The sequence below is a fragment of the Megasphaera lornae genome, from assembly GCF_000214495.1.
GTDB classification, from domain to species: Bacteria; Bacillota; Negativicutes; order Veillonellales; family Megasphaeraceae; genus Megasphaera; species Megasphaera lornae.
The window spans coordinates 1-57,671 of the sequence record NZ_AFIJ01000038.1 but is presented as its reverse complement, the minus strand read 5'-3'; the positions used below and the strand labels follow the sequence as shown (position 1 = coordinate 57,671).

At 45.5% G+C, this 57,671-nt stretch carries 49 protein-coding genes and 3 pseudogenes (1 of these 52 running past the window's edge); 32 read left to right on the top strand and 20 right to left on the bottom strand.

Annotated features, from left to right (window positions below; genetic code table 11):
• From pth to HMPREF1039_RS06150, 3 genes are all read left to right on the top strand, one after another.
• Positions 1-168 carry the final stretch of an aminoacyl-tRNA hydrolase gene (gene pth, locus HMPREF1039_RS06160; protein WP_009381316.1) on the top strand. The gene continues 399 nt to the left of window position 1, outside the view, so only the last 168 of its 567 coding nucleotides appear in the window; its start codon lies off the left edge, out of view; its stop codon occupies positions 166-168.
• A gap of 112 nt (positions 169-280) precedes the next feature.
• Positions 281-1,258: an MBL fold metallo-hydrolase gene (locus tag HMPREF1039_RS06155; RefSeq protein WP_007391611.1), complete on the top strand. Its 978-nt coding sequence runs from the start codon at positions 281-283 to the stop codon at positions 1,256-1,258.
• 30 nt (positions 1,259-1,288) lie between these two features.
• Positions 1,289-2,221 carry an AEC family transporter gene (locus tag HMPREF1039_RS06150; RefSeq protein WP_007391552.1) on the top strand — a complete coding sequence of 311 codons (933 nt, stop codon included), beginning with the start codon at positions 1,289-1,291 and terminating at the stop codon, positions 2,219-2,221.
• An 88-nt stretch (positions 2,222-2,309) separates the two neighbouring features.
• Here the strand turns inward: HMPREF1039_RS06150 and HMPREF1039_RS06145 are convergent, their stop codons facing one another.
• Complete coding sequence (locus tag HMPREF1039_RS06145) at positions 2,310-3,212, bottom strand: hypothetical protein (protein ID WP_007391604.1); 903 nt, start codon at positions 3,210-3,212, stop codon at positions 2,310-2,312.
• 264 nt (positions 3,213-3,476) lie between these two features.
• Here HMPREF1039_RS06145 and HMPREF1039_RS06140 point away from each other — a divergent pair.
• A pseudogene (locus tag HMPREF1039_RS06140) lies at positions 3,477-4,795 on the top strand (gluconate:H+ symporter).
• A 66-nt stretch (positions 4,796-4,861) separates the two neighbouring features.
• On the opposite strand, the gene HMPREF1039_RS06135 reads toward HMPREF1039_RS06140, so the two are convergent.
• The 4 genes from HMPREF1039_RS06135 to HMPREF1039_RS06120 all read right to left on the bottom strand — a co-directional run bounded on the left by HMPREF1039_RS06135 (position 4,862) and on the right by HMPREF1039_RS06120 (position 11,443).
• The gene (locus HMPREF1039_RS06135) at positions 4,862-5,758 is read right to left on the bottom strand and encodes a diacylglycerol/lipid kinase family protein (protein WP_156210749.1); all 897 of its coding nucleotides are present in this window, start codon (positions 5,756-5,758) and stop codon (positions 4,862-4,864) included.
• A 160-nt stretch (positions 5,759-5,918) separates the two neighbouring features.
• A complete protein-coding gene (locus HMPREF1039_RS06130; RefSeq protein WP_007391599.1) occupies positions 5,919-7,286 on the bottom strand; it encodes an aminopeptidase in 1,368 nt (455 codons plus the stop codon).
• 330 nt (positions 7,287-7,616) lie between these two features.
• The gene (locus HMPREF1039_RS06125; RefSeq protein WP_007391570.1) at positions 7,617-9,830 is read right to left on the bottom strand and encodes a DEAD/DEAH box helicase; all 2,214 of its coding nucleotides are present in this window, start codon (positions 9,828-9,830) and stop codon (positions 7,617-7,619) included.
• Positions 9,824-11,443 carry a site-specific DNA-methyltransferase gene (locus tag HMPREF1039_RS06120; protein WP_007391522.1) on the bottom strand — a complete coding sequence of 540 codons (1,620 nt, stop codon included), beginning with the start codon at positions 11,441-11,443 and terminating at the stop codon, positions 9,824-9,826. Before HMPREF1039_RS06120 ends, HMPREF1039_RS06125 begins: the two co-directional genes overlap by 7 nt.
• Before the next feature lie 369 nt (positions 11,444-11,812).
• Between HMPREF1039_RS06120 and fusA the strand changes: the two genes are divergently transcribed.
• Positions 11,813-13,882: an elongation factor G gene (gene fusA / locus HMPREF1039_RS06110; RefSeq protein WP_007391576.1), complete on the top strand. Its 2,070-nt coding sequence runs from the start codon at positions 11,813-11,815 to the stop codon at positions 13,880-13,882.
• Positions 13,883-13,940: 58 nt separating this feature from the next.
• Here fusA and pyk read toward each other — a convergent pair whose 3' ends face one another.
• The 3 genes from pyk to HMPREF1039_RS06095 all read right to left on the bottom strand — a co-directional run bounded on the left by pyk (position 13,941) and on the right by HMPREF1039_RS06095 (position 17,477).
• The gene (pyk, locus tag HMPREF1039_RS06105; protein WP_007391608.1) at positions 13,941-15,686 is read right to left on the bottom strand and encodes a pyruvate kinase; all 1,746 of its coding nucleotides are present in this window, start codon (positions 15,684-15,686) and stop codon (positions 13,941-13,943) included.
• A 168-nt stretch (positions 15,687-15,854) separates the two neighbouring features.
• A complete protein-coding gene (queC, locus tag HMPREF1039_RS06100; RefSeq protein WP_007391531.1) occupies positions 15,855-16,535 on the bottom strand; it encodes a 7-cyano-7-deazaguanine synthase QueC in 681 nt (226 codons plus the stop codon).
• 117 nt (positions 16,536-16,652) lie between these two features.
• Positions 16,653-17,477: a basic amino acid ABC transporter substrate-binding protein gene (locus tag HMPREF1039_RS06095; protein WP_039891861.1), complete on the bottom strand. Its 825-nt coding sequence runs from the start codon at positions 17,475-17,477 to the stop codon at positions 16,653-16,655.
• Between the two features lie 177 nt (positions 17,478-17,654).
• Here HMPREF1039_RS06095 and HMPREF1039_RS07855 point away from each other — a divergent pair, with 177 nt between their 5' ends.
• Positions 17,655-18,260, top strand: a complete 606-nt coding sequence (locus HMPREF1039_RS07855) for a phosphatase PAP2 family protein (RefSeq protein ID WP_007391595.1) — start codon at positions 17,655-17,657, stop codon at positions 18,258-18,260.
• Between the two features lie 369 nt (positions 18,261-18,629).
• Here the strand turns inward: HMPREF1039_RS07855 and HMPREF1039_RS06085 are convergent, their stop codons facing one another.
• Together HMPREF1039_RS06085 and HMPREF1039_RS06080 are read right to left on the bottom strand one after the other, a co-directional pair.
• Positions 18,630-19,457 carry an EFR1 family ferrodoxin gene (locus tag HMPREF1039_RS06085; RefSeq protein ID WP_007391603.1) on the bottom strand — a complete coding sequence of 276 codons (828 nt, stop codon included), beginning with the start codon at positions 19,455-19,457 and terminating at the stop codon, positions 18,630-18,632.
• A gap of 227 nt (positions 19,458-19,684) precedes the next feature.
• Entirely contained in the window at positions 19,685-21,757 is a 2,073-nt protein-coding gene (locus HMPREF1039_RS06080; RefSeq protein WP_007391589.1) for an OPT family oligopeptide transporter, read from the bottom strand.
• Positions 21,758-22,023: 266 nt separating this feature from the next.
• On the opposite strand from HMPREF1039_RS06080, the gene pepD reads away from it, so the two are divergent.
• Positions 22,024-23,478, top strand: a complete 1,455-nt coding sequence (gene pepD, locus HMPREF1039_RS06075) for a beta-Ala-His dipeptidase (protein ID WP_007391560.1) — start codon at positions 22,024-22,026, stop codon at positions 23,476-23,478.
• A gap of 93 nt (positions 23,479-23,571) precedes the next feature.
• On the opposite strand, the gene HMPREF1039_RS06070 is transcribed toward pepD, so the two are convergent.
• From HMPREF1039_RS06070 to HMPREF1039_RS06060, 3 genes are all read right to left on the bottom strand, one after another.
• Positions 23,572-24,003, bottom strand: coding sequence for a YbaN family protein (locus HMPREF1039_RS06070; RefSeq protein ID WP_007391553.1), 432 nt, complete (start codon positions 24,001-24,003; stop codon positions 23,572-23,574).
• Positions 24,004-24,123: 120 nt separating this feature from the next.
• On the bottom strand, positions 24,124-25,488 hold the full coding sequence (locus HMPREF1039_RS06065; protein WP_007391534.1) for an alanine/glycine:cation symporter family protein: 1,365 nt from the start codon (positions 25,486-25,488) through the stop codon (positions 24,124-24,126).
• Between the two features lie 5 nt (positions 25,489-25,493).
• Entirely contained in the window at positions 25,494-26,216 is a 723-nt protein-coding gene (locus tag HMPREF1039_RS06060) for a glycerophosphodiester phosphodiesterase (RefSeq protein WP_007391583.1), read from the bottom strand.
• A gap of 271 nt (positions 26,217-26,487) precedes the next feature.
• On the opposite strand from HMPREF1039_RS06060, the gene gyrA reads away from it, so the two are divergent.
• From gyrA to sfsA, 7 genes are all read left to right on the top strand, one after another.
• A complete protein-coding gene (gene gyrA / locus HMPREF1039_RS06055) occupies positions 26,488-28,941 on the top strand; it encodes a DNA gyrase subunit A (RefSeq protein ID WP_007391528.1) in 2,454 nt (817 codons plus the stop codon).
• Positions 28,942-29,069: 128 nt separating this feature from the next.
• The gene (locus tag HMPREF1039_RS06050) at positions 29,070-29,495 is read left to right on the top strand and encodes a DDE-type integrase/transposase/recombinase (protein ID WP_007391515.1); all 426 of its coding nucleotides are present in this window, start codon (positions 29,070-29,072) and stop codon (positions 29,493-29,495) included.
• A gap of 60 nt (positions 29,496-29,555) precedes the next feature.
• Complete coding sequence (locus HMPREF1039_RS06045) at positions 29,556-30,539, top strand: minor capsid protein (protein WP_050789553.1); 984 nt, start codon at positions 29,556-29,558, stop codon at positions 30,537-30,539.
• 1 nt (position 30,540) lies between these two features.
• Positions 30,541-30,741 carry a hypothetical protein gene (locus HMPREF1039_RS06040; RefSeq protein WP_007391513.1) on the top strand — a complete coding sequence of 67 codons (201 nt, stop codon included), beginning with the start codon at positions 30,541-30,543 and terminating at the stop codon, positions 30,739-30,741.
• Between the two features lie 139 nt (positions 30,742-30,880).
• Positions 30,881-31,447: a phage scaffolding protein gene (locus HMPREF1039_RS06035; protein ID WP_007391563.1), complete on the top strand. Its 567-nt coding sequence runs from the start codon at positions 30,881-30,883 to the stop codon at positions 31,445-31,447.
• A 20-nt stretch (positions 31,448-31,467) separates the two neighbouring features.
• Positions 31,468-32,109 (top strand): hypothetical protein, encoded by a 642-nt coding sequence (locus tag HMPREF1039_RS06030; RefSeq protein ID WP_007391561.1) that lies wholly within the window; start codon positions 31,468-31,470, stop codon positions 32,107-32,109.
• A gap of 833 nt (positions 32,110-32,942) precedes the next feature.
• Positions 32,943-34,082: a DNA/RNA nuclease SfsA gene (gene sfsA, locus HMPREF1039_RS06025; protein ID WP_007391573.1), complete on the top strand. Its 1,140-nt coding sequence runs from the start codon at positions 32,943-32,945 to the stop codon at positions 34,080-34,082.
• A 53-nt stretch (positions 34,083-34,135) separates the two neighbouring features.
• On the opposite strand, the gene HMPREF1039_RS06020 is transcribed toward sfsA, so the two are convergent.
• Positions 34,136-34,570, bottom strand: a complete 435-nt coding sequence (locus HMPREF1039_RS06020; RefSeq protein WP_007391564.1) for a MarR family winged helix-turn-helix transcriptional regulator — start codon at positions 34,568-34,570, stop codon at positions 34,136-34,138.
• A gap of 175 nt (positions 34,571-34,745) precedes the next feature.
• Between HMPREF1039_RS06020 and HMPREF1039_RS06015 the strand changes: the two genes are divergently transcribed.
• Entirely contained in the window at positions 34,746-35,192 is a 447-nt protein-coding gene (locus HMPREF1039_RS06015; RefSeq protein WP_007391550.1) for a GtrA family protein, read from the top strand.
• 59 nt (positions 35,193-35,251) lie between these two features.
• Here the strand turns inward: HMPREF1039_RS06015 and HMPREF1039_RS06010 are convergent, their stop codons facing one another.
• Complete coding sequence (locus tag HMPREF1039_RS06010) at positions 35,252-36,097, bottom strand: pyridoxamine kinase (protein WP_007391547.1); 846 nt, start codon at positions 36,095-36,097, stop codon at positions 35,252-35,254.
• Between the two features lie 185 nt (positions 36,098-36,282).
• On the opposite strand from HMPREF1039_RS06010, the gene HMPREF1039_RS08480 reads away from it, so the two are divergent.
• The 10 genes from HMPREF1039_RS08480 (at position 36,283) to HMPREF1039_RS05965 (ending at position 46,589) form a co-directional block, all read left to right on the top strand.
• On the top strand, positions 36,283-36,405 hold the full coding sequence (locus HMPREF1039_RS08480; RefSeq protein WP_007391565.1) for a hypothetical protein: 123 nt from the start codon (positions 36,283-36,285) through the stop codon (positions 36,403-36,405).
• Between the two features lie 188 nt (positions 36,406-36,593).
• Positions 36,594-38,048 (top strand): aminotransferase class I/II-fold pyridoxal phosphate-dependent enzyme, encoded by a 1,455-nt coding sequence (locus HMPREF1039_RS06005; RefSeq protein ID WP_007391587.1) that lies wholly within the window; start codon positions 36,594-36,596, stop codon positions 38,046-38,048.
• A 4-nt stretch (positions 38,049-38,052) separates the two neighbouring features.
• Positions 38,053-38,751 carry a dTMP kinase gene (locus tag HMPREF1039_RS06000; protein WP_007391557.1) on the top strand — a complete coding sequence of 233 codons (699 nt, stop codon included), beginning with the start codon at positions 38,053-38,055 and terminating at the stop codon, positions 38,749-38,751.
• A 140-nt stretch (positions 38,752-38,891) separates the two neighbouring features.
• Complete coding sequence (locus HMPREF1039_RS05995; RefSeq protein WP_007391549.1) at positions 38,892-39,884, top strand: DNA polymerase III subunit; 993 nt, start codon at positions 38,892-38,894, stop codon at positions 39,882-39,884.
• Entirely contained in the window at positions 39,885-40,727 is an 843-nt protein-coding gene (locus HMPREF1039_RS05990; RefSeq protein ID WP_007391572.1) for a PSP1 domain-containing protein, read from the top strand.
• A complete protein-coding gene (locus tag HMPREF1039_RS05985) occupies positions 40,717-41,475 on the top strand; it encodes a tRNA1(Val) (adenine(37)-N6)-methyltransferase (protein ID WP_007391558.1) in 759 nt (252 codons plus the stop codon). The genes HMPREF1039_RS05990 and HMPREF1039_RS05985 overlap by 11 nt, the downstream gene beginning before the upstream one ends.
• Positions 41,459-42,301 (top strand): 16S rRNA (cytidine(1402)-2'-O)-methyltransferase, encoded by an 843-nt coding sequence (gene rsmI / locus HMPREF1039_RS05980; RefSeq protein WP_007391580.1) that lies wholly within the window; start codon positions 41,459-41,461, stop codon positions 42,299-42,301. The genes HMPREF1039_RS05985 and rsmI overlap by 17 nt, the downstream gene beginning before the upstream one ends.
• Before the next feature lie 40 nt (positions 42,302-42,341).
• Positions 42,342-44,279 carry a methionine--tRNA ligase gene (gene metG / locus HMPREF1039_RS05975; RefSeq protein ID WP_007391575.1) on the top strand — a complete coding sequence of 646 codons (1,938 nt, stop codon included), beginning with the start codon at positions 42,342-42,344 and terminating at the stop codon, positions 44,277-44,279.
• Position 44,280: 1 nt separating this feature from the next.
• Entirely contained in the window at positions 44,281-45,048 is a 768-nt protein-coding gene (locus HMPREF1039_RS05970) for a TatD family hydrolase (protein WP_007391590.1), read from the top strand.
• A gap of 107 nt (positions 45,049-45,155) precedes the next feature.
• On the top strand, positions 45,156-46,589 hold the full coding sequence (locus HMPREF1039_RS05965; protein ID WP_007391598.1) for a Na+/H+ antiporter NhaC family protein: 1,434 nt from the start codon (positions 45,156-45,158) through the stop codon (positions 46,587-46,589).
• Between the two features lie 40 nt (positions 46,590-46,629).
• On the opposite strand, the gene HMPREF1039_RS05960 is transcribed toward HMPREF1039_RS05965, so the two are convergent.
• Genes HMPREF1039_RS05960 through HMPREF1039_RS05950 form a run of 3 tightly spaced genes read right to left on the bottom strand, consistent with a single transcriptional unit; the run spans position 46,630 to position 49,968 of the window.
• Positions 46,630-48,021 (bottom strand): vWA domain-containing protein, encoded by a 1,392-nt coding sequence (locus HMPREF1039_RS05960; RefSeq protein ID WP_007391519.1) that lies wholly within the window; start codon positions 48,019-48,021, stop codon positions 46,630-46,632.
• A gap of 1 nt (position 48,022) precedes the next feature.
• A complete protein-coding gene (locus tag HMPREF1039_RS05955) occupies positions 48,023-49,138 on the bottom strand; it encodes an ATP-binding protein (protein WP_007391586.1) in 1,116 nt (371 codons plus the stop codon).
• 11 nt (positions 49,139-49,149) lie between these two features.
• Positions 49,150-49,968, bottom strand: coding sequence for a hypothetical protein (locus HMPREF1039_RS05950; RefSeq protein ID WP_007391605.1), 819 nt, complete (start codon positions 49,966-49,968; stop codon positions 49,150-49,152).
• Between the two features lie 366 nt (positions 49,969-50,334).
• On the opposite strand from HMPREF1039_RS05950, the gene HMPREF1039_RS05945 reads away from it, so the two are divergent.
• The 5 genes and pseudogenes from HMPREF1039_RS05945 (at position 50,335) to HMPREF1039_RS08585 (ending at position 54,159) form a co-directional block, all read left to right on the top strand.
• On the top strand, positions 50,335-51,306 hold the full coding sequence (locus HMPREF1039_RS05945; protein WP_007391535.1) for a C40 family peptidase: 972 nt from the start codon (positions 50,335-50,337) through the stop codon (positions 51,304-51,306).
• A 173-nt stretch (positions 51,307-51,479) separates the two neighbouring features.
• Complete coding sequence (locus tag HMPREF1039_RS05940; RefSeq protein WP_007391594.1) at positions 51,480-52,487, top strand: hypothetical protein; 1,008 nt, start codon at positions 51,480-51,482, stop codon at positions 52,485-52,487.
• A gap of 262 nt (positions 52,488-52,749) precedes the next feature.
• Positions 52,750-53,400, top strand: a pseudogene (locus HMPREF1039_RS08595) (YadA-like family protein); the annotation flags it as partial.
• 204 nt (positions 53,401-53,604) lie between these two features.
• Positions 53,605-53,742, top strand: a pseudogene (locus HMPREF1039_RS08590) (adhesin); the annotation flags it as partial.
• A gap of 54 nt (positions 53,743-53,796) precedes the next feature.
• Positions 53,797-54,159, top strand: a complete 363-nt coding sequence (locus HMPREF1039_RS08585; RefSeq protein WP_371827721.1) for a YadA-like family protein — start codon at positions 53,797-53,799, stop codon at positions 54,157-54,159.
• 81 nt (positions 54,160-54,240) lie between these two features.
• On the opposite strand, the gene hcp is transcribed toward HMPREF1039_RS08585, so the two are convergent.
• Together hcp and HMPREF1039_RS05925 are read right to left on the bottom strand one after the other, a co-directional pair.
• On the bottom strand, positions 54,241-55,809 hold the full coding sequence (gene hcp, locus HMPREF1039_RS05930) for a hydroxylamine reductase (RefSeq protein WP_007391516.1): 1,569 nt from the start codon (positions 55,807-55,809) through the stop codon (positions 54,241-54,243).
• A gap of 151 nt (positions 55,810-55,960) precedes the next feature.
• Positions 55,961-56,401 carry a MarR family winged helix-turn-helix transcriptional regulator gene (locus HMPREF1039_RS05925; RefSeq protein ID WP_007391610.1) on the bottom strand — a complete coding sequence of 147 codons (441 nt, stop codon included), beginning with the start codon at positions 56,399-56,401 and terminating at the stop codon, positions 55,961-55,963.
• 404 nt (positions 56,402-56,805) lie between these two features.
• On the opposite strand from HMPREF1039_RS05925, the gene HMPREF1039_RS05920 reads away from it, so the two are divergent.
• Both HMPREF1039_RS05920 and HMPREF1039_RS05915 read left to right on the top strand, forming a co-directional pair.
• Positions 56,806-57,282, top strand: a complete 477-nt coding sequence (locus HMPREF1039_RS05920; protein ID WP_039891856.1) for a peptidylprolyl isomerase — start codon at positions 56,806-56,808, stop codon at positions 57,280-57,282.
• The gene (locus HMPREF1039_RS05915; RefSeq protein ID WP_007391593.1) at positions 57,282-57,557 is read left to right on the top strand and encodes a GIY-YIG nuclease family protein; all 276 of its coding nucleotides are present in this window, start codon (positions 57,282-57,284) and stop codon (positions 57,555-57,557) included. Before HMPREF1039_RS05920 ends, HMPREF1039_RS05915 begins: the two co-directional genes overlap by 1 nt.
• Positions 57,558-57,671: the final 114 nt, after the last annotated feature.

Below are 57,671 nucleotides of genomic sequence, written 5' to 3'. Positions count from 1 at the left end.
TTACCGCAATGGTCGGTAGTCGATCATGTACTGGCGCCGTTTACGCCGGATGTATTGCCCGCATTTCAGGAAGGCGTGGCTGCGGCGGTAGCGGCGATTAAAGGATGTTTGGAATTGGGCGTGGATAAAGGCATGAATCGTTTCAATCCGAAAAAAAAGCGGGAATAATCGGAGATATACAATTAAGGAGGCTGTTTGTAATCGTAACGCATTACAAACAGCCTTGTATTATGCTGTCCGGAGACGGGGCGAAACCGGCGGCGTAAAGGGGAGGGAAGAGATGATTGAGAAATTACATGCAAAACCGGATATTTACCGAATAGAAGTGACGTTGCCGCATAATCCGCTGCAGTACTTGAATTCATATGTTATTAAAGGAAAAACGCGGAATTTAGTAATTGATACAGGCTTTAATTTACCTATTTGCCGCAGCGATTTATGCGGCGGCTTACAAGCCTTGCAGGTGGATTTACGACGAACGGATTTGTTTTTGACACACCTTCATGCGGCTCATACCGGTTTGGTGCATCTTTTTTCACAGGCCGGTTGTCCGATTTATATGCAGGGGGACGATTATGACTTTTTAGCGGCGGCCGAGTCGGGGGAAGTATGGCGGAACGCGGAAGTGCGATTTATGCGGGAAGGGATGCCGGCGACGGATATACAAACGCAATTTTCCAATTATGCACGCGCGTATTCACCCCGTGTCGATTTCCGTGTGCACCGGGTACATCACGGACAGCGGCTGCGGTTGGCGGATGAGGAGTGGTATGTTATTCATACGCCCGGCCATACGAAGGGGCAATGTTGCTTATATTTACCGCAACAGGAGATTCTCTTTACAAGCGATCATATTTTATTTGATATTACGCCTAATATTCAGATTTGGTCCAATATGAGCAATGCCTTGGAAGAATATCTTAAAAGCTTACAAGCCCTTCGGGATCTGCCGGTAGCGGCGGCCTTACCGGGCCATCGGAAAGGAAGAGCGTCGATTAAAGAACGTATTCAGGAATTACGCCGTCACCATGGGCAACGATTGGAAGAAGTGATGCGGCTTATTCGCCTGTATCCGGGAAGTACGGCCTTTGATATTGCCGGGCAAATGGCCTGGTCCATGCGGGGCTTGTCCTGGTCGGCTTTTCCGCCGACCCAAAAATGGTTTGCGTTGGGAGAAGCGTTGGCACATATCGAGTATTTGGTACAACACGGGGAAATCAGGAAAATAAAAGATAGCCGGCAATATCGTTATGAATAACTTTTTATAAGAAAGGACGGAGGAAAGAGAATGGCTGTCAGCCTTATTTTATTAGTGGCAATTATAAAATTGTTTCTTATTCTCCTTATGGGATTTTGTTTAATCAAAACAAGAAAATTGACCCCCGCGGCCGGGCATGTATTATCTGTGTTGCTGGTATATATTATTTTGCCCTGCGTCATTATTCATTCCTTTCAACTGCATGCTTCTCCGGCGGTGGAAAAGGGGCTCTTTTTTGCGTTTATTGCGGCCGTAGGGGTGCATATTATTTTTATTCTGTTTACGGCCGTTTTGCGTAAACCGTTGCAGTTGCAGGTCGTGGAACAGGCGTCTTTAATTTATACGAATGCGGGCATTCTGGTCTTTCCGTTGGTAACGGAAATTTTAGGGCCTCAATATGTTATTTATCCCTGTACGTATATGGCGGTGCAATTGTTGTTATTATGGACGCACGGCAGTTATTTAATGAGCGGCAGCGGCGCCATTAATATTCGCGGGATTATTACGAACATCAATATTATTGCTATTGTTATCGGGGCGATTTTATTTCTTATGAAGATACATATTCCGGCAGTTATTGATGACACCATGAACATGGTAGGTTCTACGATCGGTCCTGTGGGAATGTTGATTACGGGAATTGCCATTGCAGAAAAGAACATAAAGACCGTTTTTTTGAACCTTCGGAATTATAAGCAGGCTTTATGGCGATTATTGGTATACCCGGCCGTATTAATTGTGATTTTTGCGGCGGTCCATGCGACGTCGTATGTGCCGGACGGGAAACATATTTTAATGACCGTATTTATTGCCTCTATTACGCCGGCCGCCGCAGTCGTGACCTCGTTGGCGGAATTTTATCGGCAAGATGCGCCGTATGCGGCCGAGCTTTGCGTCGTATCGACCGTATTGGCGTTGGTTACCATGCCGTGTATGCTGTTTATATTCGATACGGTGGTGTAAGCGACGTATGTCATCATACAAAACCGCCTCGGGCGTGAACTTCCGCAGTGCACGCCCGAGGCGGTTTTATTTGCCGGAAATATGGGGGTTAGATAATACCGGTGCCGTCAAAGAGGGGAATAAAATTTTTATCGGCACTGGCTTTTTCTTGTACAAATCCGTCTTCAATGCCGCTGTCGAACAAATATTGCTCCGCTTTTTTATATTCCCTTGCCGATAGCAGGCGGTTGATTTCCGGATACCGGGCGGCTTGCCCGCAGGGGACATATTGGCGCATTAAGCTGAATAACACTTGATTGGGAGCAAACGTCTTTCGCACCCAATCAATCACGGCATACGTGTTTTTTAACAGGCCCGGAAGTACGAGGTGCCGAATAATTACGCCTTTTTGCAGGATGCCGCGACTATCCGCCTGATAGGCGCCTACCTGTTCATACATGGCGAGAATGGCCTGCTGCGCGATTTCGGGATAATTTTCGGCATCACTGTAACGCGCGGCGGCTTGCGTATCCATGTATTTAAAATCGGGAATATAGATTTGGATTTTCCCTTTTAATTCATGAATGGTCTCTACGCTTTCATAGCCGCCGCAATTGTATACCACCGGCACGGGGAGCGGCGTTTGCAAACTGTCAAGAATCGCTTTTTTATAGGGCGTAGGAGTGACGAGATTAATATTATGCGCGCCTTGGCGGATGAGAGTCTGATAAATGCGTCGCAACTGAAGCGGCGATACGGGAAAGCCGTAGCCGTCTTGCGAAATGCGCGAATTTTGACAAAAACAACAGCGCAGATTACAGCCTGTAAAAAATATCGTTCCCGAACCGCGTGTACCGCTGATACACGGTTCTTCCCAATAATGCAGGGCGGCGCGGGCGGCAAGCGGTTCCGACGGACAGTGACAATACCCCGGCAGCTGTTTTCCGGGAAGCGGCGTCGTGCTGCGGGCGACCCGGCAGTGACGGGGACAATCGTTACAAATATATGGCATGAAGACACTCCTTTCCGCATTATTATAGTATAACCGACAGGGAATTGTATAGCGGATACACAGTGTCGGACGATGATTTTCGCAATTTTTATAAAGTATTTTTGCAGATGTATACTAAAGTATTTACACAGAGACCGGGAATTTGTATAATACAACTAAATGAATAAAACGTATCATTGATTCAGGAAGTAAAATGATTGCTTTATATCATCAGTATAGTTTTGTACTGTCTATTCCGGGCAGTATAGAAGAGGAGGAGAAAGTATGCCGTTATTTATCTTGGCAATTGGTATTATTGTTTTATTTTTTTGATTGTCAAAGTAAAGCTGAACAGTTTTTTGGCTTTGTTGATTGTGGCCGGCTTTGTCGGCTTGGCCGAAGGCCTGCCCATTGTAAAACTGATTCCGACGATTGAAAAAGGGTTGGGCGGAACCTTGGGAGGCTTGGCGATTGTCGTTTCTTTCGGCGCTATTTTGGGAAAACTTATGGCGGAAAGCGGGGGCGCACAACGTATTGCCATGACGCTCATCCGGCTTTTCGGCGCCAAAAATGTCAAGTGGGCCGTATGCCTGACCGGATTTATTGTGGGCATCGCCCTGTTTTATGAAATCGGCTTTGTATTGCTGATTCCGATTGTCTTTACGATTGCGGCGGCCGCCGGGGTGCCTCTGTTGGAAGCCGGCATTCCGATGGCGGCTGCCTTATCGGTGACGCACGGATTTTTACCGCCCCATCCGGGACCTACGGCGATTTCCGTTATTTATAATGCCGACATCGGCAAAACCTTGATTTACGGCTTAATTATTGCCGTACCGACCGCCATTGTAGCCGGCCCGTTGTTTTATAAAACCATTACGCATATTAAAGCGGAAATGCCGGAACATTTATTTAAACCCAAGGTCTTTACGGAAGAAGAAATGCCCGGCTTTGCCGTCAGTATTATTACGGCGTTGATTCCTGTCGTATTAATGGCGTTATCGGCCGTTACCAAGATGACCTTGTCGCCGGAAACGGTCACCTATCAGGTATTGACCTTCTTGGGAACGCCGGACATTGCGTTGACGATTTCGATTATTGTGGCGTTTTATACGTTCGGCATACAACGCGGCAAAACGATGAAAGAAGTAATGACTACGGCACAGGATGCGATTCTGGCAGTAGCCATGATCTTATTGATTGTCGGCGGCGGCGGTGCGTTGAAACAAATTTTAATTGATAGCGGGGTCGGTACGTACATCGGCACGATTGCTTCCCATTCCGGGTTATCGCCCTTATTATTGGCGTGGTTTGTAGCCGCCGTTATTCGTATTTCCTGCGGCTCCGCTACGGTAGCGGCGTTAACGGCCGGCGGCATTGCGGCTCCGGTCGTGGCGGTTACCGGCGTGAGTCCCGAGTTGATGGTGCTGGCAACCGGTGCGGGCAGTTTGATTTTCAGCCCGCCGAATGATCCCGGTTTTTGGTTATTTAAAGAGTTCTTCGGCTTGACGGTCAAAAACACGATGCGCACCTGGTGCGTATTGGAAACGATTATTTCCGTCATGGGATTAGTCGGTGTACTGCTTATTTCGTTAGTTATTTCGTAAGAAACATAAAAAAATCGGTTCCCGTATTCACCATGCGGAACCGATTTTTTTGTTTGCATAGCAGGATTATTGAGGAATATAGACAGAAAGAAAGGAAGGCAGTACTTCTAAATCCAAGGGGAAGGAAGGGCCTTCATCGCCGTCCATATTGGTGGTTAACGGCGTATCGTCCAGTAACGTTATGCGGGCTCGGGTTAAGGTCATTAAGGTCATATATTCTCCGCTCAGCTGGGTACCCGAAAGAAATTCGGGCACCATTTTCAAGACATCCAGATAGGTAAAATCTTTAAAGACGGATAACCATATTTTGCCGTCATCCACCTTGGCCCGGGGGGCAATATTGCGGAAGCCGCCGACCGAATTGGTTAGCATGGCGACCACTAAAGGGGAACGATAAATGAGCTCTTCATTTTCCGTTTCAATCTTAAATAACGAAGGTGCATGCGTTTGAAAGGCTTTAATACCGGTTAAAAAATAAGCCAACGGGCCTAAGCGCGTTTTTTGTTCAATGGATACATGACCGACGGCATGCGGTAATACGCCCGCCGCAATGGTGTTGATAAAGTAGCGATCGTTTGCCCGACCTATATCGACCGGTACCGGTTTGCAGCGCGGTAAAAGCGCAATGGCTTCTTCCGGATGCAAGGGAATATGTAAGGCGCGTGCTAAATCATTAATCGTACCTAACGGAATAAAGCCGAAGGGAATGGGCCGTTTCGCATGTGCCAGGCCGTTGACGGTTTCATTTAAGGTACCGTCGCCGCCCATACAAAATAAGGAATCAAAGCCGGATACACAAGCTTCGGCAGCCCAGTCGGTAGCATCGCCGCTTTGACGCGTTTCGCGTAATTCGACATAGTCAAACATGGTTTCCAAGCGGTTTTTCAGGTTTTGCTTATGATATTTTGCACGTTCGCGTCCGGATGAGGGATTTACTATTAAAAGACACCGATTCACAGTCATTCTCTCCTTACTTGTTTAAAATACAGGTACTATTATTATAGACAGAAGCAAGAAATTCGTGAAGACTTTCTGTAAAAAAAATGAAAAAAAACACCCGTATGCGAAACGCCCCTTCCGTGCTGAACGGAGGGGGCGTCGTATACGGGCGACCGTATCGGGGTTAACGGCTTTCAAAGAAGGCTTTGTACGCTAAATAGGCACAATACGCGTCGGTTTTGGCAACCAGTTCCAGCGGCGCGTGCATGCTGAGCATGGCTACCCCGCAATCCACGACTTCACAACCCCAGTTTGCCATAATGTAGGCGATCGTACCGCCGCCGCCCTGGTCGACTTTTCCTAATTCGCTGATTTGCCAGGGCACTTTATTTTCATTGAATATTGTACGTACTTTTATTAAAAATTCGCCGTTGGCATCACTGCTGCCGGCTTTCCCGCGAGAGCCGGTATATTTGCAGAGCGCAATGCCGTAGCCGAATTTTCCGGCATTGTTTTTTTCAAAAGCCGATTCAAAATTCGGATCCAGCGCGGCGCAAACATCGGCGGAAAGAACTTCGCTTTTTCGCAAGAGACGGCGCAAATAAATATCTTCCGTATGGCCCCGGAGAGCGAGTAATTCGGCCATAAAATCAAGAAAATAAGAAGCTTGTACGCCCGTATTTCCCATAGAGCCGATTTCTTCTTTATCCGCAAAGAGGGCCACTTGGGTTTTATGGGCGCTTTTCGCCTGTAAAATAGCGGCTAAATTGGCATAGGAGCAAACCCGATCATCTTGCCCGTGGGCCATGATCATCGAACGATCCAGCCCGACTTCCCGACTTTTTTGTGCCGGCACAATTTCTAATTCGGCACTGGCAAAATCTTCTTCTTCTATGCCGTATTTATCTTGTAAAAATTGCAGAATGGCCGGTTTTACTTCCGACGTATCACTGTGTAAGCCGATGATCGGCATGAGCATTTCGCCCGTAATCGCTTCATTTAATTTTTTTACGGCCTGATCTTTTCCTAAATGAGGTAATAAATCGGTAATATAGAGTACCGGATCCTCGGGATCGTCGCCGATCGATACTTCGATTTTTTCACCTGCCGCCGTATATACTACGCCTAACAGCGACAAGGGCAGGCATACCCATTGGTATTTTAAAATACCGCCGTAATAATGCGTTTTAAAATACACTATACTGTCTTTTTCCACGACGGGCATAGCCTTTAAATCCAAGCGCGGGCAGTCAATGTGAGAGCCGACGATTTTCAGTCCTTCTTCCGGCGGCTGCTCGCCGATGACGGCTAAAATAACGGATTTTCCCTTTTGATCCCAATATACCTTATCGCCCTTCTGCAAGGCGGTGTAGTCGGTCAGCGGTTTAAAGCCGGCCGCCCGTGCTTGGCGTAAAATTTCCTTATTCGCCAAGCGTTCCGTGCGGGCCGTATCTAAAAATTGACGATAGTTTGTTCCGTACGCCAGTACTTCCTGCCGTTGTTCCGGTGTAAAGCGTTGCCAAACGCTGTGTTCTCTATCAAATGCTTTCATGAAAATCCTCCTTTACCTATAGACCCAGTATGTCGAGTGTATTCGTTATTTCATTATAGACGTCTTTCCTAAAAAAAGAAAGATGCGCAAAAGTGGGCATTGTAAGAGAGGGGACGAAATCCGACCACGCGTCTTTACGCGGGAACACAAACCGCCTGCCCGTGCATGTGGCACGAAGCAGGCGGTGCTTGTTGTCGTCATTACCGGAGCCGTTTGACGGCAGCCCGTGTTGGTGAAACGGGCTTCTATAAGAACGCGTACAGTTCAGTTCTTGGTCGCCATAAAACGCTTGGCAAGCGTATGGATAGCTTGCCGTTTTTCACTATGCACTTAAAACTTTTCAGATAGCGGTACCCAGCAATCGTCGGCCATATCTTCAGCAAATACGGTGTTGTTAATATAAAGCGATCCGTCTTTATCGCGCACAAAGCCCCAATTAATTTTCTTATCTTGTGCGTACTGTTTAAAAGCGTTAAATTTATTTCCAATCTGTCTATCTATATTTTTATCTTGTCCGCGAGCTTCTCCGCCTTTGGTTTCAATGATCCAGATAGTACCGTTTTTCTTTTTGATAATATAGTCGGCATAGAACAGCCATTGATGTTGCAGACCGTCAACATAGACGATGGAGAAGTATTGTTGTCCCGTATCGCCGTTTTTGTAGACCCATTCAATATCATCTCGTGTTTCGCAATACTTCTCAAAGAGCATTTCCGATGTGGACCGAACTAAACTTGTGGCATAACCGGATGTATATTCCCGATAGGCATTGGTAAGATATTCCGCTTCATTTTTTACACCCGGATCGTATTTGAAAAAATCCTGCTCCGGTATTTTGAAAGTAGTTGTTTTAGGGGCTAATAGCAGCGATTGCTGTACAGCCATTTTAGCGGTAACAGCTCTAAATTCTTCTTTCAAAAGATGTGCGTTGTTAACGACAAAAGCATAAAAGTCGGCGGTGGGAAGGGTAATGAGTTTTTGCTTATTATTGCCACCTTTACGGAATAAGCGTTCCAGAATGACTTTTACTTTGGCAGTTGATATACCAATCGTGCTTTTAATCGCATCCACACTGTGTAAAAGTTCGATACCGTGTTTATGTGTATTGACACGTTTTCTAGTTACATAGTAGGTAGTAGCTTCAGCTACGGAATATGTTTTAATGAACTTACCATGTAAGGCAGATCCGAGTATTTCATCGCCGAAAATATAGCCGGCAGCTTCCAGGCGTGTGAGGTTTGCTTTCTTATCGGTTGTGAGTTGGTATTTTTCAACAAGGAAAGTGTGAATCTTTTGCAACACTTCTCGTTCACCTAAACCGTTAAAATCACGGTCACGAATTTGTTTTTCTAACGTGAATGTCTTGCACTTATCCTTGAGAAACAGACGTCTTGTTTCGTAGGCCTTATCCATGGAAGAGAGTAGTCCTGCCTTGTACTTCTCATCAAAAGTATAAACATAGCAAAAATCAAGCAAGTCATCATCATAGTGTTTTGCTTCGGGCATACGGCGTATACGTCCGATAGTTTGTATTTCAAAGGATTCGCTCATGCCTTCACGAAGCTTTACGAGTATTTTTGCACGCGGACAATCCCAGCCGGTGGATATGGCTTGCTTCATAAGAAGAAACACAGGAATACCGTCATTTTCAGTTAAATCATCGGGTAAGTCTTTCTTATCTTCACTCATCCACTTGCTGACCATCCCGTTTTCATACGTGTAACCCATGGACGCAAGCTTTGCTTCTACTGCTTCAATCGTTTCAGGCTTACCGTTGGGAAACTGAATCAGCACAAGCGGTCGTATAATTTTACCAATTGATGTATACCTGCCGGCGATCGCTTTGCGCTTGCTATCTGCTAAATCAAGCAAGGTATCATAGTCATCATCAATGTTGAGATGTTCCTCGATGCCTTCATTCACATAGAGTGCTTTGGTAATAAGACCGGCGTTAATGACATCCAATTCATCAATTTCAAAAAATTCATAACGTTTGTTTTCAATAGCCGTGGCACTGACGCGAATTGTATGTTTAGCAGCAAAGGCATCGATAATCGTTCTGGCTTTTGCCGTGTTATTGGAGTGTTCCTCATCGATAATAACAATAAACGCTATGCCTGAACGATGGGCTTCCGCTATACGGTCGAAGAGATTTTTACGTTCACTATCACGAATAGCCGTGTTACCCTTCTTGGTCACCAGCTCCCAGTTGATGAAAGTCGTTGAACTTTCAGGAAATCCGCCTAAGAGCGCGTCAAATAAATTCTGCGTCTTTCTACCGGGAGAAAGTTTTTGCATTTTCTTACGACTTTGCTCCTCAAGGTTTCCTTTTCCCGGGCATAGCCAAATAAAAGCAGTTTTCTTATCAACATTACTTAAATATGTATCAACATAGTCAATAAGAATAATGGTTTTACCTGAACCGGTAGGCGCTTTCATAACGACCGTTTCTTTCGCATCCGACTTAGTCGTTACATCGATTAAACGGATTACGGCTTTTTCTTGAAATGCAAATAAATTGATGGTAAGCCCCGGATTTACCATGTTTCACCGACCTCCTTCAGCTCATATTCGAAGTAGTAATCGGGAATAATGTGAATCTCCGTGTTACTAAAAAGAGCATCCTGCTCGGAGGTAAACAATACATTCCTTGAAACGTAAATTGCCTTTACGTCCTTATAATTCGACCAGTTCTTAGCCAGTTCGTCCGCTTGTTCATCACTCAAAACAATGAGATAGTGCTTGTTATCCAGCGTAATGCCATTTTCCAGCTCTACCATCTCTTTGATGTGAGAAAGGAGTTCCTCGCTTACATCGTCTGCATCTTTAGCAATAAAGTCCGTCTTAAAGTATTTGAGGTTGGCAGGGATGCCTTCTACATCTGCATAGCCATGAATCACACGCTTAATGCGCTCATAGGTCACTTCTTCACAGATATTATTTTCGTTATTGGTGCAAAGAATAAACTTACGATTTCCGCCATCATCCTTGTTAAGTGCAAGAACAGCTTGAGCAGTAGTACCACTGCCTGCGAAGAAGTCGAGGACGGTAGCGTTTTTACTAGAAATCTCTAAACATCTCTGAATTAATTTAATAGGCTTAGGATTGCTAAATGTATTCTTTTCTTCCATCACCTTTTCTAATTCACTACTACCTGTCGTATTTTCTGGCAAATCATTCCAAAGAGTATCTATTTTTTTGCCCTCATTTTCTCTTTCGTTCCAATATGCTTTCTCATTAAGAGATTTATTTTCTAAGCTTAGCCTACCATCGTTTTCTAATTCTTTTAATTTCTCATACTTCATTCTCCATCCGTTCTTGGGACATTTCCATATCTTTCCATTATTATCAACATAATCATAAGTTGTTTCTGGACCTGGATCCTTTGGTTTTTGCAATGGATATAAACGATAAAACCCTCTCCCATCATTATCGTTCTTACTATACATTTTTCTTGTGGAATCAGATAAAGGTTTATACGCAGGATTTAATTCAAATTGTAAACTTTTAGCATATAGCAACACATATTCTGTATTTATTGTAAACTTATCCTTTTCAGTTTTTACACTTGAGTTTCTTTTCCAAATAAAAGAATTTATGAAGTTACTTTCTCCAAATATTTCATCCATAAGAAGTCTTAGCTGTGCAATTTCGTTATCATCAATAGATATAAAAATTAACCCCTTATCACTTAGCAATTCCTTTGCTACAATCAATCTTTCTTCCATGAATGACAACCATTTTGAATGCTTATATCCATCTTCTTTTACTATATAGTCATCGTTATATCTAAAATCATTTTTTCCACGATTATACGGCGGATCGATATAAATCACATCAATCTTTCCGGCATGCGTTTTCTCAAGCAACTTCAAACTATGTAGATTATCACCTTCCAAGAGAAAGTTATAGGCGTTTTCATCAATTGCTTTAATTTCACGCTCTTTTACTTCCGTGAACACAGGTATATTGTCTTGCATCATACGGTCAACTTGTTCTTCGTGTTTTTCCCACACAAGACCATATTTTTTCGAGTTGAGCTCGTTTTCAATTTCACCTAAGGCAACGAGCATGTCATCGTCATCGGTATGTTCTTCTTTGATTTTTTGTAGTAATGCCAGCATACGCTCGCGCTTTTGTTGCGATAAATTTGCCATGACGTTTTATCCTCCACTATGAAGTGCCGTATTGTTTCGTTTTTCACTACCCTTTATCATATCATATTTGGTATATATAAACGATAAAAAGAACCGGTTGCACCGCAGTATAGGGAGTAAAATCTTTTTTTCGGTACTTTTTAAGGAAAGAGCGTTTTATGGGCATGGCCGGAAAAAGGCGGAATATATGCAATTTTTGCAGGGCGGAGATGGTTTTTTGCTATTTCCGTATACTTGAAAAATGGCGTATGGCGGTACTCGGCAAGCTGCGGCAGGGGGGCGCGGGAAAATATAGGGCGGGAAAAAAAGGAAAACCGAATCAGGGTACAGAATATAGTAAGTAAACTTAGGTTCCGGGAGGCGATGGTAATGAAAGAGTATACTAGTGAGCAAATTCGTAATGTAGCAGTGCTTTCTCATGACGGCGCGGGAAAAACGGCGGTCGTCGAATCGTTACTTCTGACGTGCGGGGAAGTGGCGGCGGTAGGTGTCGGCAAAGATAATAAGCATATTATGGATTATGAGCCGGAAGAAATTAAGCGCAATGTTACGATTCAATTGGGGATTGCGCCCTGCCAATGGGAAGGATATAAAATAAATTTTTTGGATACGCCGGGCTATTCCGAGTTTTGCGGCGAAGTGAGAGCGGCATTGCGGGCGGCAGACGGGATTTTATTGGTGGTTTCCGCTGAAGCGGGCGTGGAAATGGATACGGAACGGGCGTGGGATTATGGGGTGGAGTTACAATTACCGCGCATGGTGTATGTCAATAAAATGGACGGCGAGCAGGCGGATTTTTTTGCGTGTTTGGAAAAAATGCGTGCTGTGTTCGGAAAATCTATTATGCCGTTGCAGATTCCGTTGGGAGAAGGAAAGGATTTTCGCGGGATTATTGATGTGTGCAAATTGATCGCGTGGGAATGGAAAGAAGGCGTTTGCGAAGAAATTAAAGTGCCGCCCGAATATATGGCGAAGGCGCGACAAGTGCGGGAAATGTGCATGGAAGCGGCGGCGGAAGGCGACGATGCGTTGCTGGAAAAATATTTGGAAGGCGAAGAATTGACGCTGGACGAATTGCGGCACGGCTTACGACAGGGGATGTTGACGGGGCGGGTTTGCCCCGTTATGTGCGGCAGTGCGCGGTACCATATAGGGACACAAGAATTGTTGCGGCGTATTATTACGTATATGCCGACAGGGGCGCAGAAAGTCATGACCGGAGAAGATGCGGAAAACGGCGAAGCCGTGTTGGTACATTCGCATAAGGCTTTTTCCGGATTTGTTTTTAAGACCACTGTCGATCCGTTTGCGGGAAAAATGAGTTATGTCCGTATTTATTCGGGAAGTTTGCAAGAGGGCGACCGGGTGTATAATGTTACGCGTAAATGTGAAGAAAAATTAGGAAAAATATTAACGTTAATCGGGAAAGAAGCCAAGCCGATAGGGCGTGCGCCGGCCGGTGATATTGTAGTGCTTCCGAAGTTGGACCGGACGAAGACGGGCGATACGTTGGCGGCACCGGAGTTCCCCGTTTATTTCGAACCGGTGCGGTTTCCGCAGCCGCTGCACAGTGTAGCTCTGAAGGCTGTTAAAAAAGGGGAAGAAGAAAAATTAGTGAATGCGTTGGTTCGTATCGGGGAAGAAGATCCGACCTGCCGTGTGGAAAAGAGTGTGGAAGGAAAACAAATTGTAGTACGTTGTATGGGCGATATTCATTTAGAACATATTATGACTAAAATGGAGCGAAAGTATGGCGTACAGGCGGCACAGGAAGCGTTGTATATTCCGTATCGGGAAACGATTAAAGGCACGGCGACGGCGGAAGGAAAGCATAAGAAGCAAAGCGGCGGACACGGCCAGTACGGGCATGTCGTGTTGACGATGGAACCGTCGGCGACCGGAGAAGAGGTGGAATTTGCGGACGCCATATTCGGGGGTGCCGTGCCGCGACAATATATTCCGGCCGTGGCAAAAGGCGTGGAAGAAACGTTACATAAGGGCTTGTTGGCCGGGTTCCCCATGATTCATGTGAAGGTTACGTTAAAAGACGGTTCGTATCATACGGTGGATTCTTCGGAAATGGCGTTTAAGACGGCGGCGGCTTTGGCGCTTAAAAAAGGGATTCCGGAAGCGGAACCGGTATTGTTGGAACCGATTTATACGGTTCATGTGGTTATTCCGGAAGAGTTTATGGGCGATGTGATGGGCGATTTCAGCAGTCGGCGCGGCCGTATTTTGGGAATGGAACCGCATCGCAATCGGAAAGGGATTATTGTCGTTAAAGCGCAGGTGCCGTTGGCGGAAATGGCGGGCTATGTGACGGCTTTGCGATCCATGACGCAGGGAAAAGGAACGTTTCATTTGGAATTTTGGGATTATGAAGAAGTTCCCAAAAAGATAACGGAACAAATTATTGCTGCAAGAGCGGAAAAAAATTAAGCGGTTTACAGTAAAAAAAACAGGCACCTGTACAGGTGCCTGTTTTTTTCTTGGGTGGTTACCGGGCGTTGGCGGCACCGCGGAAGACGGTGTCGCGACTGCTGTCTACAGTGACCGTATCATTGTTTTTTAAGATGGACGAGGCATTTTTCGCGCCCACCACAATGGGAATGCCGAGGGTAATGGCGAGAATCGCGGCTTCGCTGGTCAAGCCGCCTTCTTCTGCAACAATGGCACGGGCTTTTTTCAAGTAGGGAATAAAATCCGGTTCCGCCGTGCGCAGCACCAGGATGCACCCGTCGTGAAAATGTTTTTTCAAGGCGGTTATGTCGGTGGCTACGCATACTTTGCCGACGGCGGATTTTTTGCCGATGCCCATTCCGCGCAGCAATACATCTCCCACTACTTGCACACGGATCATATTGGTGGATCCGGATTGGCCGACGGGCACTCCGGCGGTCAACACAACTAAGTCGCCGGTTTGAATGAGTCCTTGTTTTAACGCGGCGGCAATGGCGTTAGCGACGACTTCATCCGAATCTTTGGCATTGTCGCCCTGAATCGCCTGCACCCCCCAATTCAATTGGAGGCGGCGAATAATATCCGTATGGGGGGATACGGCGATGATGGGCGCATGCGGGCGGAATTTGGAAATCATTTGCGCCGTACTGCCGTGTTCGGTAGAGGCGATAATAGCGGCCGCATGCAAATCGGTGGCGATTTTTACGACGGCTTTTCCGATGGATTCGGTCGTTGTAGTTGCCGTATAGTCGATGGAGAGCGGCCGGAAAGAACTGTGATTTTCGGTATACATGGCCACGCGCGCCATGGTGGTAACCGCTTCCACCGGATACTGCCCGTTGGCGGTTTCGCCGCTGAGCATTACGGCGTCCGTTCCGTCCAAGATGGCATTGGCGACATCGCCGGTTTCCGCCCGTGTAGGACGAGGATTGGTGCACATGGATTCCAGCATTTGCGTGGCCGTAATTACCGGTTTGCCGGCAGCACGGCATTTTCGGATCAGCGTTTTTTGCAGGGTCGGGACTTCTTCCGCCGGCACTTCTACGCCTAAATCTCCGCGCGCGACCATAATGCCGTCGCTCATTTTTATAATTTCATCAATATTTTGCACGGCCGCCCGACATTCTATTTTAGAGATAATTTTCATAGAACTGCCTGCGGTTTCCAAAATTTTGCGAATGGTTACGACATCGTTACTGCGTTGCATAAAGGAAGCGGCAATGAGATCCATGTTCATAGAAATCCCGAATTCGATATCTTCTTTATCGGCAGGAGAAACGGCCGGTAAATTAATGGCCGTGCCCGGTACGGCTACGCGTTTGCGATCGCTCATGATCCCGCTGTTAAGAATTTTAGTATGAATTTCTGTATTTTCTATGGCGACAATTTCCAAATTTACCAAACCGTCGGATAACAGAATGTGGTCTCCTACATGTACATCGGCCGGCAATTCTTTATAATTGACCGAGGCGATGGTTTCATTTCCCATGATTTCCCGCGAAGTAAGGGTAAACCGCTTGCCGGCGGTGAGGGTAACGGTGCCGTTTTGAAAATGTCCCAAACGGATTTCCGGCCCTTTCGTATCGAGCATAAGGGCAACCGGTATGCCCAATTTCTGCGCTACGGCCCGGACGGTTTCTATGCGTTTTTGATGTTCCGTATGAGACCCGTGCGAGAAGTTGAAACGGGCCACATTCATGCCGGCAAGTATCATTTTTTCAATGATTGCGGGAGATTCGGAACCGGGACCCAAGGTGCAAACAATTTTGGTTTTTTTCAGCATAACAACATCTCCTTTGCCGAGAGAACGTGAATTTATAGTATTCTTACAGGCCGGTGCAACGTTTGTTTCCCCGGTCATGACGTTTACGTTTAGTGTACCGTATTCATCCGGTTATTGCAAGACAGGCGATATAAAGGCGCTGTTTCGGTATAAAACAGCGCCTTTGTATTATAATGCCGGATCGGGGACTCCGTTGGCCGCAAAGGCGGCCGCCCGATCGCGGCAGGTTCCGCACAGTCCGCAAGGTTTTTCCCGACCTTCATAGCAGCTCCAGGTCAGATGATAGGGAGCTTGTAATTGTAAGCCTTGGCGGACTACTTGCGCTTTGTTCCACTGCAATAGAGGGGCTTCCAAGCGGCATGTTTTTCCGGATCCTTCATAAATGGCGGTAGCCATGGCTTGTTCAAATTCCGGGGTACAATCCGGATAGGCTCGGCCGGCGGCATCGTCCGCATGGGCGCCATAGTAGATGCAGGACGCATGGACACTGACGGCCAAGGCGGCCGCAAAGGAGAGAAACAGTCCGTTGCGAAAGGGTACATACGTATCCAAGGTGCCGGCGCCGCCTTTGGCCGCCAATTGGTCACTATAGGAGGTATGGGCAATGGCGCCTTTTCTGCCGGCTAAGAGCGGGCAATCACTAAGGGTAAACGCCTGCGACACATCGATTTCACGATGCGCGACCCCGTAATAGGCGGCTACGTTGCGGGCGGCTTGGAGTTCTTTCGCATGTTTTTGACCGTAATAAGCGGTAACGGCCAATAGTTCGGAAGGACCGTATTTTTTTACACCTAATGCTAAACAAGTAGTGGAATCAATTCCGCCACTGAGTAATACCAGACATTTCATGGGATAGTCTCCTTTATAGGTACAAGTATTATTTTATATTATCACATATGCAGGAAGACGACCAGGCATAGGAAATGTAAAAACGGATTTGCCGGGAAAGGCAAATCCGTTCACGTATTATTTTGCCGTTTGTGCTAAGGCAGCGGCGGCGGAATCCGGCAAATTCGGACAATTGGTACCGAACCATTTTTGATAAATTTTTTGGAAGGTGCCGTTTTTCTTCAGTTTCAGTAAGGCGGCATCAATGTCTTTTTGCAATTGCGGATTGTTTTTGTTCATGGCAAAGGCCAGGTATTCTCCTTTGGCATCGGGCAGATCAATGATTTTAAATTTACCTTTTCCTTCTTTGGTAAGATAGTAATCGGCAACCGGTTTATCTAAAATACCGGCGGGAGAGCCGCCTACCTGCAATTCCATGATCACTTCCGAGTTATGATCGAATTGTTTGGTGGCCAGTTTTTTACTGTCGCAATAGTCGGCGGCCGTTGTGCCCATTTGGACGGCAACGGTTTTATTTTTTAAATCCTGTATACTGTGAATCGAACCGGATGCGGGAACCATCAAGACTAATTTTGATTCATAAAACGGTGCGGAAAAGGCGACTTTTTCAGCACGTTCGGGAGAAAGGGTAATTCCCGAAGCGCCCAGATCCATAGTGCCTTGTTGCAAGGCGGGAATAATTCCGGCAAAGGGAACGTTATTTAAGGCAATAGGTTGACCCATTTCTTTACTTACGGCTTGCAGCAGATCCATTTCAAACCCTTTGTACTCCGTAGCGTTGGCGTCATCTTTGAATTCAAACGGTACAAAGGTGGCATTGGTACACACTTGTAAAGGCTTTGTTGTATCTTTTTGCGCTTGCGGGGTGTGCCCGCAGCCGCTTAATACACCGACGGAAAGTAACGTAATTACTAATAGATATGTTGCTTTTTTGAGATTCATACAATCCCCTCCTGATGAATTAATAAAAACTAATTTAGATATATTATACAAGCGGATGAAAAAAATGTCCAGTAAAAAGAATAAAATAATCAAAAAAAAGAATAAAAACAATTTTGTCGGTATCCTGTACTCCCATATTGACAGGCGCGGAGATTACAGTATGATGAAAGAAAAGAGATGAAGTTTAAAGAAGGGGAGCGCAGTATGATACATGTAGCGGTTATGGTCATTCGTATTCTTTTACAATTTCATACGTATCGTCGGCAATGGCGACGATTTTGGGTACTTATTACTCGCTTCGGCTATATCCTGTTTGTTTTGTACGGGCTTATTTCCTGGTTTCGGCCGCGACCGGCAGGGAAGCGCATACAGCGACGGGAGACGTTATTGTATTGTTTATTCGCCGTTATTACCGGGTCGGTTTTATCGCGATTGATCGGTGCGGTTTGGCGACGGCCGCGTCCTTTTATGAACGGGAAAAAGGCTTGGTGCGCACATAAGGATAATGCGTCGTTTCCCAGTAATCATACGATGAACAGCGTGGCGATTTCCTGTATATTTTTGGCAAGAGGAGAAACTGCGGGTATTCCGCTGCTGATATGGTCCGGCGTGTTGGCCGTATCGCGGGTAATTTGCCGGCTGCATTATGTATCCGACATTATAGGGGGCGCTTTTTTGGGCGCCGGTATCAGTCACGTATTATATCATAATAAAAAAATCAAGAAGATTATACGGTATCTTCTTGATCGATATGATGAAGTTATTATTCAAGCGAAAAAATAATTTTAGTGCAGTTGTAAAAACGACGCAAGGCATAGTATACTATAGGTGGTTCTCGTAACGAACCCTCTTCTTTTCTGATTGCATAGTGATATAAGTGAATGTACCTTCCAGTACAAAGAACAGGCGACATATTGTCAGCCTGTTTTTTGCATGCCTATATTGTCGTTATTTTGATAATAGAAAAAATAAACAATAATCTATGATTTGTCAAAAATAAATATAAATTATTGTATTGAATTGTGTATGTTGGGAAAACGAGAAACGGCAATAGTAGGCATAATATACACGTTTGTATATAATTTACTATAAGCCAAGCATGTATATATGATATGAGGAACGTATACAAGTATTTTTTGAGGATAGCAGCGATTATAGATAGTAGTGATTTTTGGCACGTCGCGTATAATTTTGTTCCAGCATGGCCACGTGGGATAAAAAGGCGGTGTCGGCAAAGTATTTGGCATGGTGGGGACAGATGTGAATACAGGCATGACATTTAATACAAATTCCCGGTACTTGGGACGGATCTTCGGGATTTATACTTCCCATCGGACAGGCATTTACACAACGAAGACATCGGGTACAGGCCGGAAGATTCGTTTGCGGTTTGGCTTTTAAAAATTTGGCCGGTTTTCCGTCTATTCCCAGCGGCGTATAATAAGGCGCAATCGGAGCGGACAGCAGGGAAGGACGGGGGACTTCGGCAAGCGGGAGTTGGGGGCGCAATTTGTTTACTAATGCCCGGATAAAATCTTCCTGCAAACGCATATCCGCAGCGTCGGGACGCGTGTTGCCGATACGGGGGGAAAACACATGCGGAGCGGCTAACGAAGCGCCGGCAATCACATAAAAGCCGTTTTGCGCTAAGGTTTGGGCCAATTCCGGCAACGCACTGTCGGCACTGCGATTACCGAAAGTGACTAACGTAATGGCAGGGGATTGAAGGCCTTGAAAGTTTTTTTGTACGAACGGTACTAGTTTGTTGGGCAATCGTCCCGCATAGGTAGGCATGGCGAAGACGACTAAGGACGTGCCTGCAAAGACATGGCGGCGGGTCCGGGAGGTCGGGAGAGTGAAGTTTACATGTCGACAGGGAACACGGAGTTTTTTTGCCAGTTCTTGTGCTATTTGGGTGCACATCTTTTCGGTATTTCCTGTGGGACTGAAATAAACGGCGGTTACATTATCAATAGTCATGAGTAAAGGCTCCTTTAACAAACAGTTTATATCGTAAACATAGCATATTTAAAAATAAATGCAATGATTTTTTTTACCGGAGCATATAAAGGGGGCAGCCGGCGGGGATAACGCAGGCCGTAAGAAGGGGAACCGGGGGTAAAAAAAATCAGGGTTTTCGGGGCGTTTCGGAAATGGTAAAAAAAGGCATTTCTCTGTTAGAGAAATGCCTTTTTTACGTACCGGCGTTATTCCGGTTTAAATTTTGTAGCAAAAATATAACGAATGAAAATTACAATGGCGGCAATAAAGGCAATAAGCCCTAATATTTCCGCAGTTCCCGCAAAATCTTTACCGACCAACGCTAATGGATTTTCACTGCCTCCGGAAGTTACGGAAACGACAATAATAAAGGCAATGATTACACCGATAATGCTTTCGCCGACGATCATTCCAGAAGCAAAAAGAACGCCGCGATGGGTGCAGGCATCCACATCTTCCGTTTCATGTCCCGGACTGCGACGGGCTGCACGGGCACGGAGCGAACGATTGACAAAGAAGCCGATGAGGGAGCCGATAACCAGGGGAACTTCCAAGGTGGGCGGCAAATAAATTCCCATACCGACAGCCAGCGGCGGCAACATTAATGCTTTAGTATTACGCTTTAACAATTGATCGACAATAATCGCTACAATGCCGATTCCGATACCGAACAGAATATAATTCCAATCTAAGGTGGAACTGAAAATTCCTTGGGCAATGGTGGTCATTAAGGTAGCCTGCGGAGCGGCCAAGGCTTGGCCGGGATCCATAGTGGCTCGCGGCAGGGCGCCGGTAAATCCATAGGCCTGATACAATAAATTGAGTACCGGGGCAATGGCGAAAGCACCGATGACGGAACCGATAATCAATGCTACCTGTTGTTTCCACGGCGTAGCACCGACTACATAGCCGGTCTTTAAATCTTGCAGGTTGTCATTGGAAATCGCCGCAATGCTGACAATGACACTGGTAATAAAGATGGCTAAGGCTGTCGCAAATTGAGAACCGCCGGCCATATCGAATACTCCGAAGGAAGTGCTCAAGCCGAGAACGACTAAGGAGGAAACGATAATTCCTAAAATGCCGATTCCTGAAATCGGGCTGGCGGAAGTGCCGATAAGTCCTGCCATATAGCCGCAGGCGGCAGCGACAAAGAAACCCATTAAAACGGCAACTAAAATACCGACAATGACATACAGGGCAATTAGTCCTGCCGATAAGGGAAAGGCGCTGACAAAAGAATAAAAAGTAATGGCCAATCCTATGATAATCGCCAAGAAGACCAGGCCGATTGATTTGGGCGTCATGTCCAAATCGGTATGATGGAGGATACGCTTTTCGGCGGTATCATTTACCCGTAAGGATTGAATGGACATGCGAATGCCGTCGACTACCGGCTTGGCCAGGCAAATCAGTGTCCAAATGGCGGCAATCCCGATACAACCGGCGCCGATAAAGCGGACTTTATGCGCCCAAATGGAGCTTGCAAATTTAGCGGCCGTAACGCCTTGGTCGGGCGTCATGATTCCGGTTAAATACGGCACGAAAATACCCCACGCCAAAATCATTCCGACCAGAATGGCGATCCCGCTGGCAATACCGATTAAGTAGCCGGCGCCTAACAGTGCCATAGAAAAGCCGATAGGTAATTGGGTCGTAGAGGTTTTACCTAAGGAAATCCAATAACTGAATTCCGATGATAACACATGGAAGCCGTTCGCACAAAGGCTGAAAATTCCGGATAATGCCGCGCCGCCGACAATATCTTTCATTCCCGTGGCTTTTTTTTGTTGACCCTGTGCGGCCGCCGTATGGGATTCGCTGCCCACTTTCAGAATTTCTGCGGCAGCCAGGCCTTCCGGATAGGGAAGATCGCTGTTAACCACCATAGCACGGCGCAGCGGTATGGTGAATAATACGCCTAAAGACCCGCCGCAGGCGCAGAGCAATAAGGTTTCCCAAAAGGGAAATCCCTGCCAATACCCCAACATCAGCAAGCCGGGAAGAATAAAGATAATGGCCGATAACGTTCCGGCGGCAGAGGCCTGCGTTTGTACCATGTTATTTTCCAGTACATTCGAATCCTTAAACATTCTTAAAATCGCCATAGAAATTACGGCAGCCGGAATGGATGAGGAAAAGGTTAATCCCACCTTTAAGCCGAGATACACGTTCGATGCTGTAAAAATGATGGTAATCAGCATTCCCAGCAACATGCCGCGCACTGTTAATTCCGGCAGTTGCGGATAATTCACTGCCGTTTTTAACGGTGAATTCATACAAGAAAACCTCCTTACAAATAATAAAAATCCAAAGTAAAAAAACATTTGCCCATACATAGTATACAACATTTAGGCATAAAAGTCATGCTGTAGATTTATTGCCGGCGTCGATAGAAATTTTTGACGATATAATTAAACGGAAAAAACGGATAAGTATAGCGGGTTGCCGAGCGGTTCCTGTGCAAAGTGTACAAGTATGCTATAATATAATAGATAATATAGTTAAGAAAGAAAGATACATATAGGGAAGGGAAGGATGATAGATGATACAGAATAAGGAAATAATTGACGGATTTTTGAAAGAATTTGCCGGGTTGGCAAAGCATCCGCGTCCGTCGCACCATGAAAAAGAAGTGAGTGATTATATTGTGCAACGCTTCCGCGATTTGGGTATACAAGATGTGGTGCAGGATGAAGTGTATAATGTGATTGCCAATGTCCCGGCCGCGGCAGGATGTGAGAACTGGCCGCTAACGTTATTGCAGGGGCATATGGATATGGTTTGTGTGGCTAAACCGGGGGTAGCGTACGATCCGTTGACAAGTGAAATCAAGTTAATTGTGGAAGATAATATCTTGCGGGCCGACGGTACCAGTTTGGGAGCCGATGACGGCGTGGCGGAAGCGATGATTTTTTATGTTTTGCAGCAAGATGTAAAACACGGCCCTTTGCGCATTATTTTTACGGTGGATGAAGAAATGGGCATGACCGGGGCGAAGCATTTGGATGCCGCGTATGTGCAGGATGTAAAATATGTTATTAATTGTGATTCGGAAGATATCAATATTATTTGTGTGAGCTCCGCCGGCAGTGTCCATACCGATTTTCGGCGCAATATTCAATGGCAGGCGCCGCATAGCAGCAAAGCTGTAAAAATCACGTTAAAAGGATTGCGCGGCGGGCATTCAGGGGAAACGATTAATGAGGGAAAAGGAAATGCCGTTACCGGGTTGGCAGGTATTTTGCTGCAACTTCAGCAGGGGGGAATCGCCTATGGCCTGGCATCTATTGCAGGGGGGACGGCGCCGAATGCTATTCCGTCACAAGCGGAAGCGGTGATCAATGTGACGGCGGATGATGTGGAAAAGGTGCGGATGATTGCAGAGAAAGCAAAACAGGAATTTACGGCGGTTTATGGCGACGTAGAAAAAAATGTGCAAGTGACCGTGACAGAGGTCCCCATTCCTTCGCGTGTCGTTGCGGATGCCGATGCGAAGGCGGTGGTACAATTATTAACCGTTTTGCACGTCGGCGTGTTTGCGATGAACCGGACGTTGCCTACGTTGCCGGATCTTTCGGCGAATATCGGCAGTGTGCAGATGAAAGATAATGTGTTGGCGGTTCATTATTTTCCGCGGGCTTCTTCGGATGCAAGATTAAGAGAGCTGATGCGAAGCTTGCCGGTGTTTGCAGAGTTAACCGGATTTACGGTGGATATAGCGGAACCGGCGCCGGCATGGAATCGTAAAGCGGAAAGTGCGTTGTTGCCGTTAATTGCGGAAGAATATGAACGGGAAAACGGTAAAGCGCCGAAAGTGGAAGCGATTCACGGCGGATTGGAAACGGGATATTTTTATGCGTTGAATCCGAAGTTGGACATTGTGTCTATCGGACCGGCCACGCATGATATTCACAGTCCGTATGAATCGGTGGAATTGGATTCCGTCGCTTCGTTGACTCGAATTTTGATGCGCACGTTAGCAAAATTAAAGCAGTAAGGAAGGCGTATTTGTTACTCGGACCGGAGTCCTGAAAGGTCCGCTAAAAAAGAGAAAGCCTGCCCGCTTATGAGCGGCAGGCTTTCTCTTTTTTTATAGTCGGCGGCTTTTTTCGGCGAGCCCGGCAGCAGACGGTTCTGTTTTTAAAATGAAAAAGAAATAAATAATATGGTTTATCCAAACGATTCCCAAGATAATAAGTCCCCAAATCCGGGTACGCATATAGAAGGCGCCGAGCAGCATAAGAAGGGTAACGACCGTCACGATGCGGTATTTGGCTCGACGGGGCATGGTGCGGTTTTTTACAAAGGACTCGACATGGCGCCGATATAACTGCGTGCGGCAAAATCGGGCATGGAGTTTCGGGGAGCTGCGACTGAAACAAAATAAGGTAAGCATATAAAAAGGAACGGTAGGTAAAACGGGCAGGACAATACCTGCGGTTCCCAAGATAAAACTGATACAGCCCGTCAGCAGCCAAAGGTATCGTATAGGGGTATACGCGGTCGGTTTCGGTGTCGACATACAGGATCCTCCGTAAGATATATATTGGTATTATGATACTCTGTCTTAGTATAGCATACGGCAACGGGGGGATGTCAAAAAAGACGTTCTGCAAAGCAGAACGTCTTTTGGAGGCGACAATTATTTTTTGGCACTTTTATAATATTGCGGATTGTTGAAATATTCTTTGGTTTTTTCACGAACTTTAGGAAAGAGAATGAGCAAGGCGATCATGTTGGGAATGATGACTAACCCCATTGCCAAGTCCTGAATACTCCAAACCAGATTAATTTTGGCCGTAGCACCTATAATACAAAGAATCGGGAAAATATATTTTACTTTTTCCGTTACTTTCGGTCCGAACGCATAGGTGAAACTTTTCGCCGCATTCCACCATTGCCCCATGAGGGTAGTGAAACAAAAGATAAGCAAGGCGAAAGTGCCGGCGTGTTTTAACGGTGCCCAAACGGTGCCGAAGGATTCCAAAGCCATTACGGTGGCGGATTTATCGGTTAAATTCATACCGGTTACGCCGATTACCAGAGCGGTAATGGTACAAATTACAATGGTGTCGACAAATACTTCGGTAACCCCGGTAATGCCTTCATCTACAGGATGGGGAACAATGGAACTGCCGTGTGCAAAAGGGGCCGTACCTTCACCGGCTTCATTGGAGTACATACCGCGGGTAATCCCGTATTGCATAGCCGTGAAAATAGCGTAGCCGCCGGCTCCGCCGGCAGCGGCATGGAAGGACCAGGCCTGGCGGAAGATTTCTTCAAAAACATGCGGTACGGTTTGAATATTGAGAAGGATGACTAAAAGACCGATTACTACATAGAATACAGACATGATAGGAACCAAATTCATGGCAATATTGGCCAATCGTTTTAAACCGCCCAGGGTAATGGCCAAGAGGCAAAGGATTAAAACAATTCCCGTGCCGGTGGTAGAAATCCCGTAATTGGACTGAAGAATACCGGAGATAGTATTGGATTGTACTAAATTGGCGCCCATCATTTTTATACACATCAAGACGGCAATGACGATGCCCAACCATGGCAGTTTTAAGCCGTCGCGAATGTAATACATGGGACCGCTTAAAATCTTTCCGTCGGCATCGTGACCGCGATGAATTTGAGAAAGAACGATTTCGCCATATTTTAAAGCCATACCGAAAAACGCGGCAAACCACATCCAAAAGACCGCTCCCATTCCGCCGGAGACAATGGCGGTTGCCACGCCGACGACATTACCGCCGCCGACATTTCCGGCTAAGGTGACCATCATGGCTTTAAATGTGGAAATAGAGCCGTTTCCCTTATCTTCGTGGCGGGTTTGAAAGGAATGGATCAGGGTTTTTTTAATGATAAAAGGGAAATAGCGGATTTGAATAAATCCATTAGCCAGGGTGTAGAGAATGCCTAAAGAAAGCAGGACGTATACTAACCATTTTCCCCACAAATACGAATTAATCAATACAACCAGATGTTCCAAAGCATCCATAAAAGTTATCCTCCTTGTATAATGCGACGAACCATATCGGGATAGTTGGTAATGACGCAATCAATGCCCTGTTGTAATAATTTTCGGACCGCTTCTTCGTCATTAACCGTGAATGTATTGATGCGGATTCCTTGACGTTTGATTTCGGCAACGGTGTCATCCGTCAGGCTTCCGTAAAGCGGGTGATAGCAGGCTACGCCTAAGTCTCGTGTGTATTTGCCGGGGTTAATTAACCAAGACTCGGTGAGCAGCCCGTATGTGAGTTGCGGTGCCAGTTGTTTCATACGTAAAATACTGGCATGATTGAAACTGGAAATAATGACTTGGTCTTGCAGTTGAAATTCCTGCAAGACCTGCCATACTTCGGCTTCTATGCCGGGATAATCGTACACCCCGTTTTTTAATTCTATATTGGTAAGTAAATCGGTTTGTTTAACCCAGTGACAATATTCGCGAAAGGTAGGAATAGATACAGGAGGAAGGGTATCCGCATAGGTCCCGGCAGCATTCAGCTGCTGTATATCGGACAAGGTGAAATCACGAACAAAACCGGTGCCGTCGGTGGTTCGATCTACACGTTCATCGTGAATGATTACCAACCGGTTATCACGCGTGAGCTGTACATCCAACTCTATGCCGTCGGCACCGCTTTCGAGTGCTTTTTGAAAAGCCAACATGGTATTTTCCGGATATTTGCCGCTAAAACCGCGATGGGCAAAATTCAACATTGTATCAATCTCCTTTATACATGCATTCTCTTTACGTATCTTATTATATCATAAACAGAGGGCTCATTAAAGAAAAAAGCATAAAAAAAACAATAAATTTTTTGCTGTTTTACAGGTAAATTGACATAGTCTTGCAAAAAATAATGCGAATAAACCTAAAATATATAAGGATTTTATAAAGATCTATCAAAATCATGTGAAATTTGTTATAATACAATATATGCCTTTAACAGAATAGGGTAGAAAAAGTAATGTTTTATGAGGTGACATTGTGGACGAACAACATTCTGATAAAGTTTTACCGGTTTGTTTGGAAAATGAAATGCAAACGTCGTATATTGATTATGCGATGAGCGTAATTATTACGCGTGCCCTGCCTGATGTGCGTGACGGTTTAAAACCGGTTCATCGACGTATTTTATATGCCATGCATGAAGCCGGCATGACGCCGAATAAACCGTACAAAAAATCGGCACGTATTGTCGGGGAAGTATTGGGGAAATATCATCCTCACGGCGACAGTTCCGTATATTATGCGACCGTGCGGTTGGCACAGGATTTTTCAACTCGCTATCCGTTAGTGGACGGACACGGCAATTTCGGTTCGGTTGACGGCGATTCGGCAGCGGCTATGCGGTATACGGAAGTTCGTATGGCTAAAATTACCGGGGAAATGTTGGCCGATATTGATAAAGAAACGGTTGATTTTATGCCCAACTATGACGGGTCGTTGCAAGAACCGACGGTGTTGCCGTCCAAGATTCCGAATTTGTTGGTGAACGGTTCGGCCGGTATTGCCGTCGGGATGGCGACCAATATTCCGCCGCATAATTTGGGAGAAGTGGTTGACGGTTGCGTGACTTTAATTGATAAACCGGATGCTTCCCTGGAAGAAATCATGACGAAGATTAAAGGACCCGATTTTCCGACAGGGGCCAAGATTATGGGACGGGAAGGTATTCTCAAAGCCTATGCGACAGGGCGCGGCAGTGTAAAAATGCGTTCCTGCGTCGCTGTCGAACCGATGACGAAGGGCAAGAATCGCATTGTCGTGACGGAGATTCCGTATCAGGTGAATAAAGCGCGGGTCATCGAATCGATTGCCGAGTTGACGCGAAATAGGGAAATTGACGGTATTACGGCGTTGCGCGACGAGTCGGATCGCAAGGGATTACGGATTGTTATTGAATTGCGGGCGGATGTAAATCCGGACATTATTCTGAATAAATTATATAAACATACGCAATTGCAAGAAACGTTCGGGATTATTATGCTGGCGTTGGTGGACGGACATCCGCGGGTGTTATCGTTATTGCAAGTGTTGCAGTATTACTTGGGGCATCAACGACAGGTGATCACCCGCCGTTGTCGGTTTGAATTGGATAAAGCGTTGGCGCGGGCTCATATTTTAGAGGGCCTGTTGATTGCGCTGGATCATATTGATGAAGTTATCCGCACCATTCGCGAATCGGCAACGGATGAAACGGCCAAAACTTCGTTAATGACGGCGTTCGGACTGACGGATAAACAAGCGGTGGCAATTTTGGACATGCGTTTGCGGCGCTTGACCGGATTGGAACGGGAAAAAATTGAAGAAGAATACCGGGAACTGGAAGAACGAATTGCGTATTTGCGAAGTGTATTGGCGGACGACCGGAAGGTAATGGAAATCGTTAAAACGGAATTATTGGAAGCGAAAAAACGGTTCGGAGATGTACGGCGTACGCAATTGGCGGCGGATACATCGGAATTGGGTGTAGAAGATATGATTCCCGATGAACGTATGGTATTAACCTTGACACGTCGGGGCTATATGAAACGAATCAATGCGAATGTATATCATACGCAAAATAAAGGCGGTCGCGGTATTAAGGGCATGGGTACCAAAGATGAAGATGCGGTGAATCATTTGTTATATACCTCGGCTTTACATACGGTCCTATTCTTTACGAACTTCGGTCGGGTCTATCGATTAAAAGCATATGAAATTCCGGAAGCGAACAGTCGCAATTCCAAAGGCATTGCGGCCATTAATATATTACCGCTGTCAACGGGGGAAAAAGTCAATGCCTTGATTGATTTGGATCAGGCGGATCCGTCAATGAATTTATTTATGGCCACGGAAAACGGGTTGGTCAAGAAAACGGAGTTGGCGGAATTTAAAAATGTGCGGCGTAACGGGTTAATCGCTATATCTCTCATAGAAGGGGACCATTTGGCTAAAGTACGTTTGACCAACGGTAAACAACGAATCATTTTAGCAACGAAACTGGGAATGGCCATATGCTTTAACGAAAGCGATGTTCGTCCTATGGGCAGAAATACACGCGGTGTGCGCGGTATTTCTTTGGCTCCCGGCGATCGGGTTATCGGTGCCGATGTCTTGGCTCCGGATTGTCAAGTATTGACGGTAAGTGAAGAAGGTTTCGGAAAACGAAATAATATGGATGCGTATAAGATTCAATTACGCGGCGGTAAGGGCGCCAAGAATTTTAAAATTACGCCTAAAACGGGAGTTATTGTCGGTGTGGAAGTGGTCAGAGAAGATCAAGAATTAATGCTCATTACGACGAACGGCATTGTAATTCGTACGGATATTGAAAGTATCGGGATAAAAAAAGGCCGGAATACATCGGGAGTTAAAATTCAAAAATTAGAAGGCGATGATAAGGTGGCCGCTTTAGATACGATTACGGTGGACGGTGAAGAACGAGAAGCGGAATAAACCGATAAATACAGGGAAAAAAGAATACTCTGTCGGAGAGTTATTCGACATACCGAAAAGGCGCTGCAGAAAGCAGCGCCTTTTACGTTAAGCCGAACCCGGGCGATACAGTGTACAGCAGGAAACGAGTGCTAAAAATCGTAAAAGAAAAGAGTACCTATGAAACGGGTAAATATCTAATGGAACTTGAGGAAAAAATGGGATTTCCCATTCGAATGATTCAGGTAGACAATGGCTATGAATTTGTAAATGATGATGATCGAACCGCTAAGGATAGTGCCTTTGAAAAGATAGCTAAAGTATTACATATGGAATTAAGAAGGACCGGACCGTACTCCCCGTGGCAGAATGGTAACGTTGAACGAAGTCATAGAGAAGATGTAAAAATTCTTTATGGAAGAAAAGTCGTTACAAGCGAACAAGAACTGATAAGACAAGCAGCAAAACATGAATCCGGATATAATAAAACCGCGAAGACCGGTCTTACTTTCAAAAATCTTAACCAAGTTGTGTCGGAATACTTCTCAACGTGTAACCTATGTGTTGATAACTAAGAGTTAGATAAGGCATCTATCCGTGTGCGACTTGACCGAAGTCAGGAATTATATATCAAGATGGCGCGGTATGTCGAAGAGCTGGCAAAATCACAAAATCTGAACATGCGTAATTTGCTTTCTATTGTGTATGAAGATAGCGTTTACAAAACGGCATATGAAACGCAGAAATTGAGAGGAGAGTTTTCTACATTTAGAGAGGTGGCAAAGCGGGATATAGAAACCGCCATATCTAAACCGTGGGCGACAGACGGAAAAGACTTTTCAACTCGTATATGGGAAAATAAAGCACAACTTATAAATACACTACAGACAGAAATGACGCGTTCTTTCATGATTGGCGAAGGAGCTGCGCCGCTAATTAACAGAATACAGAAAAGATTCAACGTATCATTCAGCAATGCCCGCCGGTTAGTAGAAACGGAGACAGCCTATGTACAGGAAAAAGGAATGCTGGATACATACGAAGCACTTGATGTAGAGCAATATCAGATACTTGCCGTGCTTGACATGAAAACATCAGATATTTGCCGACATTTAGATAAAAAGGTATTTGATAAGAAAGACGCCAAGCCGGGAATTACCGCGCCGCCATTTCATTGCTACTGCCGTTCTACGACGACTCCGTATATTGACGGTATTACGGACGGCACAGGTGATACGAGAGCGGCAAGGGATCCGGTAACAGGAAAAACAGTATTCGTTGAAAGTGATTTGAGCTATGAGGAGTGGTATAATAAATATGTAAAGAATACCGATACCGGTGCGTTAATCGGGTTAAAAACCAGTAACGGAATTACTATTGCTAAGCTGTCTAAGCACCAGCAGGAAAGGGCAGATATCCGCAATCTTGATTTAGATGGTATTAGAGACGCATTGATAAATCCGCTGCATATTGGAGAGGTAGTAGTAAAAGAAAATGGAAACTCGCAGAGATTTATCGGTGAAACTACAACTGTTAATATAAATCCTGACACGGGAGTTGTTATTACATCGTGGCCGACAGGTAAATCTCGCCTAAAAAAATATAAGAAAGGGAAATAAAATGATTCTACAGTATGAGTTTACTGAAAAAGAAAAAATATTCTTGAAAAAAATGAATTTCAGTTTTTCTGATGAAATGGAAGATGAGAAAGCCGCGGATTTAGTGGATGCTATTGCTGATAATATACAAGGGCTAAATGAAGATAACAGAAACATTGCCGAGGATATTATCACCAAGATTACTACTCATCCGGATTGGTAGAAAATAGAAAATAACATATGTGTTAAAAAGCACTCATTAAGAGTGCTTTTTTATTGCCTTTTCCGTACCGTAGGCGTAAAAGAACGGGAATTTCCGGTGTGGGGGATAAACCACGATAAAAAGTCGAAAGGAGATACACATGACAAAAGAAGAGTTAAAGGCGTTGGGGCTGACTGACGAACAGGTGTCTAAAATTACCGAGGATTATGGCAAGAATTATGTTTCCAAATCACAGTTTAACGAAAAGAACGAGGCTTTGAAAAATGCTGAAAAAGAAAAGGGGGAATTAACAAAACAAATTGAGGGCTTGAAAAAGAACAATGACAGCAATGCGGATCTTAAGAAACAAATTGAAGCAATGCAGGAAGCCGCTAAGGCTATGGAAACGGAACACGCTACACAGCTTGCACAGATGAAGCTTGATGCGGCAGTAGAACATTCCTTAACCGTAGCAAAAGCAAAAAACATTAAGGCCGCACGTGCTTTATTGGATTTAAAAGACGCAAAGCCGGATGAAAAAGGAGAAGTTATCGGACTTTCCGACAAGATTAAAGAGCTGCAGAAGTCGGATGCCTATCTGTTTGAAAGCAATGACGGACAGAAAAAAGAGGTAGGCGGGGTTCATCCCGGGGCAGGCTCCGACAATAATGGTACTGCGGCAAAACTGACTGTACAACAACAGTTTGAACGAGCTTTAGGTATTTAAAAATAAAAGGAGAATAAATAATGGCAATTAATACTTTAGAAATGGCAACACTTTTTCAACAATCTTTAGATAAACAGATGCTGGTAGGAGCTACTTCCGGTTGGATGGAAGCAAATGCAACTCAAGTTAAATATAATGGCGGAGATACTGTAAGAATGCCTGAAATTTCTACGTCGGGGCTTGCAAAGTATGACCGTGATAAGGGATTCAATCAAGGGGCGGTAACCTTGAAATATGAAGATTATAAACTCACACAAGACAGAGGGCGCACATTTCACTTAGATGCAATGGATGTGGATGAATCGAATTTTATTGCGGCCGCAGGGAATGTCATGGGGGAATTTCAGAGAGTACAGGTAGTTCCGGAAGTAGATGCGTATCGCTACTCTAAAATTGCGGAACTTGCAAAAAAGGTAGAGCATACGACGGAAGCGGAACCGGCAAAAACTACAATTCTTGAAATGCTCGATGATGAAATTACAAAAATTCAGGATGTTATCGGAGAAAATTCAGGGCTTGTTATTGTAATGTCTACTCCTGTTCGTACGATTTTGAATAATGCAAAAGATATTCAGAAGTATTTTGAGCGAAGTCATAGAGAAGATGGAAACATTCTTTATGGAAGAAAAGTCTTTACAAGTGAACAAGAACTGATAAGATAAGTAGCAAAACATGAAGCCGGATATAATAAAACCGTGAAGACCGGTCTTAATTTCAAAAATCCCAACCAAGTTGTGTCGGAATACTTCTCAACGTGTAACATATGTGTTGACAACTAAACCGGCGCGATACAGTGTAAAAAATTACATTCTTGCTATTTAGAAACAAACATGGTATTATAAGTTCTGTTTTTTTAGGGTGAATACGTAAGGGGTGTATGCGAAAAGAGAAGGGCGAACCGGTTTGCAGTGCGGGTCGGGAGATGTTCGGCGTAGCCGTCGGCGGCAGCGCTTTCAGACAGGGAAAAGCGGCTGCTTATTAAAGAAAATTATGATTTTCTATAAATAAATATTATTAGCACTCTCTTGACAAGAGTGCTAAAGAAGAGTATGCTGTACATGTAATCAGGAAAGAGCATATATACATATTCACCCTTTCCTGTGAATATAAATTGATAGAATAGTCGGCAAACATATATGGGCTTTATAAAAAGTCGCTATGTATGTTTTCCTGAATACGAACTGCCGGACTTTTCCTACAGTAACTTATGCGTATCCGTATAGATACATGCAGAGCGTCGACCGGTATTAACGAAAACAGTGTGTTCCCTATTCAGCGCTGCAAGAGCGGGTATCGTCGCGAAAAGGTACGGGAAGTCCCGGGATTTTAACGGCCGTTCAGTTATTGCCGTATAGAATCCGGGCGGCATGGAGCTACTTAGTCCGGTAGATTCTTTTCTATCCTCCTAATCCTCATTTCCCCTTTTAGCTGTCGTACTTTATTTTTAAAGTACGACAGTTTTTTTTATGGTATACTGAACTGGAGGTGAACGAAGATGCAGGAAACGTCGGAGGTGAAAGTCGGGATTTTTTTAAATCGTCCGAATCGATTTCTTTGTGAAGTGGAAATTGACGGTACAATCGAATGTTGTCATTTGCCGAATCCCGGCCGTATGTGGGAGTTGTTGTTTCCTCGAGTACGGATGTATGTACGTCGCAGCGGACAAAAAAATCGGCGCACTGCGTATGATGTTATCGGGGTGGAAAGAGAGGGCATACCGATTTTATTAGATACGCAATATACGAATGAGGTGGCGGCCCGGTTAATTCAGGAAAAAAAGATTCCCGCCTGGAAAGATTGGCAGGTTCTTCGGCGGGAAGTGGCGGTAGGACACAGTCGCTTTGATTTGCTGTTGGGACGGGGACCGGAAAGGTTTTATGTGGAAGTTAAATCGTGTACGCTTTTCGGGCGTCACGGCGCGATGTTTCCCGATGCGGTAACGGAAAGAGGAAAAAAGCATCTGCTTACGTTGGCCGCTATGCGGGAGGAGGGGATCCGTACGGGAATTTTATTTTTAGTACAATGGGATCGGGCTCGTTGGTTTTTACCGGACTATCATACGGATCCGGCGTTTGCTTCCGTGTTTTTTAACGTGGCCCCGAGGTTGGATTGGCAAGCTTTTTCCGTGCACTGGACGCCGACGTTTCAAATGCCCGAACCGGCAGGACCGCTGTTTTATCCGGCGCAGGTGTTGGACAAAGAAAATCATGACAGCGGCGTATATTTGGTGATTTTACAAGTGGAACGTTCGATTCGGATAGAAATCGGCGCCATGGGAGAACGTATATTTCCTGCCGGATATTATGTGTACATCGGTTCGGCTAAGAAACATTTAACCGCCCGCTTGGAACGCCATAAACGGTTACGAAAAAAAATGCATTGGCATATTGATTATTTGCGGCAGCAGGCGAAGGTGACGGCAACCGTTCCCATTCGTACGAGCGCACCGCTTGAACATTCATTGGCGGCAGCAGTACAGGCTGTCAGTGAGGGAAGTGTCCCCGGATTCGGGTGTACCGATTGTTCCTGCCGCAGTCATTTGTTTATGTTTTCGCAGAATCCTTTACAACAGCGGGATTTTGTACAAGTTATAGAAGATTTTCGGATTAATCGCTTGGAGGCGCTTATTGAGTAACGCCGCAAAAAAAGACTCTGTCCGGAGGGGAGCAGAGTCGTCGGCGTCAGGCATTACATAGTGTCTATAGAAACCCCTTTAATGCGACGTAATAAATTAAAGAGTTGCACTTGTTCTTGTGCCGTCAGATCTTGTAATACTTGTTGATTTAATTGTTCCACTTCTTGTAGCAGCGGTTCTTTTAAGGCCATTCCTTTGGCAGTGGCTTTTACATGGATGCTGCGCCGATTTTCAGGATTCAGAATACGGGTTACCAGGCCTTGTTTTTGCATGCGATCCAATACGCCGGAAATGGTGGAATTTTCTACATGGAGAGCACCGGCGATTTCTTTTGGTGTAATGCCGCCTTGACTCTCCCACAGACAGGCTAAGACCCCGTATTGTCCCGGTGTAATCCCGAATTTACTGAGGGTTTCTGAAAACGTGAGAAAAACTTCGTGTTGTGCGATGGTGAGTACAAAATTGATACAATGCGTATAAGTTGCCATAATAATCTCCTTTCCGCATAAAATTAAAAAACAATTCGCATTACAAATTAATTACAGTGTACCATATTTCACAAACACTTTCTATACTATGCGGAAAAAATGTGAAAAAAATATGGAACCGAACCTTCTGTCGGCAGGCGGAATATAGATGATACGTGGAGGAAGCATAACGATAATGAAAGAAAAGAAAATTTTAGGATTTACGTATACCCATAATGAAAAAGTGAAATTTATATTGTATTTAGTAGTGGGCGGAACGGCGGCGCTGGTGGAGTGGGGATTGTTTTATCTGTTTTTATCTATTTTTTCCGGCATTAAGCGGGAAGCGTTTACCGGTACGGTATTGGCGGCTACGGCCTTAGCTTTTGCCATTGCTACATTATATCATTATTTTTTGGGGAATGTGTTCGTCTTTGAACAAGGCAGTCGACATGAACGCGGCGCGGAAGTTTCTTTGGTTTTTTTAGTCAGTACGATCGGCTTACTCGGTAATTTAGTGTTAATGTGGATATTTACGTCTCCCCGTATTTTGGGATTGCCGCCGTTTTATTCCAAAGTTTTGGCCAGTGCCGTGGTGACTGTATGGAATTATGGATCAAGAAAAAAATGGATCTTTAAGTAAGGGAGAACGCACGGTAAAAAGAAAGAAGACGGTCCGACAAGTGACGGTCTTCTTTCTTTTTAGTTCTGTTGTTGTAATCCCCGGAGATAGGATAAACAGGGCTCCAATTGGACGCCTTCCCGAGAGTCGGTACCCGCTTTGTAGGTATAGTTTATGGCATAGCTTACAAAATCCGCCGCCCACCGGATGGTTGCGGACAGAGACTTATTTTGCAATAAGGCACCGGTGACGACGCTCGTAAAAATATCACCGGTTCCGCATGTAGCGAAGGGAATGCGCGGGATTACATATTCATCGTAAATCATCGTGCGGGCATTATAACATACGACTTTCAGTTTGTCGTGATCACAGGGAACACTGGTAATAATTACTTGTGAGGGGCCTAAGGTCGTCAAATCTTTACATAACCGCTGTATTTTTTTAGTAGTAGGGGCTTGCGGGGTGTAAGGCTCATTTAACAGCATAGTGGCTTCCGTATAATTGGGCGTAATCACGTCGGCTTTCTGTACCAAAGTACGCATAGAAGTTACAATTTTACCTGTAAAAACCGGATATAATTTTCCGTCATCGGCCATTGCCGGATCGACGATAATGACCGTATCTGTTCGGTGAAAACGATTAATGGCCTCTATAACCAGCGAAATTTGTTCGGCATTTCCTAAAAAACCGCTATATACCGCATCGTAGGTATAGCCTAATTTTTGCCATTGTGCCATAAATTGCGGCATATCAGGTGTACAGTCGGTACACGTGAAGGTTCCGTAGGTTAAATTATTACTGAACAGCGCGGTAGGAAACGGACATACTTGTATTCCCATGGCAGAAATAACCGGAATGGCGGCGGTTAAGGAACAACGACCGAAGGAGCAAAGATCATGAATAGCGAGAACACGTTTGGTGGACATACTGACTACCTCCTAATAGTAACTGTATATTTATTTTACTGAAGTTTACTGCAAACGTAAACAGGACAGATGAGAGAGATTCTGTATCGTGTGAGACAAAAGAAATCGTATAATATAAGAAATATAGGAAAAATCTATACATACGGAAGCCATTTTCGGTTCACTAAGGGGTTGAAGCTGTACAGATGATACGGGTTCAAGGCGACGGCCGGCAACAGGTATGCAGTGTAAGACAGAAGCCGGGTCGCTTATTATTGGACGGCTTGAGCCGGTGTATAGGCTGCGGCTCGGCAGACAGTCGGGGATGATACGGTATAATCGGCACTCGTTTTTTAGATACGGTATAGTGTATGCGGCGCAGATTCATGCGAAAAAAGGGTAGGAAACAAGGATTTTTTTTCCCCTATTTGCAGAGATTGCAGCTTGCAGGGAGTATGCTATAATAAAAAAAATTTATATGCCCGCCATACAAAAAGGCAGTGGAAAGGAATGGATAATGGACAAAATAAAACAGCAACAAAAACCTTTTGTAGATGCATTGGAAGAATATTGCCGGTTACAAATGATACCGTTTCATACGCCCGGACATAAAGGAGGCAGACAAGCTTCCGCCTATCAACGTACCCTATTCGGGGAGGCGTTGCGCAGAGATCTGGGGCTCATGTATGCGTTGGATAATTTATTTCAGCCTGTCGGTCCTTTGCAGGAGGCCATGGCCTTGGCGGCCGACTTATATGGGGCGGGGAAAAGTTTTTTTTCCGTTAATGGTACTACGGCTTGTAATGAAGCGATGATTATGGCCGTATGTCACGAGGGAGAGGAGATTATTATTCCGCGTGAGGCGCATCGAAGCGTGCTCGGCGGGATTGTGCTCAGCGGGGCCATGCCCGTATATTTACCGAGTCGGTTTGCTTCTGAAGAACAAGTGTCGTTAGGTCCGACCCCGGCGGCGGTAATGCGGACGATACAGGCGCATCCTCGGGCCAAAGCGGTGTTGCTGACGTATCCCACGTACGAGGGAATTGCCATTGATTTGGCACCTATGATACACTATGCACATGAGCGCGGGCTGTACGTGTTGGTGGATGAAGCACACGGCGCTCATTTGCCGTTCCATCCGGATTTACCGGCATCTGCGTTGGCTTGCGGTGCGGATTGTGCGGCCCAAAGTACACACAAGCTTACCGGTTCTCTGACACAAACGTCAATGCTGCATTGTCGGGCTGATTTTCCCCGGTTGACGCAAGTAACGGCGGCTATGTCTTTCGTGCAATCGACCAGTCCGAATTACTGGCTCCTGGCTTCGCTGGATAGTGCCCGACACCAATTAGCAACGGCAGGACCGGCGTTAATCGGTAAAGCCGTACAGTTGGCGCGACAAGTGAGAAGTGAAATTAACGGTATACAGGGGTTGCATTCGTTCGGAAGAGAAATTCTGCAATATGAGGGGCTTTCCGGCTTGGATGAAACAAAAATTTGCATTGATTTTTCCGGCGTCGGATTAAGCGGCGGAGAAGCGGAAAAACAATTACGGGCACAAGGCATAGAAGTGGAGCTGACTGCCGGTAATCATGTGTTGGCGTTACTTACTATGGGGGATGACGAACATACGGCGGCAGCCTTAGTACAGGCTTGTCGGCGTATTGCGGAAAAGCCCGGCGGTCAGCCGACCGCCGTTTATCGGGAGCTGCCGTTGCCCGTACCGGTGGTGGTGCAAACGCCGCGACAGGCGTGGCGGGGGACCAAAGAACGCGTTCCTTTAAAGAAGGCCGTGGGGCGTATTGTCGGGGAAACGATTACTTTTTATCCGCCGGGGATTCCGGTGATTGCGCCGGGAGAACGCTTGACCGGCGAATGCGTTCGCTATATACAAGAAAAAATGAACCGGCAGTATGTGCCGAACGGCGCTTCGGATATAACGCTGCAGACGATTTTGGCAGTAAAGGAGTAAAAGCATGAAGGGAAAGTTGATTGTAATTGAAGGTGGGGACGGCAGCGGTAAAGCGACACAAGCGGACTTATTGTATCGCCGGTTGAACCGGGAAGGAAAACCCGTATATAAGGTGACGTTTCCGGATTATGACAGTCCGTCCAGTATGTTGGTTAAGATGTACTTACAAGGGCAATTCGGCAAGCAGGCCGACAGTGTGAATCCATATGCGGCTTCTACTTTTTATGCGGTCGATCGCTTTGCTTCTTATCAAATGAAATGGAAAACGTTGTTGGCACAGGGGTACATTATTATTGCCGATCGGTACACGACCAGTAATATGCTGTATCAAATGATTAAAATTTCCGCACCTGCAGCCCGACAGACGTATTTGGATTGGTTGTGGGACTTTGAATTTATAAAGATGGGGCTGCCTATACCGGATATTGTCATTTTATTGGATGTACCGTTAGCGGTTACGGAAACCTTGATGGCCGCCAGACAGGGAAAAACAGGCGGGGAAACCGGCGATATTCATGAGAAAAATCGAGCTTTTTTGCAACAATGTCATGCGGCTTATGAGGAGTTGGCTCATATGTACGGCTGGCGACGGGTCGCGTGTACGACACAGGGAAAAATGCGTTCGCCTCAGTCCATACAAGAAGAGGTATATACGGTGGTAGCGACTGCTTTATTTGATAACCGGGAAGGGTATTCAATATAGTGGCCGGTAGGTGTTGCGTTGTAGATATACTGTAAAAATAGTATGTGCAGTATTGTTGAAATGATGGTAAATCTGGACTTTACCGTCATTTTTTTTATAATAATATTTTAGAGAGTCGCATTATTCGGAAGGAGTCAGGCATGGATGTATCGTATTTTGATAACGTGATCGGACAGTGCGCGGTTAAAGAAAAACTGTTGCATTGGGTCCGAACGGATCATGTTCCGCATGCGTTGATTTTTTCCGGTCCCGACGGTGTGGGAAAAACGACGTTGGCTTGTGCCTTTGCGGAAATCATAGTACAGCATCCGGTGTTTACCGGGGGCATACCGGTATTGCAGGATCGGGCCTATGCAGCGTTCGGCAGTGAAGTGTATTTTATTGCGCCGCAAACTTCACAGTTAAAGGTAGAACAATTTCGTCAAGTGCGAGAAAAATTATTCTTAGGTAATGTGGCGAATCATTCGCGGGTGTGCATTATTGATCACGGGGAAACCATGAATGCTGCGTTTGCCAACGGGATGCTGACTATTTTGGAAGAACCGCCGCAAGGGGTAATATTCATTATTATTACGAATCAACCGGAACGATTGTTGACTACCGTTCGTTCGCGTTGTGTAGAATGTATGCTGGCGCCGGTTGCGGAGGCGGCGTTGCGACAGGCGCTGGCGGCGGCATATCCGCAGTCCCCGGAAAAACGGGAAAAAGCGGTACGGGCGGCGGCGGGGAATGTGGCACGCGCGTATGAAATTATGGCAGGCGATGAAAAAGATTATTTTCAGGAGGCGGTTGACTTTTTGCAAATTATTGCGGAGCATGCCGCTCCGTATACGAAATTGCAATTCCTTTGTGCCGCTTGGGATAAAAGAGAAGTGTTACTTTTTTTACAAAACTTGTTATTGTTTATACGCGATGCGGCTGTATGGGAGCAGACGGAAGATCGAAATTTGTTGCAGCAAGTACAGGCCGTCGCCGCTTTGCGGCAAGCGGCATTGACTTGGCGGTTGTCGCATCTTTTGGCAATGGAACAGGTGGCGGAAGAATGTCGCCGGGCGATTTTATTGAATGTGAATGTCAGATTGGTTATAGATTATTTATGTATACAATGCATCCGGATTAAGGGAGGTATTTAGTTGATAGTTGTAGGTGTGCGTTTTAAACCGGCGGGAAAAATTTATTATTTTAATCCGCAGGATGTAGTATTGTCGATAGAGGACGGCGTTATTGTGGAAACCGCACGGGGGATGGAATTCGGATCGGTCGTAATAGCACCGCGGGAAGTGGCGGATAGTGAGGTGATACAGCCGTTGAAACCGATTATTCGCCGGGCGTCTCCCAAAGATTTTAAACAGTTGGCAAAGAATAAAGAACGGGAAAAAAAGGCATTTTCTATTTGTTTGGAAAAAATCGCCAAGCATAAATTACCTATGAAATTGATTGACGTGGATTATACGTTTGATATGGGGAAGATTATATTCTTTTTTTCCGCAGAGGGACGGATTGATTTCAGGGAATTAGTACGAGATTTAGCGGCCGTATTTCGTACTCGTATTGAATTACGGCAAATCGGTTTGCGAGATGAAGCCAAGATGATTGGCGGCATGGGTTGTTGCGGGCGGGCCTTATGTTGCGCTTCTTTTTTAGGCGATTTTAAACCCGTATCTATTCGCATGGCCAAGTCTCAAGGGATGTTTTTAAATCCTTCTAAGATTTCCGGAATTTGCGGACGTCTTATGTGCTGTTTACGATACGAAAATGATTCGTATACGTCGGGAGAATTAACGTGTCAGAATTGTCAGCGCAGCTGTATGCAGCAAAAAACGCCGACAGTGGGACAAAAAGTGATGACCGATGAAGGCGTAGGGGCGGTATTGCGGATTCATTCCAAGGATCAAACCGTACGCGTACAATTGGATTCCGGTCATTGTATTAATGTGTCCTGGTCGGATGTCGCGGAAATTGACCATGAAAGTTAAGGACGGGGAACGGTTGGATACTTTGGTTCGCGATGGCATGAAACTGATACAGCGGGAAGATCAATTTCGCTTTTCTTTGGATACGGTGCTGCTGGCTAATTTCGGCAGCGTGCCGCACAGTCCGGTGTTGGATTTGGGCACCGGGACCGGGGCGATTCCTTTAATTTTAACCGCTCGCGGCGTACGTGCCGTAACGGCTTTGGAGTTGAATCCGATTATGGCGGATATTGCCGCACGTAATGTCATCTTAAATCATAAAGAAGAGAGTATTCGCATCAAACATGGTGATTATCGGCAGCCGGGAAAGTGGCTGAAAAGCGGTTCTTTTGCTGCCGTATATGCCAATCCTCCGTATCGGGAAAAGCAACGCGGCGCATATAGTCCGGTTCCCGGCATTCGCCGGGCGCGGCATGAGGAAACGGCAACCTTGGCGGAGGTTTTGGCGGCGGCCTCGTTTGCTTTGAAATATGGGGGATACTTTCGCATGGTGCATATTGTGGAACGTTTGGCGGATATTTTTGCGGTAATGCGTTATTACAAAATAGAACCGAAACGTCTTTTATGTATACACGGAAGATTGCATAAACAAGGGAAAATATGTATTATTGAAGGGATACGCGGCGGTAATCCGGGGCTGGAAGTACTACCGCCTTTGGTGGTTCACAATCAGGACGGGTCGTACAGTAAAACCGTTTTACAATATTATGGAGTGGCAGAAACGAGGCATGGTGATGGCGGAAATCTTTAAAAAAGGTACCTTGTATTTATGTCCTACGCCCATAGGAAATTTGGAAGATATAACCTATCGCACCGTTCGCTGTTTACGGGAAGCGGATTGCATTGCGGCGGAAGATACACGGCATACACGGCAATTGTTGGAAGCGTATAATATTCATACGGCGCTGGTCAGTTATCATGAACACAATAAGCGGGAAAAAGGACCGCAACTGATTGAAAAATTACAATCCGGTCAGATGGTGGCGGCGGTCAGCGATGCCGGGATGCCGGCTATTTGTGATCCGGGAAGTGATTTAGTGCGGCTGGCGCTGCACGCGAATATTCCTGTCGTACCGTTACCGGGCGCCAATGCGGGATTGACGGCATTGATTGCTTCCGGTATGGATACGACACGGTTTATTTTTATCGGTTTTTTGCCGAAAACAAAAAAACATCGTCGTCCCGTATTGGTATCGTTAGCTGCGAGTGAAGGCACGCTTATTTTTTATGAAGCACCGCATCGCATACAGGCGGTTTTACAAGAAATGACGGAAATATTGGGAGATAGAGAATGTGTGCTTTGTCGAGAATTGACCAAAAAATATGAACAATATTTTCGGGGCACGTTATCGCAAGTAACTGCGCAGTTGTGCGCACAGGGAATACGAGGAGAATTTGTTATTTTAGTAGCCGGTAAATGTGCCGAGGAAAGGAACCCGTCGACAGCGGTTTCGGAATACAGCCGTCTGGTCCAAGCGGAAATACAACGAGGACGCACTAAAAAAGAAGCGATACGGGTTGTGGCCGCACAACTGGGAGTTTCTAAGCGGGATGTTTATCAGGCAACATTATTATGAGGAATTCCCGACTCATTTGTCGGGGTGGGAGGAAGAAGTTATGGCTGAAAAAAAACGATACTATATTACGACACCGATTTATTATCCCAGTGCCAAATTACATATCGGTCATACGTATTGTACGACCATTGCCGATACGCTGGCACGATTTCATCGCTTGCGCGGCGATGAGGTGTTTTTTTTGACCGGGTCGGATGAACATGGGCAAAAAATTCAGCGGGCAGCAGAAGAAAAAGGGATTCAACCGATTGAATATGTCAATGATATTGTGGCCTTGTTTCAAGATTTATGGAAACGATTGCAGATATCCAATGATGATTTTATTCGTACAACGGAAGCGCGACATGAAAAAGTAGTGCAGAAATTGATGGAAATTTCTTATCAAAAGGGAGATATTTATAAAGGAGAATATACCGGTTGGTATTGTACGCCTTGTGAATCATTTTGGCCGGAAAATAAATTGCCCGAAGGAAAACATATTTGCCCGGATTGCGGCCGGCCTTTGGAATTGGTTAAAGAAGAAGCTTATTTTTTAAAGATGAATAAGTATGCGGACAGATGGCTGCAGTTTATAGAAGAAAATCCGGAATTTATTCAACCGGAATCACGGCGGAATGAAATGATTGCGTTTGTAAAAAGCGGGCTGGAAGATCTGTGTGTGTCGCGCACGTCTTTTGACTGGGGCGTTAAAGTGCCGTGGGATCCGAAGCATGTAGTATATGTTTGGTTTGATGCTTTAGCGAATTATTTGACGGCTATCGGCTATTTGGATAATCCGGAACAATTTAAGAAATTTTGGCCGGCTACGTTGCACCTGGTGGGGAAAGAAATTGTGCGTTTTCATACGATTATTTGGCCGATTATTTTGATGAGTTGTGATTTGCCCTTACCTAAGCAGGTCTTTGGACATGGCTGGTTGATTGTGGACGGCACGAAAATGAGTAAGTCCTTGGGAAATGTTGTCGATCCGGTACCGCTAATTGTGCGATATGGAGCCGATGCGTTGCGGTATTATTTGTTAAAAGAAATTCGTTTGGGACAAGACGGGAATTTTTCGTTGCCTTCTTTTTTAGGTCGCATTAATTCCGATTTGGCGAATGATTTGGGAAATTTATTGCAGCGGACATTGGCTATGGTGGAAAAGTATGAACAAGGCATTGTGCCGGCGCCTTCGACGACGGCGCCGGTAGATATGCAGCTGCGGCAAGCTGCTGAGGAAATGCTGGATGTTTATACACAAGCCATGGAAACGATGCAGATTAATGAGGCGATTAACGCCCTTTGGGGAGTCATTCATCGGACCAATAAATATATTGACGAAACGATGCCCTGGAGTTTGGCCAAAGAAGATGCACAACGGGAACGATTGCGCACGGTATTATATAATTTAATAGAAGCGCTGCGGATTATCGCTATTTCCGTCAGTCCGATTATGCCGGCTTGTGCGGAAGAAATTTGGCGACAATTGGGGTTGCAAGCGTTCCGTACGGTCGGTTTGGAAGCGGCGGCGACGTGGGGGGCATATCCTGCACAAACTCGTATTTGTAAGGGAAAGGCCTTGTTTCCGAGGTATGATATGGAAGAAGAAGTTGCCGCTATGACGAGCGGTTCCGCAAAGAAGCCTGTATGCACGGCCGCAAAAGAGGAAATAAAAGCGGAAATTACTATTGATGATTTCAGCAAAGCGGATTTACGGGCCGGAAAAATTTTAGCTTGTGAAAAAGTAAAAAAGTCTAAAAAATTATTAAAAATTCAATTGGATTTAGGGACGGAAGAAAGACAAATTGTCAGCGGCATTTCGTCGTATTATACGCCGGAAGAGTTGGTGGGCCATACGGTCATTGCGGTTACCAACTTAAAACCGGTTACCTTATGCGGCGAAGTGTCGAAGGGCATGTTGTTGGCGGCGGCCGATGGGGACGGCAAGTTGCAAGTGGTGTTTGTTGACGGTATGGCGCCGGGAAGCAGGGTGCGATAATATGGTATTCGATACACATTGTCATATACATGATGAAGCGTACGATTCGGATCGCGAGGCGGTGATTCGGCGCGCTTTTGCGGCGGGCGTGCAATATATGATGTTTCCCGGTACGGATTTGCCTACTTCTTCCGCCGCCGTAGCTTTGACACACCGCTATGAAGGCGTGTATGCGGCAGTAGGCATCCATCCGGAAGATGCGGCTTCGGCCACGCCGCAAGGGTTCGCACAGTTACGAAAATGGCTGAGAGAGGAACCGAAAGTAGTGGCCGTCGGAGAAGTGGGATTGGATTATCATTGGCCGGAACCGTCGCATGAAATACAAAAAGCCGTGTTTATTGAACAAGTAAAAATGGCGGTAGAATTGGATATGCCTATTGATATTCATGATCGGGAAGCGCATGGAGATACGTTGGCTATTTTGCGGCAGTACGGCAAAGGGATTCGCGGCGTATTTCATTGTTATTCGGGCAGTTTGGAAATGGCGCGGGAATTACTGGCGATGGGATTTTATTTCGGATTTACAGGTACTACCGTATTCCCTAATTCCAAAAAATTAAAACGTATTGCCGCCAACTTACCGTTGGAACGGATGTTGATTGAAACCGACAGTCCGTATTTGACGCCGCCGCCGTATCGCGGTAAGCGAAATGAACCGGCGTATGTGCGGTATGTGGCGGCGGAAATTGCCCGCTTGCGGAATATGCGGGTGGAAGAGGTGGAACGTATTACTATGGAAAACGGCAAGCGTATTTTTAACATTCCTTAGAGGCGTGTTGCGCCGTTAAAAAAACATGCCGTCTTCAAGGCGGCATGTTTTTTGTGTGCTGTTTTCGTAATACCTATAAGGATATAGGCGGATAAGGAGAAGGTCATTTGGTAAAGACGCAGAAAGAAGTGCCGGAAAAGGCTAATGTAAAAATGGAAATAGAAATAGGCGAAAAAATTTCTCGCGAAGGGAGGGCTTTTTGCAGCGGCAAAGCCCTTATTCCTTTTGCAGTATTTATTGTATTATATTTAGGGAGCGGGATTTTTTTACAACTACAGGGGGTACCGTCGGCATTTTATCAGTTTCCGGCACCCTTGGCGGCCGTGGCCGGGATTATTGCCGCTTTTTTTATTTTGCCGGGACATTTTGAAGAAAAGTTTGAAACTTTTGTTAAAGGCTGCGGCGATTCCAATATTATTATTATGTGTCTGATTTTTTTATTGGCCGGCGGGTTTGCTTCCGTATGCAAAGCTATGGGCGGGATTGATGCTGCGGTTAATTTGGGGTTGACGTATATACCGACGGCGTATTTAGGGGTCGGCATATTTATTATTTCCTCTTTTATTGCGACGGCGACGGGCACGTCGGTCGGCAGCGCCGCGGCGGTCGGTCCGATTGCGATTGCCGTGGCGGAAAGAACGGGTATGTCGTTGCCTCTGATTATGGGGTGTGTTATCGGCGGCATTATGTTGGGCGATAATTTATCGATTATTTCCGATACGACGATTGCTTCGACACGAACACAAGGATGCGCCATGAAAGATAAGTTTCGGTTGAATTTTTGGCTTACGTTAGTCCCCGCTTTGATTACGGTTTTTTTGTTAATTATGCACAGCGGGGCGATGCCGACGGTCGCTATCGGCAATCACGATTTTTCTTTATTGCGCGTGCTTCCTTATATCGTCGTATTAGTTACGGCTATTTGGGGAATGAATGTATTTTTAGTGCTCGTTATGGGGACCGTGTTGGCCGGCTGTATCGGCTTGTATTATGGCGAGCTGACGGTATTATCTTGGACACAGGCTATGTATACCGGCTTTAAAGGAATGTGTGACATTTTTTTCCTTTCTCTTTTATCGGGAGGCTTGGCGGCGATGGTAAGCAAAGCCGGCGGGATTACATGGTTGTTGCTGCAAGTACAACGGGGAATTCGCGGTAAAAAAACTGCGGAATTGGGGATTTCCGCGTTGGTTTCGCTTTCCGATATTGCGTTGGCGAATAATACGGTGGCGATCATTATTAACGGCGAGATTGCGAAATCTATTTGTTATCGTTTTCATGTGGATCCGCGCCGCAGTGCCGCGCTATTAAGTACGTTTTCGACGATTTTTCAAGGCTTAATTCCGTATGGGGCGCAAATGCTGATGGTAACCGGATTTGCCGGCGGTAAAGTATCTCCTTTGGCAGTGTTGCCGTATACGTGGTTTATTTATTTACTGGCCTTATCGGCATTGGTATCTATTTTCATTCCCTTTTCAGACGGTTTTATTCGTAAAAATCCTTGGGATTTTACGTTACGAAAACCGGTAAATAGAGGGTAAAAAAGACCGACAGACTCTGCAAACGAGTCTGTCGTTTTTTTTATAAGAGGATTTTTTCTTGGTTATTCATGGAATAGCCGCCTTTTTCAACATTGTCAAAATCCAAATTGGCATCGTCACTTTTATCCGGTTTCAGATATTTTATAATACCATGCGGCTCTTTTAAGGACAAGGCATCTCCGGTTAATACCCAAAGTACTTTATAGTTTTTAGGGGGAACTTGTAATTTTTGTTCTCCTTTGCCGTCGGTAAAGTAAATTAATACGTCAATGCGACGACTGTTGGCATAGGCAAATACGGGTGAAAAACGTGTGCCGCCACGAACATCCAAGCGCGGTTGCAAATCGGCCAAGGTTTTTATGGGGTAGGAACGGCGAATTTCATCATCGCATTCTACCAAGGTGATTTCATGCTTAAAGTTTTTTACAATTTCCAGCACTTCCACCATAGCTTGTTTAAATTCACCGTCGCTGATACTGCCGCTAATGTCCAGGGCTACTAAGAGTCGGGCCGTATGGCCGGTCAGTTTGCCGCGTAAATCCAAGCGTTCCGGTTGGCGACGATTGCGGCGGGTAACGGTTTTTTTCTTTTCGGCGGCTACGGCACCGGTGAATTTTTTTACATATAAACTCCACGGCAATCCGGGTGCTTCTTTTTTTAACTCGGCGATCATACTTTCTAAATAATTGGAAAGCGATCCTTTGCGTGCCGCATCAATATATTTTTCCGTGAATTTTTGTAAGGTAGCCGTATCCAACTCGTCCGATTCTTCCCATACATCGTGTGTCGTTTCCGGATCGAAGGCCAGTTGGATGCTGTTACTGTGATCACTGCCTGTATAAGGCGTGTTTCGTTGACGAATTTCTACGGCGGCCTGAATTTTTTCCGCATAATATTCAAAGGTTTCAAAGGGCGGTAAAAACAGACCGTATTGCATATTTACCCATTGCAACGTGATCGCATCGGGAGGCAGATTTTTTAAATACGTATTTACGACTACATCCATAGCAATGTTCAAGACCCGCTTGCTGTACGTATCTTTTAAATCACGAGCACGAATTAAATGTAAGGAGACAATATGTAAAATATCATGTTTAATAGCCGTGGCCATTTGTTTTGCAGTGAGCGGCAGAAATAAAAAGGGATTAAAATACATAACATAGGCGGCACTTTTAAAACTGACTGCAGTGGGGCCGGCAATATCAAAGCGAACAGCTTTTTTCATTTGAAAAGAAAAGTACCCATAAAAATTATCGGTGTCTTCCATTAAACTTAGGGTCACCCGATCGATAATATGAAAAAAATCGACGCCGAACGATTCAGGCATACGAAAGGTTTCTTCCGTATGTTTTTCCGTTGCCATGTAGTCTTCATAGTGCTTTTGTAACTCTTGTAATAAGAGGAGGGCATCTCCCTCTATGGACGCACTCATTTTAATGCACCTGACAATAAGCCTTAAAATAGGTAGTAATGAAATCATCTTCCTGTAAGGCTTGCGCATATAATTTGGGGGTACTGTATTTCATATCTTTCATGAGGCCGACCATCAAGTCTACCGGGTACATGTTCAGTAACGCGATCAAACGGGTTATTTGTTCGACGGTTGCCGGTCGGTCTTCGGTAATTGATTTTTCTAAGAGTTGCAGCATATTTTTGGCCGCTAAATATAGACGGGTATGGCTTTCTTTTTGAATACGCGCGGATAACTCCGCATCATTCGGCGTACCTTCAAAGACATCATTATAGGTTAAAAGTGGTGTATGATCGGAGCGAATAAAGGTGGTAAATTCTTCGGCAATAATTTTTCCCACATTGCCGCGAATGACATTAAAAAATACGTCTTTCGGAATTGCATCTTTTCGGGTTTGATATAGCTTAAAGGCATGGGATATGCGTTCATAACTCCGCGGTGTAGCGTTAATGTCATCTTCATGCGTCTGATTCAAGTATTCCGGAAAGGTAGCGATAAATTCCATGACTTCCGGGGCAATACCTGCCGTACGGGCCCAATCCAGCCATTGGGCATAATCCGGTTCCATGTGCAGCCAAACAAAGCGGTTTTGTTGCGCCGCATCCATATCCACCGCTTCATAATCATAACTGTCGGACGGATTCATGGCCGCAATAATGCGGACATCCGGATGTAAATGATAGCCGTTTATTTCTTTATTTAAAATGAGATTCATCAGTTCTTGTTGTACGGCATGTTCGCAGCGGTTAATTTCATCAATAAACAGTAAGACTGTACGTCCTTCGGCTATTTCTTCATCAATTTCCCGCAGGGTGTGATGCACCGCGTACGTTGTGGTCGTTTCCTTTACCGTTTTTCCGTACCGATTTTTACGAGTATAGGTGGAAATCGTAGGCAAGCCGCCGATTTCCCCTTCTTTTAATAAGTTGCCGTCCAGCACTAAGAGCGACCAATTATTTTTTTTTGCCAGAGCGGTTGCCAGGGCGGTTTTTCCGATACCCGTTTCTCCTACTAAGAGCGGTACGTCACGTGAGGCTAATACAAGTTCTACACTTTGGAGCGTTTCTATAAAATTCATAACGGTTCCCCTTATTTAAATGATAATTTTTCATCTACTGTAATTCGCTTTGCTTTTTTACTTCCTCTGTCATAAATAAATTGTAATTTATTCATAGGATAGACATCGCCGTCCCGATCAAAGGCGCGACAATTAATAAAATTTCGTACATACTTTTCTTCGACATTTTCGTCACTGAGAACATCCGTCAAAATGGCTTCCCACTCTTCGTCACTTAAAACGATAGACGGCGGTAAGTATTTTACACTTAAAATATTGAGTTTCAAATATTCTATGACGTCTTCTTTCGTAACTTCGCGTAATAAGGGTAAGGCACGCTCATTTTCTTTTACTCCCGAACAACGGGCTTCCCGCGTAGGATTTTCTATATAGCGCAAGGCTTCGTAATTACTTTTTACGGCCGCTTCTTGGACTTCCGGTGCCGGATCTTTTATAAATTTAATGGCGTCATAATTTTTTTGTACGGCCAGTAATTGTAAGTCGACAGAGGGATTGGGAACATACCGAATCGCCCAACCGGATTCTTGCAGGGCTAAACGAATCAATGCGGGCGACGGATTTTTTATGTATTCTAAATTATTCCAGCCTTTTTTGATGACGGCGGTTACTATTTCCGGTGACGGATCGGCAAGAAAGCGAATGGCTTTAGGCGTATTTTCGATTGCCGCCGCTTGGATTTCCGGCGTAGGATCGCCAATATATTGCAACAATAGTCCGTTTTCCCGTACGGCCAATAATTTCATTTCCTCTGTAGGGTGCGGAATGTTTTTTATGGCATACGGATTTAAATGCAGCATTTTTAAATATTTTTTTTCTTCTTGTGTATCCATTGTACAAAGTCCTTTTTGTCAGTTTTTATTTTAAGTATAGGTACATAAAACAGATAAAAGAAAATGATATTTTTTCTTTATTGTTTATTATAGCATATATGGCTATAATAAACAGTCCCGAAGAGAAAACGGAAATCTGCACATTTGTACATAAAAAATGCGCAGCAAGCGGTAGCGAGGGGGGAAGATATAGGTGTTTTTTTGACGAATCATAACACAAGTGTTATAATAAAACGGAATTGTAAACAAATGGAAGCTATCCGTACCGACAAAATGACGGGAAAGATAGCTTGTTTCATAGGAATAAAAATGTAGGAGCAGGTATTAACAGGTGCTGAGATTCACGTAGTGTATAAAGGAGCAGGTATGAACGGAAAGAAAATCACGACGGTACTGGGAATGGTTTTGTTAACTTCGATTACTTGTGTCGGAGCCGCCTTTCATCCCGGGGATCGAGGAACACAGATTACAGAAATTCAACAGGCGTTGGTAAAGCAGGGCATGCATCTTGCGGTAGACGGGGATTACGGCGCCGATACGCAAGAGGCGATTCGTACGTTTCAAAAAAAACACGGTATATATGCCGACGGAGTGATGGGGGCCAAGACCTATGCCGGATTGATGAAGAAAAATATGCCGGAAAATAAGACGATTCGTTTTGTGAACAAGACGGAAGATCTGGTAGAAGGACCTGTGGTTGCGAATGTGGCGACGGCCAATCATGAAGTACGAACCATTCAACAGGCGTTGGTGCGACAAGGCTATGCCGTTGATGTAGACGGCGTTTTCGGGCCCGGTACAGAACAGGCTTTGCGGCGTTTTCAGGCGCGTCGCGGGTTGACGGTAGACGGGGTTATCGGTCCGGAAACCTTTTATGCTTTAACCGGTCAAGTATTGGCAAGCGGTTCGGTACATGTCGGCAACACGGCGGAGCTGAATGTGGCGCCTACCGGGAGTGCGCGCTCGGCGTCCGCAACGGTGCGGCGGTTATTGGGGGTAGCGCAACGGTATATGGGAACTCCGTATGTATTTGGCGGCACGACGCCTTCCGGATTTGATTGTTCCGGCTTTACTCGCTATGTATTTTCGGAAGTGGGTGTTTCGTTACCGCGTATGGCGGATGCACAGTACAGCATGGGGACATCTGTTTCACAAGAAAAGTTGCGTCCCGGGGATTTGGTATTTTTTACGACGTATACTCCCGGCGTTTCTCATGTGGGCATTTATTTGGGGAAACGACAATTCATTAATGCGTCCAATGACGGGGTGAGTGTGGCCGATTTGAATAGTACGTATTGGGCACAACGTTATATTGGGGCAAAACGAATTTTAGGATAAGGAAATAGGGAAAACTCCGGCTAAAGGGGCGAAATCGTCGGCGAATTTATTCGTAGCTGCGGTTCGGCTTTTTGGCGGGAGTTTTTTTATGGGAAAAAGTATATATTGATAACAATTTTCGTATATGATAGAATAAATACACAGCAAAGTATATAAAGGAGATGAGGGGGAAGATGAAAAAAAGTATTTCTATAGCGGCCGTGTTGGCGGTCGTGACCGCAGTAAGCGGTGCCGTAGGAGCGGCATCACAAGGGACTATTCAAGTCGCAAAAGGCTCCGTTTTACAGGTAGGACGGGTATTGCCGTCGCTTACGAATGATAATAAAGATCGGGAAGGCGCTTTACCGGATAAAGCGCGGGTAGATGTGCAGGCAGGTGCATCCGTATTATTGACCGTACATCCGGCAGGCATTAAGGGGAAGGTACCGGCGCAGGTGCAGGTGGATTATCCGTACGGCACGGATGTAAACAATGCGCAAAAACCGGCACATCCCGTCAGCTTACAAAGTCAAATCTTATTGGATAAGCCGTTTGATACGGCAAAAGTTACCATTCACTATACGCGTACGAACTTCGGCTTAAATGCTCTTTCGGCAGGGAAGGGCGGGACGGCGATAGGTGCCGATTCGATTGCGTTGGGAGCGGAATCGACCGCGTTGGGAGATAATGCGCGAACTTGGTTTATGTGGATGGGGAAGGATCGGGTAGTGCGTTTAAAACCGATTTTATCGTCTCAAGCTACCGCAATCGGTGCGAATACCTTGGCTTTCGGGAAAAACTCCACCGCCTTGGGGGTAGGTGCCAGCACGGGCGTGTTAACTACTTTTGACGGTACGCCTATTGTCGGTACGATTCGAAAAGACGTGGAAGAAAATGCCGATGCGGCACATCCGCTGCAAGCGAAGGCGTATGATAACGGTGTAGCCTTAGGCGCGTTCAGTAAAGTTCGTGCCCGGAACAGCGTCGCGCTGGGGGTAAACAGTGAAGCGGTCAGCGATAATACGGTTGCTGTCGGTAATGCGCAAGATACACGGCGTATTACGTTTGTCGCTCCCGGTGTGGAAGCGGGAGACGCTGCGACGGTAGGACAGTTGCGGGAAGCGGAACAGAAAATATACGTATTACAACAACAAATACGGGCATTGCAACAGCAAGTACAACAGTTGTTGCAGAAAAAATAGAAAGCGATTAGTAATAAGAGACGGTTTCGTTATGAAATCGTCTCTTATTTTTTGAAAAAATAAGGGGTAAGTCGGTTTATTATATAACTATAGCTTTTGGGCATATGATGAATACTATATTGGAAGAGATTGCGAATGGTGTAAATATGCCGTTTGTATAGAGGAAAGGAAAAAAGACGATAAACGATATTGACAATTATAATCAAGTAAGATATAAATAAATACGTATTATATTACTATACTAATAGGAGATGAGGGGAAGATGAAAGGAAAAACCACGATCGCTGTTCTGATGGCTGCAACCATGGCAGTGGGGGGAGCGGTATTTGCTGCAGATAATGTTAAGATATCGGATAAGGCAACTATTGTGATAGGATATCCGGCGGATAAGGATGGCAAAACGCAACCGCATGGTAAACCGGCAACAAAAGATACGGCATCTATTGATGCCGCTGCCGGCGCGAGTGTATTATTGGATTCGCATCCGGTGGTAAAGGATGAAAAGCATAAGACGATTAACGAGTATGAAGACTTGGATTGGCCTTATGGCGTTAATGAAAAGGGGAAGCGAGTCGGTCCTTCCAATTTAATGGCGCATTTAAAGCCGAAGGATGAAGCGTTTGATGTGGCACGGGTTGCGATTCATTATACGCGCACCGATTACGGTTTAAATGCGATCAGTTCGGGAAATGGAACGGCAATCGGCGCGGATACGGTGGCTTTCGGCAAGGGGGCAGTGGCTATGGGCTTTAATGCCCGCACAGGGGTAGCCTTTTATGATAATCATGCCACCAAAGCGGAACGTGATGCAAAGGCCGTTGTACACGATAACATGCGCATTGTAGGCAGTGAAAATGCGTTGGCGTTGGGCTCCAATTCGGATGCATTCGGTGAAAATTCTTCGGCAATCGGTGCCGGGGCGAGCACCGGTTGGGTTGAAGAAACCAAGCGTGCCGGTGCCTATGATAAAAATACGCCGGATGCGTATAAACACGTTGATGAAGATACGATCGCTACGAATAAACCGATAAAATACAATGGGCCGCTTAGAGGCGAAGATACGGAAAAAGCGGTTACGGATCAGAAAACGTATCGCGTACATGAGTCCAAGAATGCGTTGGCGATCGGTGCGAAGAGTAAGGTAAGAGCCGATAATAGTGTGGCGTTAGGGGTTAATAGTGTGGCCTTGGAAGATAATACGGTTTCTGTCGGTACGGCAACGTTACAACGTCGTATTACCAATGCGGCCGACGGGAGATGGGAAGCAGGATCTCATGATGTAGCAACGACCGGGCAAGTATATAAGGAAATGGGAAAAACCGGAGCGATGGCGGCTGCGTTAGCCGGGTTACATCCTATGGCACAAAGCCAAACGGGCTGGGAAGTTTCTGCAGCCATGGGAACTTATAACGGTAAAAGTGCGGTTGCATTAGGCGGTTTTTATCATACCAATCCGAATATGATGATTTCTTTAGGTGCGGCCTCCGCTTTTTCGGGACATGTAACCGGAAATCTCGGTATTACCTATCGTGTCGGTGCCGGCAATACGGGTACCGAGCAGGATATGTCGGCAGTGGCACAACAAATACGCGCGTTAACGCAGCGGGTGAATGCGTTAGCTGCTGAAAATCAACAATTACGGCAAGCTGTACAGCAATTGAGCCGTCGTTAATACATGTTATATTGTTTACAGATAACAAGCCTCCTGTCGCCGTATGGCGCACGGGAGGCTTGTCGTATATAGAGGCGGGGATTAATGGGCAAGAATTTTTTTCAAATCCGCTTCCGGTGTACTGATGGGAGATATATGATACTGTTCTACTAAATAAGAAAGAATATGGGGAGAAAGGAACGCCGGTAAGGTGGGTCCTAAATATATGTTTTGTATGCCTAAATAAAGTAACGTTAAAAGGATGCAAACGGCTTTTTGTTCATACCAAGAAAGCACTAACGATAAGGGGAGGTCATTGACGCCGCAGTGGAAGGCATCCGCTAAGGCTAAGGCTACTTTTATGGCACTATAGGCATCGTTACATTGGCCCATGTCCAGGAGTCGGGGTAAGCCGCCGACCGTACCGAGATCCAAATCATTGAAACGGAATTTGCCGCAAGCCAGGGTTAAGATGAGGGAATCGGCCGGTGTTTTTTTGACGAATTCTGTGTAATAATTTCGTCCCGGTCGTGCCCCGTCACAGCCGCCGACTAAGAAAAACCGGCGGATCTTTCCTTGCTTTACAGCGTCAATGACGGTATCCGCTACGGAGAGAACCGCATCATGTCCGAACCCGGTTACTACGGAAGTTCCCCCGTTAATGCCGGTAAAGTGTTGCGGTTCCGCATAGCCGCCCAGGGCAAGCGCCTTTTGTATTACAGGGGTAAAATCTTTTCGGTCATCAATATGGACCGTACCTTGGTAAGAAACCGCTTCTGTTGTGAACACCCGATCGGCATAGGAGGGGCGCGGCGGCATCAAACAGTTCGTGGTAAATAGAAGGGCGCCGGGGATGGCGTCAAATTCTTTTTGTTGATTTTGCCAGGCCGTACCGAAATTTCCTTTTAAATGCGGATATTTTTTTAATTCCGGATAGGCGTGGGCAGGCAACATTTCTCCATGTGTATATACGGAAACTCCGGTTCCTTCCGTTTGCTTTAAAAGGAGTTCCAGGTCTTTTAAATCATGGCCGGTTACTACAATAAAAGGTCCTTTTTCTATGGTCAGAGAAACGGTGGCGGGTTCCGGTTTTCCGTAGGTTCCCGTATTGGCTTCATCCAACATGGCCATGCAAGTAAGATTTACTTTTCCCGCTTCCATGACTAAGGGCAATAATTCTTCTACCGACAGAGACGCTTGCAAGGCCGCTAAGCCCTTGCATAAGAAGCTGTTGACTTCCGCATTGCTGCGGCCCAACATGAGGGCATGGTAGGCATAGGCGGACATGCCGCGGATACCGAATAAAAGCAGCGATTTTAATGAGCGAATATCTTCTTGGGCATGCCAAATTTCTTGGAGAGAAAAGTCTTGCGCAGGAGAGCCGCCGTAGGTTTTTAACAGCGCATGCACCTCATCTATATGCGCCTGCAGGGTTTGGGGATTAAAGTCGACATTGGTAATCGTGGCAAACAGACTGCGTAAAAGCAGACGACTGAGTGTCGGGGAAGGGGTTTCGTCGGGACAGACGGCGGCGAGATTCACCAAGGCGCCGGTCAGAATATCTTGTAAAGCTGCGGCCGTTTCCGATTTACCGCAAACGCCGGCACAACCCGTACAGCCTGTGCCGCCTCCCGTTTGTTCACATTGAAAGCAAAACATTTGTTGTTCCATTTTTACAACCTCCCTATATAGTGGATGTTCGAATTTTCGGTATTAGGGGAGCAAGAAAAGACCTTCCGCTATAGTTTCCGCTCCTCATGTGAAGCAGTATAACAGAAGGCCTTGTTCTTATCGGTTGTAATTACAACGAAAGGAAAGTTTTTTAATGTTCGTATAAGTTTTCAAACATGGTATTAATAAATAGTCGGGCCGCTTTGCGATCTTCCGCACTTAATCCGCGCAATGCCAAACTGCGCTGTTCATTGACGTGAGCGGCTACTAACGGATAGAGCGTTCGTCCCTGTTCGGTAAGGGTGATGTATTTTTCTCGTTTGTCTTCTTTGCAGGTGCGATAAATAAGCCCTTTTTTTTCCATTTTTGCCAATGTTTTGGAGATTGCCGCCGGTTCAATTTGTAACGCAGTTGCAATGGCTGTTTGTGATACGGACGGATGATTTGTCAAATAACGAAGGACACTCCATTCGGAGCTGTATACGTTGTAGCGTTTGATAGTATCGTTAATTGCTTTGGTAAACAAACGCATGGTGACAAAAATTTGATGAAGAAGGGCTTCATCTTTTTTTTGCGTTTCATCATCAATCATGAACCAAAGTCTCCTTCCTGAATATAATATGAAAATGATGCTTTTCTATACGGTTAAATACGTATCTTCCTTAAAAAGGACCCTTTCCGGAGAATAGTATACATAGCAACAATTTCCTCTATCATCATACCACGGTTCATGGTAACGTCAAGCATATTGTAATAGGTTTTTGAATGAAAAAAATAAGTAAACTATAGTGCAAATAAAGAAGAACAAGTCAATTCAGGCATATTGTGAAAAAACGCGAAAGATGAAAATAAGTTTATTTTTTCGGTAAAGAAATATAAACAGATTGTAAATAGCGAGGGAAAATGGCGGGATAGTGTAAGGGGGTTGCCGGCGGGAAATTTCTACGGTAATATTAATAAAAGAAATATGATATAAGTAGGAGGAGTGTGAATACGATGGCAGATACTAAAACATATGCCGTTTTTAAAACGAATTGCGGAGATTTTACGGTGGAGCTGTTTGCGCAACAAGCACCGATTACGGTGGAAAATTTTATAAAATTGGCGACCTCCGGATTTTATGATAAGACTATTTTTCACCGGATTATTGCCGATTTTATGATTCAAGGCGGCGATCCGGAAGGTACCGGATTCGGCGGTTCGGAAGAAACGATTCCTGATGAATTTGCGCCGGATTTGAATTTTAATGAACCGGGAATGTTGGCGATGGCCAATGCCGGCCCCAATACGGGAAGTTCACAATTTTTTGTTACTGTAGTGCCGACTCCGTGGTTATTCAGACATCATTCGATTTTCGGCAAAGTCGTCGAACAGTATGAGGTTGTTGAAAAAATCAGTAAAGTCAAGACGGACGCAATGGATAAGCCCGTGTCGGATGTACTGCTGGAAACCGTGCAGATTATTACGAAGTAATGGCGGGTTATTATACCTATATAGTTCGCTGTGCCGATCGTTCTTTGTATGCCGGTTGGACTACGGATGTGAAACGGCGCGTACGAGCGCATAATCGCGGTACGGGTGCCAAGTATACGCGGGCACGACGACCGGTACGGTTAGTTTGGCAGGCCGCATTTGCAACGAAACGGGAAGCGATGCGTTGGGAATGGAAAATTAAGCAGTTGTCGAAAGCACAGAAAGAAGCATTGTGTTGTCGCCGACAGGGCGCGATGTATAGGGCGACGGAATAACCGGTTTTTTACTGCCGCATGTCGAAGGTTGCGGCGACAGGCCGGGGCGGCATAGTGGTGCGTTGCGGATACGAACGGTGTATATAAGACAAAATAAAAAAAGTGCCGATACCC

Coding starts and splice junctions, on each gene's coding strand:
- HMPREF1039_RS06155 (WP_007391611.1), top strand. CDS start 281: ATGATTGAGAAATTACATGCAAAACCGGATATTTACCGAATAGAAGTG.
- HMPREF1039_RS06150 (WP_007391552.1), top strand. CDS start 1,289: ATGGCTGTCAGCCTTATTTTATTAGTGGCAATTATAAAATTGTTTCTT.
- HMPREF1039_RS06145 (WP_007391604.1), bottom strand. CDS start 3,212: ATGCCATATATTTGTAACGATTGTCCCCGTCACTGCCGGGTCGCCCGC.
- HMPREF1039_RS06135 (WP_156210749.1), bottom strand. CDS start 5,758: ATGACTGTGAATCGGTGTCTTTTAATAGTAAATCCCTCATCCGGACGC.
- HMPREF1039_RS06130 (WP_007391599.1), bottom strand. CDS start 7,286: ATGAAAGCATTTGATAGAGAACACAGCGTTTGGCAACGCTTTACACCG.
- HMPREF1039_RS06125 (WP_007391570.1), bottom strand. CDS start 9,830: ATGGTAAATCCGGGGCTTACCATCAATTTATTTGCATTTCAAGAAAAA.
- HMPREF1039_RS06120 (WP_007391522.1), bottom strand. CDS start 11,443: ATGGCAAATTTATCGCAACAAAAGCGCGAGCGTATGCTGGCATTACTA.
- fusA (WP_007391576.1), top strand. CDS start 11,813: ATGAAAGAGTATACTAGTGAGCAAATTCGTAATGTAGCAGTGCTTTCT.
- pyk (WP_007391608.1), bottom strand. CDS start 15,686: ATGCTGAAAAAAACCAAAATTGTTTGCACCTTGGGTCCCGGTTCCGAA.
- queC (WP_007391531.1), bottom strand. CDS start 16,535: ATGAAATGTCTGGTATTACTCAGTGGCGGAATTGATTCCACTACTTGT.
- HMPREF1039_RS06095 (WP_039891861.1), bottom strand. CDS start 17,477: ATGAATCTCAAAAAAGCAACATATCTATTAGTAATTACGTTACTTTCC.
- HMPREF1039_RS07855 (WP_007391595.1), top strand. CDS start 17,655: ATGAAGTTTAAAGAAGGGGAGCGCAGTATGATACATGTAGCGGTTATG.
- HMPREF1039_RS06085 (WP_007391603.1), bottom strand. CDS start 19,457: ATGACTATTGATAATGTAACCGCCGTTTATTTCAGTCCCACAGGAAAT.
- HMPREF1039_RS06080 (WP_007391589.1), bottom strand. CDS start 21,757: ATGAATTCACCGTTAAAAACGGCAGTGAATTATCCGCAACTGCCGGAA.
- pepD (WP_007391560.1), top strand. CDS start 22,024: ATGATACAGAATAAGGAAATAATTGACGGATTTTTGAAAGAATTTGCC.
- HMPREF1039_RS06070 (WP_007391553.1), bottom strand. CDS start 24,003: ATGTCGACACCGAAACCGACCGCGTATACCCCTATACGATACCTTTGG.
- HMPREF1039_RS06065 (WP_007391534.1), bottom strand. CDS start 25,488: ATGGATGCTTTGGAACATCTGGTTGTATTGATTAATTCGTATTTGTGG.
- HMPREF1039_RS06060 (WP_007391583.1), bottom strand. CDS start 26,216: ATGTTGAATTTTGCCCATCGCGGTTTTAGCGGCAAATATCCGGAAAAT.
- HMPREF1039_RS06045 (WP_050789553.1), top strand. CDS start 29,556: ATGGCGCGGTATGTCGAAGAGCTGGCAAAATCACAAAATCTGAACATG.
- HMPREF1039_RS06040 (WP_007391513.1), top strand. CDS start 30,541: ATGATTCTACAGTATGAGTTTACTGAAAAAGAAAAAATATTCTTGAAA.
- HMPREF1039_RS06035 (WP_007391563.1), top strand. CDS start 30,881: ATGACAAAAGAAGAGTTAAAGGCGTTGGGGCTGACTGACGAACAGGTG.
- HMPREF1039_RS06030 (WP_007391561.1), top strand. CDS start 31,468: ATGGCAATTAATACTTTAGAAATGGCAACACTTTTTCAACAATCTTTA.
- sfsA (WP_007391573.1), top strand. CDS start 32,943: ATGCAGGAAACGTCGGAGGTGAAAGTCGGGATTTTTTTAAATCGTCCG.
- HMPREF1039_RS06020 (WP_007391564.1), bottom strand. CDS start 34,570: ATGGCAACTTATACGCATTGTATCAATTTTGTACTCACCATCGCACAA.
- HMPREF1039_RS06015 (WP_007391550.1), top strand. CDS start 34,746: ATGAAAGAAAAGAAAATTTTAGGATTTACGTATACCCATAATGAAAAA.
- HMPREF1039_RS06010 (WP_007391547.1), bottom strand. CDS start 36,097: ATGTCCACCAAACGTGTTCTCGCTATTCATGATCTTTGCTCCTTCGGT.
- HMPREF1039_RS08480 (WP_007391565.1), top strand. CDS start 36,283: ATGATACGGGTTCAAGGCGACGGCCGGCAACAGGTATGCAGTGTAAGA.
- HMPREF1039_RS06005 (WP_007391587.1), top strand. CDS start 36,594: ATGGACAAAATAAAACAGCAACAAAAACCTTTTGTAGATGCATTGGAA.
- HMPREF1039_RS06000 (WP_007391557.1), top strand. CDS start 38,053: ATGAAGGGAAAGTTGATTGTAATTGAAGGTGGGGACGGCAGCGGTAAA.
- HMPREF1039_RS05995 (WP_007391549.1), top strand. CDS start 38,892: ATGGATGTATCGTATTTTGATAACGTGATCGGACAGTGCGCGGTTAAA.
- HMPREF1039_RS05985 (WP_007391558.1), top strand. CDS start 40,717: ATGAAAGTTAAGGACGGGGAACGGTTGGATACTTTGGTTCGCGATGGC.
- rsmI (WP_007391580.1), top strand. CDS start 41,459: ATGGCGGAAATCTTTAAAAAAGGTACCTTGTATTTATGTCCTACGCCC.
- metG (WP_007391575.1), top strand. CDS start 42,342: ATGGCTGAAAAAAAACGATACTATATTACGACACCGATTTATTATCCC.
- HMPREF1039_RS05970 (WP_007391590.1), top strand. CDS start 44,281: ATGGTATTCGATACACATTGTCATATACATGATGAAGCGTACGATTCG.
- HMPREF1039_RS05960 (WP_007391519.1), bottom strand. CDS start 48,021: ATGAGTGCGTCCATAGAGGGAGATGCCCTCCTCTTATTACAAGAGTTA.
- HMPREF1039_RS05955 (WP_007391586.1), bottom strand. CDS start 49,138: ATGAATTTTATAGAAACGCTCCAAAGTGTAGAACTTGTATTAGCCTCA.
- HMPREF1039_RS05950 (WP_007391605.1), bottom strand. CDS start 49,968: ATGGATACACAAGAAGAAAAAAAATATTTAAAAATGCTGCATTTAAAT.
- HMPREF1039_RS05945 (WP_007391535.1), top strand. CDS start 50,335: ATGAACGGAAAGAAAATCACGACGGTACTGGGAATGGTTTTGTTAACT.
- HMPREF1039_RS05940 (WP_007391594.1), top strand. CDS start 51,480: ATGAAAAAAAGTATTTCTATAGCGGCCGTGTTGGCGGTCGTGACCGCA.
- HMPREF1039_RS08585 (WP_371827721.1), top strand. CDS start 53,797: ATGGGAAAAACCGGAGCGATGGCGGCTGCGTTAGCCGGGTTACATCCT.
- hcp (WP_007391516.1), bottom strand. CDS start 55,809: ATGGAACAACAAATGTTTTGCTTTCAATGTGAACAAACGGGAGGCGGC.
- HMPREF1039_RS05925 (WP_007391610.1), bottom strand. CDS start 56,401: ATGATTGATGATGAAACGCAAAAAAAAGATGAAGCCCTTCTTCATCAA.
- HMPREF1039_RS05920 (WP_039891856.1), top strand. CDS start 56,806: ATGGCAGATACTAAAACATATGCCGTTTTTAAAACGAATTGCGGAGAT.
- HMPREF1039_RS05915 (WP_007391593.1), top strand. CDS start 57,282: ATGGCGGGTTATTATACCTATATAGTTCGCTGTGCCGATCGTTCTTTG.